The organism is Pseudoalteromonas sp. SMS1 (assembly GCF_021530565.1).
GTDB lineage: Bacteria > Pseudomonadota > Gammaproteobacteria > Enterobacterales > Alteromonadaceae > Pseudoalteromonas.
Window position 1 is genome coordinate 172,624 of the sequence record NZ_JAKGBI010000003.1, and the last position, 57,671, is coordinate 230,294.

The following is a 57,671-nucleotide window of genomic DNA, read 5'->3' on the forward strand; positions in this document are numbered from 1 at the left end:
GTAAAATGCTGAAAACTCAGGATCTACGACCATAAGCTCCGTTTCATAGCCTTTATACAAGATATAGCGTCCCAATGTTGCAGAAGTACCGCCTGTGCCAGCCCCCATAACGACAAGGTCTGGGACTGGGTGTGGTTCGTATTTCATTTGATTAAAAATACTTTCGGCAATGTTATTATTGCCACGCCAGTCGGTGGCACGTTCGGCATACATAAACTGGTCCATAAAGTAGCCGCCTAATTTGTCGGCGAGCTCTACCGCAGTATCATGCATGTCTGTTGCGCACGCCACAAAGTGACACTGCCCGCCATAAAACTGAATTTGATCGATCTTGCTTTGCGCTGTCGACGCGGGCATCACCGCGACAAAAGGAACCCCAATCATTTGGGCAAAGTAGGCTTCTGACACCGCCGTGCTGCCAGAAGAGGCTTCTATGACGGGGGTGCCTTCTTTAATTTTGCCGTTGCACAAAGCGTATAAAAATAATGAGCGAGCGAGTCTATGTTTAAGGCTGCCAGTTGGGTGTGTACTTTCATCTTTTAGATAGAGATAAATATCATCGAACTGGGGGATTTGAAATTTAAATAAATGTGTATCAGCAGAGCGATTTTGATCTGCTTCTATTTTGGCAATACTTTGTTTAACCCAGCTTTTCATCTCATCTCACTCCTGTCGTACTGACAAATTACACTTAAGTGTTGTATCTATCATCTAATATTCTTTTTTGTTATATCTTATTCTACACGCGTTTTGGTGGTATTTTAAGCTTTATTTCAAGGTCTGTTTAATGTCCCTGTTTGCCTATCTTTTGTGCGGATGTTAAGGGCCTGGTAGAGGTATTTTCTTATGAGCGAACTACTCGGTTGTGTTTTTAATCGTACAGCTGTGGCAGACTGACGGGATAACACTGTGTTTTTTTCGTCAATACACAAAGCGCGATTCAATTTAAGGAGTTACTATTGAGTGCCAAAGATGCCCAGCCCGAGCGGGCCATTACCAGTTTGCTACCGATTATTTCATTTATAAAACCTTACAAGTGGGTTGCGGCTTTAGCACTGTTTGTGTTGCTGGTAACTGCAGGACTTAACCTATCCATTGGTCAGGGCGTTAAATTTGTTATCGACAGTGGCTTTATTGCCGGCTCAAAAGCGCAGTTAACCCAAGCTATAAGTGGGTTAGTGATACTCATTTCTTTAGTGGCGGTCGGTACATTTTGTCGATTTTACTTGATGAGCTGGTTAGGAGAGCGGGTCAGTGCAGATATTAGAAAGGCTGTTTTTAATCAAATCGTGCATCTACATCCGAGTTATTTTGAAGAGAATCGTAGCGGTGAGTTAATGTCTCGATTGACCACGGACACTACCTTATTGCAATCGATTGTCGGTTCGTCTTTTTCTATGGCGCTGAGAAGCTCACTGGTTCTAGTTGGTGGCTTAATTATGCTGTTGGTCACGAATTTTAAATTGACTTTGTTAGTGATCGCTTGCGTCCCTCTGACGTTAGTACCAATCATGATATTCGGTAAGCGAGTACGCAGACTCTCTGAAAATAATCAAAGTGCAATTGCGGATATTAGTACATATGCGGGTGAAATTATTCAGCATATTAAAGTCGTACAAAGTTATACCCATGAAGAAAAAGAAAAGCAGGCATTTGGTGGCGAAGTCGAAAAAGCATTTGGGGTTGCCAAACAAAGTATCAAACAACGCTCTTTTTTAATTGCTGCGGTGATATTTCTGACTTTTGGGGCGATCAGCGTGATGTTGTGGGTGGGTGGTATGGACGTACTGGAAGGCCGAATGACAGGAGGGGAGCTCGGCGCATTTATCTTTTATGCCATTATGGTGGCAATGTCGGTTGCAACCATTGCAGAGGTGTATGGGGAGTTGCAACGCGCAGCAGGTGCAGCTAGCCGGCTATTAGAACTATTAAAAATCAAAAGCTTGATTCAGAACGTCGCCAAGCCTAGTGCGCTTAAGCCCAATTCAGAGCCTGCTATTGTGTTTAAAAATGTCGATTTCTATTACCCGTCAAGGCCAGACTCTGCGGCACTCAAAGCAATAAACTTGAATATTGAACAAGGTAAAATTATTGCTCTTGTCGGGCCTTCTGGTGCCGGTAAAACCACATTATTTGAGTTACTACAGCGATTTTATGATCCGCAATCAGGGCAAATTGAATGCCGGGGTGAAAATATAAAAGCGCTGTCTCTGAGTGATTTACGTCATAGCATGGGGATGGTACCGCAGCAGCCAGTGCTCTTTAGCTCAGATGTTTGGCACAACATTCGCTATGGCAATCCAAATGCATCAGATGATCAAGTTATTGCAGCTGCAAAGCGCGCACATGCACACGACTTTATTGAGCAACTACCGGAGGGCTACCACAGCTTTTTAGGCGAACAAGGCGTGCGATTGTCTGGTGGTCAAAAGCAGCGTATTGCCATCGCGCGGGCAATTTTAAAAGACCCAGACATACTACTGTTAGATGAAGCCACCAGTGCATTGGATGCACAAAGTGAATTTCATGTTCAAGCGGCACTGAATGATTTAATGCATTCGCGTACGACACTGATCATCGCACACCGACTGGCTACGGTGACGCATGCAGATATGATAGTAGTGATGGACAAAGGTCAGATAGTGGCCACAGGTACGCACCAAGCCCTTATTGAAGAGTCAAGGTTGTATCAGCGGTTATGTGAATTGCAGTTTGATAAAGCTAATCCGACGCTGGTGTAAATCCCATGTAATGTAGTTGTCACTTTCTTGTGTGATAAGTGGCTACGACATTGTCTGAGCGTGAGGGAGTAGACCTACATGCGACTTAGCAGGTCTTTCACAAATGGTGACTTAGCTTTACCGTATTCGTCTTGGTTGTGCTTGCCCGATGCTAACACCGCTTTTTTTTGTTGCTCGTATGCCACTCGATCTGCTGGGTTAGCGAGCATATGTGCTTTGTAGGCCTGCTGCTTTAAATGCTCTTGACTATTGAGGGCGATCACATGTGCATGCACATTGAACTTTTCGTTATTAAAAATAACGGCAATGTCTTTACGTGGTCGGGTATCAGGAAATGGTTTATCACTATGCTGAGCAACAAAACCAAAGTGCTCTAAGTGACGCACAGCTTGCTCCCGGCAATCTGGTTGATACAGAATCGAAATATCGATGATACCTTTGCCACCGACTTGGAAAGAGGAAGAGCCAAAATGAATAAACTCAAAACGAGGATCGCTCAGATGTGAAATCACGGCTTTTGCAACGTCGAGGTAAACCGGGCGCCAAGCGTTAAAACTCGCTGGAACTAATTCATAAGGGCAAAACTTAATCATTATTATGCTCTAAGTATTAAACAGAGCACTTATTTTGCCTTGCTACCCGTGAAATCACAAACGCCTTTTGGCAGGTAAACACGGTGAACGCTATTGCGGTAGATGAATATCATGTAAAGTTGAGATGATGATTTTATGGTGTAATCCCATTCACCTTAGGATAAAAAGTAATGTCACGAGAGGGACTGATATGAAAAAGCAAACACTATGTGGACTCGCGCTCTTAATGCTCGCAGGTTGCTCAGATAGCGAGGTTGGTGATGTGTCATTGGGCTTGTTTACGCTGAAAGACATTAAGTTAGATTCGATGATAGATCCCGTTGTTACTGGAGTAACCTGTCATGTTGCCAGTGTTGAGGCTGATCTTAGTTTATCAGATCCGAGTGACAGTTCGATTTCTTGTCGACAAACGGGTGAAATTACTGCGCAAATGATCGCCCAAATAGATAAATCGAAATCAGGGGAAGTGGTCTTTAAAAAATCGAAAAGTATCTTTTTGAAGTCAATGAAGGTACGTCGAATATATGATCCCACGAGTCAAACATTGATGTATTTATCGTACAGCACGAAGGAGACGTCAGGCAGTTTTAAACATAGCTTGTCGACGGTGCCTTTGTGGGGAACTGAGGCGTATATCCAGTCTTCACAAAAGGCACAATAGCGCGTTGAGGGGCGATGTAAGAGACTCGCACGGCCCTCGCAAAACAGCGCAATTTATTTTTCACCTTGCACTTCAAATTCGTCGAAAATTAAGCGTGCTTGGCCATCTTCTTCCACAATCCAATGTTCTTTGTGGACGACACCATAGGCTTTATTCATGGTCCATTTGGCGGTTAATATGTAGCCCCCTTGTGGAGATGGTTGCCATTCAACATCTGTATAGTCAACGTCACCAAAACCCTGTGAAATAATATCTTGCCAAAATTGCTCGATCTGTTCACGACCTGTGAATGTACCAAAAGGGCGAGCATGCATAACCGCATCGTGGCAGTATTGTGCAGCACAGCCTTTGGCGTCTTGATTGTTGAATGCGTGTTGCCATGCAGCGATACCCGCCTTGCAACGAGTGAGTACGTGTGATTCAGTCATTGTATTGATCCGTTGAATTAAGTTTGTCACAGTGTAGAAAATTTATTACCGTATAAAAACAGAATAAATAGAACGTACTGTTTAATTTAAAGAGACAATCAATGAACAAGTTGCGTCACATGTCGTTGTTTGCGCATATCGTAGAAAGTGGCTCTATCACCGCGGCTGCACAATCGTTGGCGTTATCAAAGTCCGTACTTAGCCAGCATCTCAAAGCCTTGGAGCAAGATTTGGGCGTGACATTGTTAAAACGTACAACTCGGAGACAGCGTTTAACGTCGGCAGGAAAAACGTTTTATGAGCAATGCAAGATACTGAACCAAACTGCATTGCATGCCTGGCACGAAGCACAGCAGTATAGCTTGGTTGCAAAAGGTAAGGTGCGGATCACTGCGCCCAATGCTTTGATGTCCACATTGATAGCACCGGCACTGGCAGAGGTGTGCATTACACACCCACAACTCGAACCAGAGTTGATTGCGGATGATAGACAATTGGACTTATTGGAAGATAATATCGATCTGGCCATTCGCGTGGGTCACTCAAAAGATTGCGACGCGAAGCAGCGTTGGATTGGCGAGTTTAAAGATGTGCTGTGCGGCACGGCGGAAGTCGTGAAAAACTACCAACCTGATCAACATAGGTATATTGCTAACCTTTGGCAGGGCTCTGATATACACCATACGTTGAAAAATGAACACGGAGAGTGCAAACAATTCACTGCCATTGCAAGTTGCGTAGTAAACTCGTTTGATACCAACTTTGCATTGATTAACAATGGTGCGGGTATTGGATTAGTGCCTGAATTTAAACTAACAGAGCCAGATTGCAATTTGCATCCTGTCTTTCCTGGCTTTGTGCTCGCAAGTAACCCTGTATATGCACTTTACACGTTCAGCAAGCAGGTGCCCCTCAGTATCAGCGTGTGCTTACAAGGTATTGAAGCACAGTTGGCAAACACAATGGCTTAAAAGGGCTGTTGGCCCCAATAAACCATTGTGCATAGCGACCTAGTTTGCAGAGTAAGGCACGTAATCACGTTGTAAAACGTATACGGCATAGCCTCTCTGTGGGGCGCTGAAATAACCTCGACCATCCTCGTAAATTTTAACCGTATCGCTCGGCTCAAAGGCATTCACGAGGGTTTTTCCTGCAAAGTTTGAAAAGCCATTCGCATGGGTCGAAACCCAGAGTCCCTTGCGCTGTGAATCATGGTTATTTAGCACGATTATGGCACCCTGAGTTGACGCTTTGCCGTTGCGCCTCGCCACATAAACGTGTTGCACATCGCCAAATGGGCTACCCGATTGTGATAGCACATTTAGTTCACCATCTAGATAAGTATTACGCGCAAATATGAGCTGATTGATGTCTTGTTGTAACGTGATTGGCGCCGTAATTTCTTTTGACGGATCATGGTAGTCATGCTGCTTAACGCCGTAGTAGTGTGAATAAAATACGGTCGGCTTTCCTTCATGGGTGAGGATGTAGGCATATGCCATGTTGAAGTCCTTGTGCACCCACTTATCATGTTCTTTACCTGTGTCATGATTTTCTACAAAGGTGACGACATCTGTCTCTGGTAGGTGATTGCCAGCTTGGTTGCGCACAAGCCCGGCGTGATTGAGTGTACGCATGTCAAAGTGCTGATTTTGATTGGTCATCTGTGTCAGTACTGACTTTAAAGGAAAATCGAAGACCGCAACGTCTGCACCATGGGCATTGACCGTATCAACCCAAGCCTTGATACTGTTATCTCCCCCCCAGTATTCCGCGACAACAAACGGTTGCTTATCCTGTTCTCTGGGTAGGTTATTAATCCACTTTGCGGCAAACTCTGGTTGGAACCCACGTACAAAATCAAGTCGAAATCCATTGAACTTATGCTCATTTTTGAGCCACTTTCCCCAATCCATCAATTTCTGTTGTACACGGGGTGAAAAGGTATTGTTGTCATTGCCAAACATTTTGGTGTTGGTGATGATATTGTCACTGCCAAGATCCCCCAGCCAGTCATACTCATCAACGGGGTGAAAATCACGGTACTGCCAACCATCATCCGTTGTGGGCGTGTTCGCGCCGTGGTTGCGCTGCGGAGGGGTTATGTTTGTATTGGTATAGGCAACTAAATGGGTGTCAGTAATTTCAATGGTGGGCGCAGAGGCACTTGCTTGTTGCCATACCTCTATGGGAAAGTAACCATTACTCTGCGCTGCATCTGTCCATGCTTGAGTGCTGTTTATTGGGCCTTGCTTGGCGCTGAGGGTAATAAATAAGTCGCTTTTTGTGGCAATATCTAAATAGTATTCGTCAATATCCTGCTTATCGCTAATCTGACCACGGAGTGCATAATTAAGATCTGGAAAAGCATTGCTACCGGCTCTAATTGTCGAAAAGTTGCCATCGTTTGGCTCTTGTTCAGTGTGCATATTATCGGTGATTTGCCCGCCATTGACGTCGGTAATGGTTAGTTGATAGCCGCGTTGATTGATGCTTTGCGTCCATGGCATTGTTGAACCATAGCCTTGGATTTTGATAAACACCCTGCCTTGTACATCCTTTAATTGCCAGCTTATTTCATTGCTTGGGTAGGCGGCATGTTGATGGTTATGCGCTTTTTGCTGAGCGTACGCTTTGACTGCTGGGTTAGGTTCACTGTCTTGCCCATTGGTGTAGATGTGGTTAAGTACGACATCAGCATAAACGTGAATGTTATTCTGTTGTAATTTTGAAATCATTTCGTGCAACTCTTGCTGGCTACCAAAGCGTGTTTCTATCGTGCCTTTTTGGTCGTAACTACCCAAGTCGTAATGATCATAAATTCCGTACCCCATATCGATTATTCCCCAATTGCCTTTTGATGGGGGTGGGATCCAAATACTGGAAAATCCAGCGTGAGAAAGTGCCGGTGCTTTATTCGCTAAATTGTCCCACCAAATACCATTTTTATTTTGCTCATCGACGGGGACATCCCAGTAAAACCCTTGTAACATGACATCCTCTGTTGCCGTGCTAGAAGTAGAGAGGACCAAAGAGAGGCACGCTACAAGTGTATAGTGGTTGCTAAAATGAATGGCTTTTAAGAGGCGGTTTTGTGTAAACATAGCGATTCCTTGCAATGAAATGTTGTGTGAGTTTTATACATCACTCCTTCCAAGGTAGCATTTTTGTAAAGATTTTGTTTTGAATACGTATGCAGTTTACACTCAAAAATCAGTACTTATCGCATTAACCGATGGGTAAGCTGATAAACACGTCTGTGCCAGACTCGTCGTCGCTGCGATATTCAATAAAGCCATTTTGCTTCTCGGTCAGTTTTTTGGCTGTGTATGTACCAAGACCCGAGCGTTCTCCTTTACCATGGGTGATAAACTTTTCAAAAAACTGATTGCGAATGGGGTGAGGGATGGGATCCGAGTTGTGAATGCTCAAAGTGTGAACTTGGCTTTCACTACGGGCACTGATGCTTAGCACTCTCTCTTTACATGACGCCTCTAACGCATTTTGAATCAGCTGCGTCAGAACTGTGAATAGCAGTTGTTGATCGCCTTTAACTTTTAACCCTGGGGCTAGGTTATTCGTTATTTGGATTTGCTCTTTAGAAATAATATGACTCAGCCCAAGTAGTACTTTTTCAATCATGTCGCTAAGAGAAAGGCTTACAATAGAAAGTGCATACTCATCTCGCTCAATTTTTTGCAGTGCTTGCATATTGTCTATGTGTAATTGTAGCTGTTGGCAATGTTGTTGGATCTGGTCCAAATACGGTTGTGCTTTTTCGGGCTCGGTTAAATGCGCCGAAAGCTTATTGCTAGCATGTTGAATGTCTTTAACCGGTGCAATAATTTGATGCTGACTCATATTATCAAACTGGTCTTGGAGCTTGGCATTTTCCATCATGGTGTCAATTTGATTGCGCATTAACCGATTCGATTCAATCGCACGACAGTGAGCTTTTACTCTGGAGCGCACAATCGAGGGGTTAGCGGGTTTGGTAATATAATCTACGGCCCCCAACTCAAGGCCTTTTACGATGTGTTCAGTTTGTTCTAAGGCTGACAGAAAGATAACCGTAATATGCTGTGTTTGCGGATCTGATTTTAATCGTTTACAGACTTCAATCCCATCCATGTCTGGCATCATAATATCCAGTAGCACCAAGTCAGGTTGAGGCTCCATTGCACAAATTTGTAGCGCTTTTTTACCATTGAGTGCCGCTTTCACTTTGTAGTCTTTACGTAAAATATCACTGATCACTTTGATGTTGTCGGCGACATCATCCACCACCAAAACCTGTGTAATATGTTCCTGTTGGGGTTGCTCTGTGGCACTTTGTTTGATGACTCTGACCGGTTTGCTAAGTGCCCTTTGTAATCTTGAAAGCAAAATTTGGCTCGAGAAGGGTTTGACTATGTATTCCGATACGCCACTTTGAATTGCCTGCATGACGTTGCTTTGGTCTATGGTGGCAGAAGTCATCACAAATGGAATGTGCGCGGTGCGCGGGTTGCTGCGCACCCAATGCAGCAAAGAGATGCCGTCGAGTTTGGGTAATTGCCACTCTGAAATAATCAGTTGTATGTCATGGTAGGTGAGCTTTTCTCTGGCATCCACGCCATTTGAGCTTTGTACTACGGTGACGTCTCCGAGCTTTTTCGCTGTGCTGGCCATCATCGATCGAATCGTTTCATGGGGCTCTACAATGAGTACTGTGAGGGTTTGGCTACTGTCACTGCTGGTCATTGGATCCTCCGCGTCGATTCCGTTTAAAAAAAGTTTAAACGCTAATTAGCTGCCTTTGTGCACGCGACTTCATAACTGAGTGATAGTTAGACAAAAATTAACTGTTCTTATTTTGCACATGTTCTCCAAAAGTGTCTAATAATTATGCATACAGATTTCAAATTTAGATACTAATTTATCCCAGGTGGCAGCGTTAAGCTGTGAGGAGATTTAAACGGTGAGAATTAAAACTCAATCAAGGAGTCAGGTATGAAGCCATTGCGGCTGTTACTCGTAGCGATAGGTATGCTTGTATTGGTCGTCAGCAAACTAGGCTGGGCGCAAATAAAAGTTGAGAGTATTTCAGCCTATAATGGCTTATCAAACCCTCAAATTTATGCAGTTTCAAAGGATCCAGAGGGGTTTATGTGGTTTGGCAGTGCGGATGGCGTTAAGCGTTACGATGGTTACGAGTTCACTAGCTTTAATCACGACCCTGACGAGCCGAATTCGTTGTCAGCCAACAGTGTTGGTGCACTCTTATTCGATCAACAAGGGCGTCTCTGGGCGGGAACTTGGGGGGGAGGACTAAACCTGTTCATCCGAGAACAACAGCACTTTGTGCATTTCAAACATGATCCAGCTGAGCCCACATCGCTTGGTGCCAACAAAGTACAGTCTTTGTTTGAAAGCCGCGATGGTACTCTGTGGGTAGGAACCAGTGGCGGGGGGCTAAATCGTCTGCGTGAAGATGGCAAAAGTTTCGAACGTTTCATACATATTGATAATGATCCCGGCAGTATCGGTAACAATCGAGTATGGAGTATCAGCGAAGATTTAAGTGGTGGTATCTGGGTAGGTACATCCAATGGACTATATCGACTAAATCGCAATAGCGGAAAGTTTCAGGGCTTTGGGGTTGCTGAAAGTTCGCTCGATCATGCTGAGGTTAGACAGGTATCTGTTGATGACCAAGGCCAAATTTGGGTTGCCACCAGAACCAGCTTTGGGCAATTTAATCCGAATACGAATGAGTACAAAACATACAACTTACCCACAGGGACATTGCCAAGTGTCACGAGGTTAATGCACTTTAATGGCGATATTTTACTCGCTACGTTTGCCGGGATATACCGCTTCTCTCCAAGGCAAGCACAGTTTTTATCTCCCCTGCCAAACAGTGGTTTAACCCTATTACAAAATAGAGATGTACGCCAAATATTGATTGATGATAGTGGGTTATTGTGGGCGGCGACACGCTATTCCGGTGTACAAAAAGTGTTTCCAAACCCACCAGCTTTTATGTCATGGCAAGATTATTTGCAAGATGAGTTGTTATCTGGGCTGTTTAATCAAGTACTCACGGCCGAACAGGCACGCCCAGGGGGCGTTTGGTTGGGCACTGGGCGTGGTTTAGTGCACTTTGATGGCAAGAATACATTTGCCCCATTTGCCGATGCTGAGACGTTGCAAGGTAATTACCGTTTGCGTATACACAGTATGGCACGTGATGACAAAGGGCAATTATTTGCGGGCACGAGTTTTGGTTTATATGAAGTGGATGAATACAACAAAAAGCTTGAGTTGGTAACACTTTCTTGGCTACCAGATTCTCGCCGTTCAGTCGAGCATGTGAGCTTTGATAGTGCGGGGGATATGTGGCTTGTATTGTCTGGCCGCGATGGCATGGTGCGTTGGGATCGGCGCTCTGGCGAAAAACAAAATTATGTGCCACAACAAGATTTAGAATTTGTCTTTCACGATAGTGAAGGGCAAGTTTGGGCAGGTACAGATGGCGAGGGGGTCTTTAGAGTTGACCCAAGTACAGGTCAATCTCAGCAGTTTACAGCATATGGAGACAAAGTCGGTCCTAATGGGAATTATGTTACGCACGCAATGCAGCAGGGCCAGTTAGTTTGGTTGGCAACGAATCGTGGGGTAACCAGCTTTGATTTGACGACGAAAGAATTTAAGCAGTATGTTAACACCGCATCTCAAGTTAATTTTGCAGTCAAATCCATTGTGTCAGATGAAGAGGGCTTTCTTTGGTTTGCAAGCGCCAGTGGGGTGTTTAAGTTTGATCCGACATACGGTATTTTTCATCAATTCACCACCAATGATGGGTTGATTAATCATCACTTTCTAGCCCGCTCTTTTGTAAAGTTTGATGGCAGAATTATGTTTGGCAGTATTGATGGGATCACAGGGTTTAATCCCAAGTCTGTTCGTGTCAATACCAGCGCCCCACCGATCGCGTTTACGCAGGCGTTTGTTGATGGTAAAGCAATAGACATTCAAAACGGTAGCGTTGTTCTTAATCACAATGATAAAAATCTATCGATTCACTTTGCCGCTTTAGATTATCAGGCCACTGACGACAACCGCTATCGAACGTGGCTAGTTGGTTATCACGATGGTTGGAGTGCCACGACCCCAGAACATACGGTGAATTATCGTGAATTGCCTCCTGGTGAATATCAACTTAAGGTACAAGGCAGCAACAACCATGGTGTGTGGAATCAAACGGGGATTGAGCTGGCAATTATAAGTGTGCCTGCATGGTATCAAACGATGTGGTTTAGAATTTCCTTACCGGTAGGGACGGTGATATTGCTGCTGTTTTTGTTTTGGCTGCGGGTACGTCAACTCAGAGCAAACAGTTTGGAGCTAGAGCAGAAAATCGCGCGAAGGACACGAGACATTGTGGTGTTGGGCGAAGTTGGAAAAGAGGTCGCTGCCACTTATGACATGCATGTCATCAGCGAGACGATTTACAATCACTTAAGCACTATTTTGCACTGTGAGTTTTTTGCGGTTGGGGTGTTTTATGAAGAGCAGCAGTACATCGATTACATCTACGCCATGCAGCAAGGAGAGCTGTATGACGCCCTAGAAAGTCATACAAAGGTGATCAGCAGCGCAGATGTATATTGTGTCGAAAATGGCAGGGAGTTTTATGCAGCCAGTGATGAAAGTTGGCAAAAAATGGATCTCAAAGCCTGCAATAATTTGTATGGTGAGCAGACCAAATCGGTTTTTTGTGCGCCCTTAATCGTGGAAGGTAAAGTGCTTGGGGTCTTCACTGTGCAGTCTAATAAGTCGCGTGCATATAAAGAAGTACACCTAAACGTACTGCGAACAGTGGCCAACCATATTGCCGTCGCTTTGGCCAATTCACTTTCATATAGCGAACTGAAAGAAGCTGAGCAGCGTTTGGAGCTTGCGATGCAAGGTGCCAATGCGGGGACATGGGAGTGGGATTGTCAAAGTGATAAGCTGATGACGAGTGCCATTTGGTCAACCATGCTGGGGTATGATGATGGGGAACTTGAACTGCAATATGGGGAGACGATCCGCCGCTGGCGAAGCCTTGTACACCCAGATGATATAGCGCGCGTCGAAGGCGCTTTACAATCGCATTTAAGTAAAGAATCTGAGACTTATCGCGCTGAGTTTAGAATGAAGACTGCCGACGGTGGCTGGAAGTGGATATTAAGTATGGGCCGCAGCGTCAATATTAATCAAGACAGCCGTCGCAAAGAAATGTTTGGCATTCATATGGATATCTCTGATGCCAAAGAATTGGAAACCGCCTTGAAGCAAGCAAAAGAGCGGGCCGAGAGTGCAACGCAGGCTAAGTCTGACTTCCTTTCAAACATGTCTCATGAAATCAGGACGCCGATGAATGCGATCATTGGTATGAGTTACTTGGCACTAGAGACTCAGTTAAATCATAAGCAACGTAACTATGTAGAGAAAATCCATCGCAGTGCGGAGTCATTGCTTGGCATTATTAATGATATTTTAGACTTCTCTAAGATTGAGGCGGGGAAGCTGGATATCGAGCATGTAGAGTTTTGTTTAGAGGACACGCTCGGAAGCTGTTTAGATGTGATCTCAGTCAAAGCGAAAGAGAAAGGGCTTGAGCTCAGTGCCCATATCGATGAAACCATTCCAACGTATTTAATTGGCGACCCACTACGCATTTCGCAAATTCTACTCAACTTAGGCAGCAATGCTGTGAAATTTACAGAGTTGGGTGGCGAGGTATTACTGGATGTTCGTTTAGAGAGTCAGTTTGATGGTGATATTACACTGAAATTTGCTGTCATCGACTCGGGTATTGGGATGACGCCGGAGCAACAAGCCAAACTGTTTAACTCTTTCTCTCAGGCTGATACGTCGACGACGCGTAAGTATGGTGGCACAGGTCTTGGGCTTGCAATTAGCAAAAAGCTGGTGGAGCTCATGAATGGTGAAATCCATTGCCAAAGTGCCCTTGGGGTAGGCAGTACGTTTAGTTTCACGCTGATGGTGAATGATGCACTCAAAGATCCTGAACCATTGACACAGGTGGGGGTTAAAAATGCCCTAATCATAGATGCAAACTCAAGCTCTAGCCGCAATTTACAATCGTGTTTACATCGCTTTGGCGTCAACGCTGAATGCGCAGTCTCATTTGAAGGTACAGAGCTGGCTAAACAGGCAAGAGAGAAAGAAGTCGTTTTTATCGATGCGCGCATTGAAAATGAACTGGGACTGTTGAAACAGCTCAGAGCGCATGGTGATAACATGCCTTGCATCGTAATGCCGCTGTATGAATTTCAGTCTATTGAGTCGTACTTGCAGTCATTTGAAAACGCGACCTACTTGCAAAAGCCGTTTTTACCTACCGCTGTGTACAGCTGTTTGTTACGGGCTGTGGGTTTACAAGATACGACAAGCACTGGGGAAGCAAATCAAAAGACGACCACGACTTCGCTGGCGGGTGCGCATTTGTTGCTTGTCGAGGACAACGACCTCAATCAGGAATTGGCGATCGCGCTGTTAACAAGTCATGGTATCACCGTCGATGTGGCGGAGCATGGTGCGCAAGCGCTTGAAAAGTTAGCATCCAATCGGTTTGATGGTGTACTGATGGATTGCCAAATGCCCGTTATGGATGGTTACACAGCGACCAGAAAAATTAGGGAGCAATCACAGTTTGCGTCTTTACCCATTATCGCGATGACTGCGAGCGTAATGATGGATAACCAAGAGGCTGCATTAGCGTGTGGTATGAACGATATTATTGGCAAACCGCTCAATGTAGAAAAAATGTTTGCAACCTTACATAAGTGGATTGTCGTTGCACAGCCGCCAGAGAGGGTTGATGGGCAATCTATTGCTGTTGCGAATACGGACAGCGGGTACCCTGTGATTGAAGGCATAGATAATCAAGTTGCTAAATCCATTTCACAGGGTGATGTGGCATTATTCACGCGATTGTTAAAACGTTTCTCTGACAAGCATCAATATTTTACTGAGCATTTCGAAACCGCGTTAGAAGGAGTCAGTACCGATCCTGACGCGCCGATGCGCTGCGCGCACACATTGAAAGGCACCGCTGGTAACATTGGCGCTACGGCTGTGCAGAAGGTCGCCGGCGAGCTTGAAAATGCGTGTGCACAGGGGCTGCCCGTAGACCGTATTGTTGCGCAAGTACAGGACCAACTCATACCATTAATAGCGCGCATTAATCAGGCATTAGAGGCGGTATCTTCAGCTGAGTCAGAAGAACAAGCTGAGGTACAACCTCAGCTTTGCGATGAAGAAATTGCACAGAAATTGGCCGCTTTAACAGCACTGCTAGCCGACTATGATACAGATGCGATTGACTTGGTTGGTGAATTACTGCCCGTCTATCAGGGGACTGTGTTTTTTGATTCTTTTAATCAGCTTAATGTGTTAATTGACGACTATGATTTTGATGCTGCGAATGCACTATTGGCTGACTTAAAGCCTAAGCTCTTGGTTCAAGAGCAGGCTTAGGTGGTGAAAAATCTTCAGGCTGGTATTAGACGTGAATATTGACTCGTATTAGTATGGGGTGTCCAACAGAGCAGAGTAAAAGAGAGTCAAGTTTGCAAAAGCAGTTTATCAGCTTAGGGTATCGAGTTGATGGTCACACATTTAGTGTTGAAAATGCGGCAGGTGAGCGGTTAAAAATAAGACCCAAAACCTGCCAGCTACTTCTGGTATTAATGGCGCATCACCAACAGATACTGAGTAAACGGAAACTGCTGGAGCAAGTGTGGCCCAATGTGGTGGTTGATGAACAGGTGGTGTTTCAATCAATCAAAGAAATCCGTCAGATATTTCAGCCTCATGAGGTGATTAAAACGTTACCGACTCAAGGTTACCAATGGATTGCGCCAGTAAAAGCCCATACCCGAAAGAAATGGTCACTCAATACGCTGTTGATGGTTGTCTTTGCGGGAGGGTTGCTATTAAGTGGTCTCGTTTATCTGAGCTCTGGCAGCGTTAAAATGGATTTGCCTATGATGGCAGCTCAGCTACCTCAAAAAGCGCAGCTTTCTCACGCTACGGCATCGCCTAAGCTGCAAGGTTCCATTGTTATTTTACCTACACAAAACCTCATTGCTGGCAATGATTATGATTGGGTCAGGCTTGGCTTTATGGATCAATTGATAAAACGATTGCCCAGTAATCCCGATTTTGGTGTCTTACAAACTGATTACGTACTCGAAGTTATGAGCCGTGCCGGTATGCCTATATCCGCACCTGAAAAGGTACCAGCTGATCGCTATCGTGACAGTGAAATACAACAGGTTTTTACTGTGTCAGGTGCACAGTTGGTCGTGGTGTCTAAGTTAATGGGCACTCCCCATGACTATCAATTAAGTTATAAGCTTTACTGGCCACAAAAAACCATGCAAGGCGTCATTTTCGGTGGTGATACTCGAACATTACTTGATGAGTTAGCGATACGTTTAAAGCGTTTGACGGGCACCAAACTGGCCCTCGAAACACCGTCTTATCACAGTGACTTTTATAACGAAATGATGGGTCGCGCATTGGAGCTAAAGCTATTTGGAGACACAGAAGGCGCCATCAGTTTGTTACAAGCGCTCATCACTCAAACACCTCAAAATATTACCGCGCGACGTATCCTAATCGAATTACAACTCTCTCAAGGACATCTTGCTCAAGCTGAACACCTACTAGAGACGAGCATGCCAATGGCTGAAGCACGACAAAATCACCACGAGTTAATTCGAATCGGATATCTACATGCGTTGCTCGGCGCCATGAAACAGGATTTGCCGTTGGCCTCGGCGCGGGTTGAGCATGTTGTTGCGTTGGCAAAGCAGCATCGAGATTGGTTGTACTTAGCATATAGCATTGACCTTCAGGGTCACATTGCCATGCGAAATAATCAATTTGAATCTGCAAAAGCGCTGTATCGTGAAGCTAAATCATACCATCAGATACTGCGTTGTCCTGTCGGGGAAGCCACATCTTGGCTTAATTTAGCAAAGCTCGCACAGCAAATGAAGATGCAAGACAAGTACGATGACGCGATTCAAAAAGCCACACAAATCGCGCGCTCAAGGTCATTGGGTTCGATCCTAAATGAAATCAATGAACTTAAAAAATAAGTATTTAATTCAATGGCTTTAAATAATTTCAGGAAGTTTTATTAGTGATTTTTTGGAATCGATGAGACAACGCCAACTCAAATTATAGGAGTTGTATATGTCGAGATTTCAGTCCCGCCCATTTATTGGGGTGATTTTGTTTTGTGCACTACTGATTATGCTAGTGACGTCTGTGATTATGTTTTCTAAACAACATAATGCGCTGATCGCACTCATGCATACGTTGGTGGGTCTACTCATGTTACTGGTTTTGGTGTGGCACTTGGTTAAAAATATCCGACCACTAAAACACTATCTAAATCCATTTCAAAAGCAAGTCGGGCGGTTTTCTATTGCATGGCCACTGGCAATTTGTGTGGTCGCCTATGTAGGGCTCGCACCTGTATTTCAGCTACCGCCAGCAATCGAAGTCTATCGTTTTGGTCAAACGCTAAAGGCAGCAGATAAATCGCAAAATGATCCGGAACTGAAATATGTGCAAAGAGACGTTGAGGCGCCACAAAGTGCAGGGCAATGGATCACAGTAGAGCTCAAAAAAGGGCCTTATTTTATGTGGCCTCAGTATGCTTTATGGATAGAAAATACCTCAGGTGAATTTATTCAGCCATTGTATGTAACTGAAAAGTTAGCGACCAACCGGTTTACCAACAAAGTGGTGAAAAAAGATCCAAACCAAGTATTTAACTCCCATCTGTTAAAAGGTGAAGGACCCAATGCATGGGATGTTTTGGAGGGAGAAGAAGATCCCGCTTCCAAAGATAGCCGTATGCGCCCAGAATCTTTGCCCGTATTTTTACATCAATTAAATATGCGCGCTGAAAATGGCATGATGGTGCCAGATAATGACACACTGACAATCGATGGCTTCAGTGGTGCAACGATGACCGATAACTTTATCTATACAACGCGCTTGAAATCCCCGTTAAAAGGTTTGCACCGGGTGCGCTTGGAAGTCAATCATTCCTTTGATTACAATGCCTACTATTCTAGCGATAGGTTTTTAGACGACCCCATATACTCAGGTGATGGCTATAGCGCTCAGCCGTCGGTTATTTATGAAGCAGTGATTGATTTTGATAATCAATCAAATGAGGCACTGTCAGTGATGTCGTTAGTCGGCCATGGTCATCATTCAGGTAAAGATGGCAAGATCTATGAGGATGTAAGTAAACTGACAACAGCTTTAGAATTGGTTGAGAGAGTGATTGTAAGTATTCGCTAATTGATCACTATGTACTGGGATATAAAAAGCTGGGCGCACCAAAAGGTCAGGTTTGTTGGCAAGGATGACTAACGTACGCCCAGCGAAACTTTTACATCTTATTTGTCCATTGCGTGGTAAGCAGATTGAGTGATGTAGTGATGATTATTCAACTCATGTCTAATGACTTGATTGTTGAGATACGAAAGGGTTTTGGGTCGTCCCGCCGCATCGAGGGAGCCGTCATTTTCAATACTGTTTTCAATGAGCTTATGTGCTGACGAGGTGTTAACTGCATACAGCTTTATGGCGTAGCTTTGAGGATGTACTATCAGGTTACTTTTATAAGAATGTGGCGCGCCACCAGAAAAGTTAACGTCCTGCTGAGCACGATTGCGTGCGAAAATACCGTTTTCTCCCGGGTAGATAATATGGTTGTTGAGCACAGAAATATCATCGCCATCTATCATCATGCCGTTGCCGCCACTGCGATAAATTAGGTTATCTTTTACTTCGACATTGTTACCGCCAATTTGAATGCCTGTATTTTGCCACTGTGGGTCAAATGGGCTGACCCCGGTACGATAAATCGTATTGCGGGCAATGTGGGCGTTTTGTTTGATGGCATTGACTTGAATTCCATCCGCGGCAATATGCTCTAAGCGATTGTCATAAATATGAATGTCTTCGATCTTATGCGGGTAAACCGTGGTGAGTTCGTTGTCACACATAAGGGCGCGAGACAAGCCAGTATACCCAATATACATGCCTTCACCGAGTTCAGTGTCATGTATGTAATTATTGTGAATACGCAAACCCGTCATGGTAAAGTTTTCAGCCCAGGTTTGTGGGTCACAGGTTGGATCTGTCTTAATTAACATACCTGCAAAACGGGCACGATACACTTCTATATGGTCAATTTCAATTTGTTCACTTAACGCGCCAATGCCGAGTGTGCCTCCCAATCTCAATCCGTATACAGATTCATTTTCAACGGCGTTTGAGGTAACTCTGAGCCAACGGCTGTTTTCAATGGCAATGCTGTATTCGTAGGGTGAAAAGGTAACGACACCGTTTTGATTGCGCAAAATGACAGGCGCATGTGCACTTCCTTGCACATTTCTTAGTCGTAATGGACCTCTTTGACCAGCTTCTAGGCACACGGTGTCGCCTGCTTGAATGGCCATCGTATTGCCATCAACCAGGTGTTGGGATGTGCTAATAAGATGATCGCATTGTGAATTTATTGGATCTTTAAAGTTTTTATTTTGGGGGCTTTCTGTTGCAAAGGCGGTGGTTGTTGTGAGTAAATTAATGATAACCACCGCTGATTTTTGTATTGTTGAGAAATTCGCCATTGGACACTCCATTATCAAATGTTTGAATGTATTGTTGTTTCAAAGTGAATAAGAAATTGATTGTATGGTGTTCACGTAACGTAAAAAACACTAGAAAAACAGGGTAAATAAAGAGTAAAATCATTTTTACCGGAAATGGGGAATTGTTACTCATTGATATGTATGGATAAATTTTTTATGGAAGAAAAGAGTTTGAGTTTAGAGAATTGTAAAGGCCTTTGGGTTGGCAGTGTTTATGCAGATTTAAACACTAAAAGTTTAATCAAGAATGGTGAACAGCAACCACTCTCTGAACTGTCATTTACACTACTTTTAGCTTTGGTTGAACATCAAAATACACCGCTGACTGCTGAACAATTACAAAATATTGTTTGGCAAGGGGTAATCACAGGGAATGAGAACGTAAAGCAGCGTATCAGCATTTTGCGCAAAGCATTTCAAGCGCTGGATGACCAAGAGCAGATCAAGAATATCCGTGGAAAAGGTTATCTGTTAGCCCAGCCCGTTAAATTTGATTATGTGACCGATGGTAAGCACTGGTATTTACTTGTTGTGGGCGCATTATTGGTCGTGGCAGGTATATTAATATGGAGTGTTTGGCCAAATGCAAAAACGAGGGTCTTAAAAAGCGAGCAGTCACAGCTTTCAATTTCTCAAGGGGAGGTGATTAGTCTTGCGAATAAAAAAGACAATGTCGCGTTTTGCTTAGATGGTTTTGATGATTATGTCGAAGTACATGATGATAATTTAGATGTGCACAAAGGTGACTTTTCAGTTTCTACTTGGGTAAAAACAGCCTCACTTGGGCAGCACATTATTATTGATAAACGCTATGAAGACCAAGTATCCGATGTACAAGGTTACGTATTTTATATTGATGATGGCTTTTTGGCGTTGCAGTTGGCTGATGGTAACGGCAGTTGGTATTGTCAGGAACCTGATTCATCGTGCACATTTTTTGATTCAAAAGCGTTTGTGGCTGATGACCAGTGGCACCATGTTGCAGTGAGCATCGATAGAGATCGCCGCAAGGGGATCCGCTTTTATTTAAATGGCGAATTTAACAGTGCATTTGATCCCACAGGCCGTCAAGGTTCATTGAGCAATGAGGTAGCGCTGCGTATAGGGAGCCGTTCTTCTTTTAAAACAGGGCTATTCAAAGGCGCAATTGGTGAGGTGTTGTTTTATCACAAAGTGCTAACCCCATCCGAGATAAAGCGTGCATTCCAAAAAGGGAACACAAGAAGTTGTAGCGGTTCGGGTAATAAAGGGGGAATTTAAAGGTGATAAAAACACTGTGGCAGCATAGCAAGGCATGCTGCCAAAAGCCGCGTTTAGCGGTTCTTTTTACGACGCTCTTCTAAGATCATATCAATCATTTTTGTGCGCAGTTGGGCCGCTTGAGATTGTTTTTCTCTGAGTTGTTGTTCGAGCATTTCAACCTGCTCCTCCACTTCCGTATTTTTGTAATATTGACTGCCTAAATGAGCATTTGGTTCTTTAAGGTTGGGATCAGGCTCTTCGGGTGAAGGTGTGGTATGTAAGGTCAATGTGCGTTGGATAGGCGCTTTCCTCAATTCATTTATCTCTTTTTGTAAATTACGAATTTGTTCTTGAAGCAACGCAACGACCTTTTCTAATTCTTCATATTGGCTCTTAAAGCTTGGGTTACGCGCTTTGTAGCCATTCGCTTCTTCATCCAATTCTTTGGTGATAATGGGGGACTTTTCGTCTTCTTGTTGTTGATTTTTTGCTTGTTTCGCGTGAACTGAGTCATTGGAACGAGCATCTTGTGAAGCGGCAGCTTGCGGCTTATTGGGCATGGTTATAGATGTGTGAGAAAGAATTTTCGATAGCATGCTGACTCCTTGTCAGGGGGAATGTTCATACACAGTATATCGGCTGAGGTTGGATTTAATTTAGTCCCTAAAATATAAAGAGCATAAGTGTATAAGAGGGCATTTGCCCTCTTATACATGAAGCCTACTTGTCTTGTGGCTTGCGGTACATGTCAAACCAGGCCAAGGTATGTTCAATTTTGGAAATCATACGTGATGGTCTGCCTGCGATGCCATGTGGTGCCCCTGGAACGCGAATCAGTACGGTGTCGACTTTACGCAATTTAAGTGCTTGGTAAAATTGCTCCGACTCAGACATTGGTGTGCGTCTATCTAGCTCGCCTGTCATGATAAGAGCGGGGGTTGTGACGTTGCCCACTAAAGAAAGCGGTGAACGCTGCCAGTAATGCGCAAGGTTATCCCAAGGTAAACCAGGGAATTGGTTACGGATTTGTCCTAAATAGCTGTCGGCGGTCAGTACTTTACTGATCCAGTTTATGACGGGTTTGGTAATTGCTGCAGCATTGAATCTATCGCTGAGGCCAATGGCGTATGCCGTTGCAATGCCACCCGCTGATCCCCCAGCAATAAACAGGTTGTTTTCATCGATAAATCCTTTCGCGATTAATGCATCTACTGCTGAGTTGTGGTCGGCAAAATCTTCTTTTGAACTATATTTACCATCTAGTAAAAGGGCAAAGCGCTCGCCATAACTGGTTGAACCACGGTAGTTCACGTAAACCACGACATAACCTTCTGCGGCATAGCGCTGTAACTCAGCACTAAAGTGCGGCCCATAAGCGAGGTGAGGGCCACCATGGATCTCGACCAACAATGGGTATTTTTTGGATTTATCAAAATTGGGTGGCGTGATGTACCAACCTTGAATCTGTTCACCATCGAATTCTGATTGATAGGTCAGTTCATGCACCTCTCCCAGTGTCTTAGTCGCAAGTAAATCTTGGTTTAATTGGGTCAGTGTCGACTTTTTACCTTTGTAATAGTACCCAACATCGGCAGGGGCATGACTGTTGCCTTGTGTGAACGCAATCGCCCCACTGTTTGCCATGGTAAAATTACCACTCACATATGGGCGCCCCAACGTGGTGCCAGAGACATCGTTAAGAAGGTGCTTTATTTTGCCTCGCGAGGAAACTTTTGCCAGTACGCGTTTACCGTGGTCATCGTATTGAATCACAAAGTCTCCTTTACCTGACCACTGATAATCTGCCACAGACCGATCAAGCTCTTCAGTTAACGTCTTAATTTTACTGTCTTTGGTATTCAGTAGCGCCAATTGTGCATTGATGTAAGGGACCGGTTCATTGCTACGACGAATAAATGCGAGTTTGTCACCTTTATCTGAAAATGTTGGATTGTACTCTCGACCTGGTAAGTCGGTCAGTTGTGTCAAGGTTGTGTCGTTCACATCCACTTTATACAGATCGGCTTCTGTGGTCCTGTATTCCCATTCAGGGTGGTGATCTGAAGAGAAAACCACGTATTGGTTGTCTGGGCTCCAAGTTAGCGGACCATAATGTTGGAAGTCCCCTTGGGTGATTTGTCTTGGCGTTCCGCCGTTCGCTGGCAAAACAAATACATGGCGAAATGCAGGTTCTATAAAACCGCTGCCGTCAGCTTGGTATCTTGCTTTATCAATGACTTTAACAGGTTCAGACCACTTCGCGCCCTTTGGTTTGCTGGGTAATTTGACCGACTTAGCAAAGTTGGACTTACCTTGTGGCACGTTCATGGTAAAGGCAATTTGCTCTCCATCAGGTGACCAAGTGATGTTGTTAACCGCTTTTGGCAGTTGAGTTAGTACAGCTAGTTTATCTTGCTTGACCCAGTAAACATGTAGCTGTCGAGATCCACTGCGATTACTTGTAAATGCGATTTTACTGCCATCAGGTGACCACCGAGGCTGACTGTAGTTGAATTGGTCCGAAAAGAGTGGGTAGTGCGCTTTTGTCTGTACGTTGTAAATCCACAAAGCGCGTTTTGGCGTGTCGTTCATGATGTCATAACTATTTCGCTCATAAACGATTTTTTTACCATTTGGACTGATTTGCGTGCTTGCGGCGTACTCCAATTGGAAAATGTCTTCGGATTTAAGTGTTGTGCTTGCGTAGCTGCTGACAGATGCAAGCCCAAACAAAGTGCTCAATGCTGCGAGGGTAAATGTCGTTTTCATAATTTTTATCAGTTAACTAGGATATCACTTACATTAAAAGTGAAGTGCAAGGGAGACAAGCGTTATGAGATAGGTAGACTTTGCACAGGTTGAATGGGTTAATCACGGTTTGATCTATGTCAAAAGTGCTTTAGTTTCAATTGTTGAGATCGCTAACAGGAAAAGATTTAAAGTGACTAAGCTGAGTTACCGAATTTCTGGACGATGGCTGGCTTCGGCATTGCATTTTATTATTTTGATTTGTGCATTTTATTGTTCTAATAATATGCAAAATAATGATTTAAAAGTATTTTTAAATAATTTATGGCTTGATATTTGATTTTTTTGGGGTATTTTATTTTTCGCCATAGTGATGGCAGTTGATTAATTTAAATAAGGAAATGATCATGAAACTTACCCTAAAAGCAAAAAAACTGGCTAACCTTTCAAGCAAACAAGTCACTGTTACGGCAACAGCTAAAGTGGCCGGTGGCGCCGCGGTTACAGGTTGCTACTTCCCATGTAAGCCAGTTCCACATACTGGCAAGTAATTGACCGGTATATCATGGCAGCGTTGGTCTTGTCAGGACCAGCGAAAATAAGTCTGCCCATTAGCTGGTTGGCGTGCCAGCCAGCTAAGATAGGTCGCAAGTAAAGTGATAAAATTGACCGCCTATGCTTGTTTAGAAGGTATGCATGCTTCGTATGTTTGCCCCTTTGTCATATCGTTCCATCAAGTATTCTGGTTGAGCAGGGCACTCAAAGCCAAACTGTCGATATAAGTCGTGCGCGTCATGGGTTGCGAGTGTAAACCGTCTCAGCCCTTGAAGCTTGGGGTGAGTGACCACTGCATCTATGAGCTTTTTACCCAGCCCTTTACCTCGAAAAGGCTCCAATACAAAAACATCTAACAAATTGGCAAACGTGGCATAATCGCTTACCACTCTGGCAAAGGCAATCAATTGCCCACCATCGACCAAGGCAAAGCAGAGCGAATTATCTAGTGCGGTTCTCAGTTTATCTTGGTGAATGCCCTTACTCCAATAGCTTCGTTGTGAGAGAAATAAATAAACTTCATGAAACTGCTGTTTGTTCAATTGACTGATTAACTTCATATGTCGTCTCGCAATCTCTAATTGATGTGGATTAATGGTAAGCAAGCGAGCAATAGGCAAGCCATAACATAATTAAAGTACTGCTGATGTTTGGGGTTTTGCAGTCGTTGGCTTATGACCTTGCCAAAGTATATCCAACTGAAGCCACTGAATAAGGCAATGAGGTTAAACATCAAGACACCAAGTACCGCTGAAGGCCAATATAATTCGCCCGGTAGCGTGAGTGCGGTACTTAACGAAAGTAATGTGGCAATACACTTGGGGTTAATCAGTTGAAATATGGCCGCTTGTGAAAATGACATCGGCTTGTCTTTCTCACTTTTAAGCTGATTGGGCGCGCTGCTTTGAGAGATTTTATATGCTAAGAATAGGATGTAGCCACTGGCTAGCAATTTAAAGAGCATATGTAAATTAGGGTTACTGACAAGTAGCTGACCGAGCCCAATGAGCATGATCAGGTGGATTAATGTCATACCTGCGCGAATCCCTGCAATGTGAGGAACTGTTTTTCTAACCCCAAAATTTGCGCCAGAGTAAGTGAGTAAAATATTGTTTGGCCCAGGGGTGATCGAAGCGGCAAAACTAAATATGACTAGGGCTGGCATGAGCGCGACAAGATCCGCGGTTTGCATTGTGTTCCTCCTATTATTGTATTGATACAATTGTTGCTATTTGCTCTGTATTCTATTAGTGTCATAAATACAATTAGTCATCAATTTATTTATTGTTATGAATACAATTTGGCACCCAGAGATTGAAACGTTTCATGCGCTTGCTCTAGAACAGCCTAAATACATGGCTTTAGCACAATTAATTGAACATGCTATTGATGAGAAGCGATTGGCGTTTGAGCAGCGATTGCCAGCTCAAAGGACATTGGCTGATCAACTGAATATTACGCATGGCACCGTGACACGTGCTTATGTGCTCTTAGAGCAACGGGGATATGTCAGTGCAAAGTTGGGGGCCGGCACCTATGTGGCGAAACGCAGTAATGTGCGTTCAGTACCGGGGCTCAGTGATTTAGCATCCAGCGTGCAACCAAATATGGGGCAAGATGCCGTGATGGCTGCGGCCATGCAGTCGTTGTCTAGCAATGTTGCGGCGCTCAGTGACGTGATGACATATAAGCTCAATGGATTAGAGCGTCATCAGCGATTTTACCGAGAGTGGCTTAAGCTTAAAGGGTTTGAGTGTGCGCAACATGATATTATTTTCACGCAGGGAGCACAGCAGGGGATTTTCGCCTGTTTATCAGCCCTGTGTGAACCACAAGACTTGGTATTGCATGAAGCGCTAACTTACCCTGGTTTTTTCAAGGCGTGCGACAGCCTTCACTTGCAACATCATGGTATTCCCATGCTTGATGATGGCATCGACCTTCAAGCTTTAGAAAGTGTATGCCAGTCTCACACCGTCAAGGCGATTTATATCACACCAAATTGTCAAAATCCGACCAATATACAGTATAGCGAAGAGACGCTAAGCGGATTACTTGCGCTAAGTCGTAAATATCACTTTTTCATATTAGAGGATGACGTTAACTATTGTTTGCCAGAGATGTGGCGATTGCCTTTGTGGCAAAAAGCACCAGATCGAGTGTTCTATATCGCGAGTTTTTCTAAGTATTTTAGCGGTGGTTTGAGAGCTGGCTATGTGCTCGCCCCTTTGCTTTGGCAGCAGTCGGTCATCGGCGCCATTCATGCGCAGTGTTGGTCGGTTTCGATGATGAACTTTGAGTTACTGATGCGCGCTTTGCAGGGCAAGGAATATGAGTACGTACAGCATAAACTTGCGGATGAATTGCGGTATCGCAAACAAGCGCTACAGAATGTGCTAGTGCGGTTCGATTTACATGCACGATTTGCTGGGTTGAATGTTTGCTTGATACTGCCCGATGCGCTCAATATGCATTACATATCAGCCCACTTAAAAGGACACCGTGTGTTGGTCCGAACTTTGGATGTATTTAGTGCCAAGCAAGCGCCCACCACTTTAAATGGCATTCGCTTCACTTTAGGTGGACCGGCCAGTAGGGCCGAATTTGATGTTGCGATGACACGGTTAAATGAAGGGTTGGTGCAATTAACTGAGCGTGCCGATGTCGTAATCTAAATGATTGGACTTTAGGGGGGCAAGTATTTCAGCTTGCCTCCACAGGTGTATTAGCCTTTTTTCACGGCGGCAACAACCGAGACTTCTACGAGTAATTCGGGTCTCGCCATAGCCGCTTCAACGCATGCACGAGCTGGCGCGTGACCTTCAGGTACCCAAGCGTCCCAAACCTCATTCATTTGCGCAAAATACTGCATATCACTAATGTAAACGGTTGCGCTTAAAAGGTGGGATTTATCGCTGTTGGCTTCTTCTAACAGCGCATCTACTTTATCTAACATGGTTTGTGTTTGTTCTTTGATGCCTTGCGTCGCGTCTTTACACACTTGGCCACACAAATAAATGGTATCGTTGTGCACAACAATGCGACTCATACGCTGATTGGTATGTTGACGAGTGATGGTCATGAAGTTTCCTTAGTTTGGCGCCATTTGGGATGGCAGATATGACAAGTTCAAAATAATTACTGGCTACCTTATCATATCAAGCCGTCACCTTCAGACTTTGTCGATGCGATTCATTGCCCAGTTAAGAATGTACACATCGCCAATTAAACCGAAATCATTAATAATCCAATTGCACAAACGATGGTAAGTCCAATAAAAATATTAGCGAGATTACCAGTATCAGCAATGGGCTCCGCAATGGCCTCGGGTTCGGGGAGTTGCTGCTGTGTCATACGGTAGAAAAAGTTGTCGCCGTAGCGCGCTCTTAAATCATCCCGAGATGTCCACTCTAATTGTTCAGTGAGATAAATGAGGATCTCACTCGAGATCAACTGTTTGTCATCTTCGCACGTCCTCTGATGGTGAAGAATGAAATCAAATATCAGGGCACTGAGATCGTCCCTTAATACGTGTTCTTGTCCTGCAGGGTGATCGATTAATAGTTGCCATGCGGTCAGTTGATTTCGACGTAAAGCATTTGATAATAATGAGGTTAACTCTTCGTCAAATTCCTTAAAAAGTGGGTTCGACAAACTTGACTCAGCAGGCTTAAAAGGTTGCCTCAGTGTTTGCAGGGCTGCTTGATACGCTTGCTTGAGAATCACGGTTTGTTGCTCTCGTTCCGACTCTGCCTCAGCGTCAAGCTGTGCGAGTTTTTGCTGATAAGCTGCGTCGATCTGTTGTTGATCTGATGTTGGTTCAAGTTCTAATACTTTCCAAGGATCTATTGACACTGTTACATTCACCTTATTCAATCTTGGACAAAAAGCTGCGCAGAAAAAAGCGCACTAATAACCAAGAGTTTAGCAGATCCCACATAATAATCTAAACTGCCACCATTGGGTTTGTACTTATTTTAGAAAAATAAAATGGGTTTGTAAGCTGTTTCTAGCATGTACGCTTCAAGGATGAATATAGATGGTTTTCTTGTCACACAGGGTGTTTATGCAAGCTGAAACGACCGTTTTCCCTTGATAATTGCGTAATGAAAGCTGTGATTGTGAGATCGGTCGGTGATTAATAAACCATTGTGTCTCCTTGGGTCGAGAAGAGGCGAGGGGCAATACATCTAGCTGGGAGCGATAGTAGTGCTGGCCATTTCGCAACGATGTAATGGTAATCGACGGTTTGACTTCGTCAGGTGTTTCTATGGGATGCAGACCTTTTCGTGTAATCAGCCATTGCGTTAACTTGGCAGGCCATTGTGAGGTTATATTGAAATCGCCATATAAATCCATACTGGGCGGTGTCATGCCGTTAATTGTAAGCGCCTGATGTTGTTCTACACATTGATCTTGCGGCACTTGACTGATTGCCCTGCCGCTGGGCCAGCAAATTAAGGTTTGCTCAACCCCTTCGGGTTTTGACAGTGTACGCTGATCTTTGGGTAACAAATCAAAAATATCAAACATGATGGGGGCGGCTTGCGTGGCGCCCAGGTAGCCTAGCATTGGACTGGAATCGGGTCGCCCTACCCAAACTGCCACAGTATAGTCAGGGCTAACGCCCACAGACCAAAAGTCTCGGTAGCCATAGCTCGTGCCCGTTTTCCAGGCAATTTCTCTGCGAGTAGAGGGGACAACTCGATCTGGGGCACTTTGCGAGCTAAGCATTTTGAAGACTATCCAGCTACTTTGTGGGCTCAATATCCTGACTGTGTCAGGTGATAATTGTGGGGTGGGTAGGTGATGCGGTTGACGCAGTTGTAACGCCTTAACCTCACCATGACTTGCCAGTGCGCCATACAGCTTAGCCAGGTTGAGTAAGTTGGTACCGGTCCCCCCTAAGCCAACTGATAAATTGGCTTTTTCATGAACAAGTTGAATATTCGCAGCCCTTAAATTGGCGTCAAAACGTGCTGGGGTAATGCGATTGAGAAGTTGCACGGCCGGTACATTGAGAGACTTTTGTAGTGCTTGCTCTGCACTGATGGCACCACTGAAGTGGCCATTGAGGTTTTGCGGTTTATAGCCCTTGAAATCGCTGGGAATATCACTGAGTAAGCTTTTACTGTGAATGAGCCCCATATCGATAGCTTGGCCATAAATGAAGGGTTTTAAGGTTGAGCCAGGGGAGCGGATTGCTCGAACCATATCGACATGGGCGAAACGACTTAAATCATTAAAGTCAACGGAGCCTTGATATGCAATGACCTGTGCACTGTGATTGTCAACAACCAGTGCCGCAGCAGAAGCCCTGTGTGGCAAGCGTGTGCTGACCCTGTGTAACAGTCTGCTAAGCCGGACCTGTAATTCGTAGTCCACAGTCGTCTTTATTGTATGGCTAAGTGGAGACTGGTTTCTTAAGTACCTGCTAAGAAGTGGCGCTAATGGATATTCTGCTCGATCGTATAACTTAATGGGTTCAGCTGCGAATAATTGGTACTGTTCGGCATCAATTAAATGACCTTGCTGTAGTCGATTGAGCACTTTGTTACGCATATTTTTTGCCAAGTCGATGTCCCGATCTGGGCGAAAACGCGAGGGCTTTTGGGGAATGACCACCAGCAATGCTGCTTCGTTTTTATTGAGGTGTTTCGGGTGCTTGCCAAAGTACTTGAGCGATGCGGCACCGATACCCTCAATGTTGCCCCCAAAGGGCGCAAGGTTGAGGTAGAAGCTGAGAATATCTTGTTTGCTGTAGTACCACTCTAGCTGTATCGCGCGGCCTATCTGATGAAGCTTTCCCATGATTGTACGGTCATGGGGATCAATTAATCTTGCGACTTGCATAGTGAGCGTCGAGCCACCCGAGATGATCTGACCATGTACAATCCACTGCACCGCAGCACGTGCAAGTGCCAGCGGGTTTACGCCATAGTGATAATAAAACCAACGGTCTTCATAATGTAGCAAGGCATTGAGATAAAACTCGTCCACTTCTGAAACTTGGACATGGTAGCGGTGAACACCGAGTTTGTCGCCAAATGCACGTAAAGTCATTTGATCGCTTGCGGTGATACGCGTTGCCGGTCCATGTGGGTAAATCGGGGGGAGTGGGTTTTGATAATGCCAAACCATCGCTGCCATCAACAACATGAGAAGCGTGAATAATGCGGTGATAAAGGCTTTTTTAATGATCATGTTAGTAAGGCTAAGTGAGCGGCAGATAAGTGCGTTGCAATTATCTGCCTAAGGAACGATTAACCTGCTAGCGCACGATAGTGAGCGTAGAGGGATATTGCCTATAAAGCACATGCTTTTGCGGGCGGTACATTGATTCTAGAAAGGTGGGTGGGTTGCCATATACTCCAGGTACCTCTGCGCGAAGCAAATAGGCAAACTGTTGCTTCTCTTTAGTGAGCTCGGCCGCTGCCACATACCTATCATTGCGGTACTCCTGATGTTCGATATCTGCGAGGTTGACATTAGGTGGTAACAATTCACTTATATTAAGATCTTGCAATAAGGCAGGATTTTCAAGTACAAAACCAGCCGGTATACGATCTACGATAAGCGTATCTGGAATACGTTCTTTACTTTGAACATCCAGTACGACGAGAAGGCGGTCGCCCACTTTGAGCGTAATATTATCATCCAAAGGTTGGCCATCGAGTGTATACCAGCGCCTGACAAAGTGCTTCATTTTAATCGTGTTAAATGGATTGGTGTGATTCGCAAGTTGCTCATCGAGCTCAACATACCCTTTTGCTAATTGCTGAACATACAGGTTGCTATCTCCTGTATTTTTAATTAACAGGCCTGGCGTCAAGGGATGTGATACTAATCCTTGCTGCGTATTCGCTTGGTTGTCTATTGTTACGGCCACATGCTGCTGGTTCAGTTTGGCGCTGGCAACGGCACTGCGTAACAAGGCGGCACGTTCTTGTGTACTCAACCAATCAATGTCTGCCACTTGGTCTGGGAGTTGCTCTAACAAAGTTGTGCGTAGTTTTTGCGCTTCTTGATGAAGATCTTTTACTTGGGCAATGCTATCAAGGGCCAATGTTGCCAGTGCAGCATCACGAATGTCACTGCCATAATCATAAAAGTAGTGTTTCGTTCTTTGCTGCTGTTGATACTGTTTCAATAGCTGTGCGCTAGGTAAGCTCGCCCCCGTGTTGGCGTAAGCCGCCGCAAGGTGTAATAGGCTCAATTTAGAGGGATGCGTTTTCAGGTGCAGCGCTTCGAGATCACTGAAGCTTAACTTTCCTAATCGACTTGCCAGATAAGCCGCATAACTTTTTGCGGCAGTGGACTCGGCATGAGAGTTTGCTAAGCCATCGACAAAATCTCCACGTGCATATCTTAAAACACGATACTGCGCATCTTCTAACATGGCGCTTGGCACTAATTCTGGGTAATTGCGATTAATGTGCGTCAGTAAATCGGTTACATAGACCGTCAACCAAGGTTTTTCAGCGCCATAGCTTCCCCATAAGGCAAACCCTCCAGAAGTCTTTTGCATGGTTTTTAAACGTTTAATTGCGGCACTTAAATATGCTTGGCTAGTTGATAGTTGCACATTTTTCTGTAATGCGTTGTGCTGAAACTTTGTTAGTTGGGCATGGTTTAGTGCAAAGGGCCAGGCTTTACTGGTTGTTTGTTCTGCACAGCCATAAGGGTAGGCATGTAAACCGGTTGCAAATTCAGTAATATTGAATATAGGTCCATGACTGACCAGTAAATTGCCCGCTTTGCTTGGTTGCATATTGAGCCCGTGCCATGCAGATGCTGAGACAGTCATCGCTTGACCAGGAGGAAGTATTTGGTTGGTCACTCGAGTTGCCCATGGTTCTATGTATTTGACGGGTACGCGCCAGCTTCTCTTGAGATCAATATCCTCTCCTTGAACGGACAATGTAAAAGTAACGACGGTATCTGGTGCGGTTTCTGACACCCTGATTGGTTGAGTGTGACGCCAGTTTTCTCCATCATCCAATGAAATACGTTGTGCCATATTTTTAGGAAGTTCAATGTCCGAATCGGTCTGTAAATTGACTGTTAAGTGCTTTTTGTTCCCACTGACATTGTGTAAATCAATGGCGATGCTAGCGTGGTCACCTGGCACTAAAAAGCGCGGTACACTAAGCTCTGCGACGAGTGGCATACGGATAACTTGGTCTTGTATTAATTGGCCAACTTGTTGGTCATTAAAAGCGGTCACAATGATTTGGGCTTCGCCATTGTAGTCTGGCAGTGTCAGCTCAACAACTGCCTCGCCGTCAACTAGTTGTGTGGGCTTAGACATTAACTGAATGGTTTTGCTTTCAACGAGGTCATCATTTCGATTTGTGTTATTGGCATTGTTGTCGCTACCAAATCTTGATTGTGCAAACGGGTTGGGCCTCGGGTCATATTGGCGCGAATATAAATCGATGATATCACCACTGTATCGACGCTGAGAAAACAAGAAAGTGTGCGGGTTTTGCGGCTTAAAGCGACTTAAATTGATGATCCCTTTGTCAACCATTGAGACCGTGACCCAACTGGTTTGATCGGTTTTTACGCCGGAGGCTTTGATGGGGATGGTAATGGTTTGCAGGGGCTCTATGCTATCAGGGAGCGTCGCTGAGAGAGCGATTTGACGCTCTGTTCTATCCAATCTAAGAGGTGTGATACCTAAATAGCGCTTGGGGGCTTGCTGTTGTTGACCAAATAGGCTTGCGGTGACATATAAATCATGACGATTCAGGTCTTTGCTCAGAGGCAGAGTGATGTTTCTTTGCCCTTGCTCGATGGCTACTTTTCGACTCCACAGTACTTTGTCAGACTCCAGTGTGATCAGGAGCTCTCCATCAATGGGGGCATCAAATGTGACCTTTGCTTGCTCACCAGCTGTGTAGGCTGTTTTATTCAGTGACAATTGCAAATGCTCTGGTTTTGCTGGAGATTGGTGGTAACCGCGCTCCCAACCTGCGTAAAAATAATGCAAAGTTTGAGCGCCGGTGCTCAGGTCCGTGGCTTCCAGTTTATAGTCTCCCCAACTTACCGGGAGTGCTATACGTGCGGTATCCGCATTCAAGTCAACAACGATCTGTTGATCCTTACGCCATTGATCTTGTTTCTTGCGTGTCCAGCCAATGCCTTCTTCATACATCCAATAAGCGCGGCCTTGGTCATAATACAAAGTTAACTTGACGCGACCGGTTTCGAGTTTTTGGCCATTTGGGCTAAGTAATGCAACATCAAAGGTTGCATCAGATTTATACGCAAATGTTTTGCTGAGCGGTTTAAGAGCGGGTAGGTTTTGATCTTTCCAGCTTGTAAACGTAGTACTGCGCTGTACCGCAGCGCCCCCTGACTCTTGCAGTGCAAAAAACACAGTCGTTTTAATTGGGCTTTTTATCCTGCTGGCACTGGGGGTAGGGATATCGACCGAAGCGATGCCTTCGTTGGACATACGTTTTTTGGCCAGAGACTTAAAGCGACTCGGCAGATAAAAATCTTGTCCGACAACAAACTCTTTGTAAGGCCCTGAAAAGTGACGTATCGGCTGATAAGAAATATCTGTAGTAAATTGGTTGCCAGCAGCTGGGCTGCCAAAGAGGTATTTACCCGTCAACGCAATTTGGTTGCTCCTACCTGTATAGACAAACTGCGCAGTGGGTGATACGTTCAAGTCCATGCGCTCAGGAACAAATTCTTCTAATTGAAATTGAAATTCATTGAGTGACCGAGTTGAGCTTGGGTCTATTTTTACGCCTACGGTATAGCGTCCGGTTGGCCAATCTTTGGCGGTAGTCAGTACCTTTTCAAATAAACCCGAATCGCTAATAGGCAGGGTTTCTTTAACAATCTCGTCTTGATGTGGATTTTTAACCGTGAGGGTAAGTGTGTCTCTGTCTATGGAGTAACCATCTTGGTTACGCAATAAAATATTGATAGGCAATGCATCACCCGGTCTGACTAAATCTCGGTTACTGTAAATATAGGCTTCCGAGTCTTGGTACATTCGCCCACCAAGATCATAACCAGAGAGGTCGAGTGGAGTTTCTTTCAAAGGTAATAAGGCGACTTCGGGTGTGTGACCGTTGCCTTCATGTTCAACAAAGACAATGTCATTTTCTTCAACCATGACTGAGAAGTGGACATTGCCAGCGGTGTCGGTCGTTCCCTGTCTGATTAATTCATGCTTACGGTAAAGACTGACCTTTGCATTGGCAACACTACTGCCATCTTTTAGCCGATTGACACTAAAGTACGCCTCGTTTTTTTGGATCCTAGCCTGTACCCCTAACTCTGTCAGTAACATGTGTTTGGCTTGAATATCATCAAACATCCCCGCGGCTTTAAGGGTGACAATATACCAACCGGATGCTAACTGGGCAGGAATTGGGAGTTTGGCACTATGAATTTCTTCTGAACTCCCTGTTGGTAGCGTATACCTGTCGGCAAAGACACTGTTAAAGCTGTAACTCAGGCGATCTAAGGTACTTGGATAAACATTGTCATTGAGGTAATAACGATTCAAGAAATCATGTGGACTGGTGAGATGTAGGATTTCAACATCAACCTCTGTGGTATTTTTATAACTAATAGGGATCGCTTGCCCATTGCCTTGGGGTACCAAGGGCCCTGAACCGACGATGGCCACGTGAGGTTTTTGGCGTGTGTCGCTTTGCGCTTGCGTTGCACCATGCCATCCTAATACTATGAGCAAACACCACCACAGTATGCCGTATGTTTGCACATTCCTTATGTTCATGATTTTCCCCTGTCTTTTCACTACATATTGAACAAGTTTAAGTGATTCAAATGAATCTAGAGTGATTATCCAATGATTCCTAATAGAGAGTAAATGCCTAGTCTCAAAGTATTAAACAATAAATGGCGCTGACCCTCAAATCAGGCCATTTGTTGTTGTGGAATTAGAGAAGGCATGCTGTTAAGCAGCTGAAGCTGACTTTGGGTGAGTTTGTATGGACTTGTCACCAAACCAAGGCTGCGATAGAAGAGCTGCCATAAAAGGCATGCTTAACACCGCGCTGAAGGCCATACCACCTACAATGACAGCGGCAAGCCCCCTATATATTTCCGCCCCTTCTCTGGGTACCAGCATCAGTGGCAACATGCCAAATATACTGGTGCCTGTACTCATTAAAATGGGCCGTTTACGAACAGAAATTGCCTGTATGATGGCGACTTTCTGAGTTACGCCATGCTGTATAGCAAACTCATAGTGATTTATCAGTAAAATCGCATTGTTGATGACCAGCCCCATTAAAATAATAAATCCAATCATTGTGATGATATCAAGTGGTTGGTGAGTTGTGAGTCCGAGTAGGCGCAAACACAGCATGCCGCCGAGCATGGCCAGCGGCATACTCAGCAATACAGCCCATGTTTGGCGCCAATTGCTTAGACTTAGGCGCAGTAAAAAGCACAGCATAAGCAATGACATTAAAAACATGGTGCCAAACTCTGCGATGAATTCATCAAGCTTATCTGCACTTCCTCGCCATGTGGTGTTTATGTTGGCAAATTGATTGTGAGTTAAAAAGTCAGCGGTCTCCTGCTTAATTGTATTGATGAATTCACTCTGGCTCATATGTGTTGGCGGCGTGAGGCTTAAGGTGACCACGCTGCGCTGATTAATGCGATTGCGCTGAGCGGGAGCAACAGAAAACTGCGCATTGGTAAGCTCAGAAATGGGTCTGAGTCCCACTCCTGCAATGTCTATTTCCCTATTCATGAGCGCTTGCAAATCTTCTGCGGGTTGTATCTTTAAATAAAAGGGTAAGTTTTGCCCTTGGCGATTAAAGCGGCCTAGATACACGCCTTGAGTAAGTGCTGATAAGTGCATGTTTAAATCGCGTAAATTGATGTTATAGCGCAAGAGCGTTTCATGATTTGGCGTAAAGTTGATCCTAGCAATACGATTAGTCAGTTCACTGACTGCTCGAATTTGTGCACCGTCAATAGTGGTTTGTAAGTGGTGCAATAATTGTTGACCAGCAAATTGTAATGTTGAGAATTCAGCGCCTTGCAAATCTAAATAGGTGACACCTGCATTTGGCATCACGAGTCGTAGCAGCGCTTCTTGTACGACAGTGACATGTGTACCTGGCAAGTCATGGACAATTTCACTTTTCAGCCATTGACTAAATGTGTCGTAATGCCATTGCTGCGGCGGGTAAAAGTACAGTAGACAAAACCCTTGCCAGCAAAGTAGCCCGGACAAATCGTAACTGGGTGCACTGCCTTGGCGTTGTTGTTGCGCTAATCTGCTCAGGATTGGCTCCGCAATATGGGTTTGAGTGGCCTGCGGAGAAAGTGGGTCTTTAAAGCTAATGTAGGCATGTACCGCACGATTTTTGGCGGCAGGTAGTAAGTTGGTTTGAGGAGTAAGCTGCCAAATCACTAGGCATGCCAGTGGAATTAATACCACCAGTAAACTCAATGAGGCAGGTTTGGAGTTAGTTAATTTGTAGAACACCCCACGCACGTGCATGGCGCTGTGTTGTTGGTTTGGGGCCTTTCTCAGGAGCGTTTTGGCGATGACAGGAAGTACATACAATGCGTATAGCAAAGAAGCTAGCAAGGCGGCTGATATCGTAAAAGCAAGATCTTTAAATAGCTGTGCTTCGGGGCTTTGCATCAAGAGTATGGGGACAAAAATCACAATACTTGAGAGTGTTGATGAGATCACCGCGCCCCTGACAGCGTGAATGCCAGATATAATCGCTTGATTGAGATGTTCACCTTGGCGGCGTTTTTGTTCAATACTATCAACTGCGACGATACTGGCATCGAGTAGTAATCCAATGGACAGTGCCATACCAGCTAAGCTGATAACATTGAGACTAAAATTAAATATGTGCATGAGCAGCACAACCACAGCAACACAAACGGGGATTGAGACAAAAATCAAAACGACAAAGCGACTCTGCTTGATAAAGTAGTAAAGCACCAAACTGGATAAAATAATGCCTAAAAGGAGTGAAAAATAAACTTGTGAAATGGCGTTCTTAATGGCTTTTGAATCGTCTCGACTGAGCACCAGCTCCATATCGAGGTCGGCCAAAGGTCCTTGATTTAACTGCGCAATGACCTTTTTAGTTTGATCAAGCGCAGCAAGTACGTTGACATCGGGAGAGGATTGAAAGTAGATATAAAATGCACGCTTCCCATGTACAGATGAGAACATCCATTCACGCTCAGTGCGTTGTTGAATAGTTGCAATGTCAGACAACTTCACAACCGCCGGTGCATGATAGGCGATGGGGTGTGACATCAGCTCAGATAGGTTTTTTTGTCCAGAAAAGTGTAAAGCGTATCGCCTGTCGCCCAAATACATATGGTCACCAGAGCCATCACTCAGTGTATTTAGCTGCGTTTGTATATGTGCGATGTTCAGGCCAAAACGTTTTAGCTTTTCATGTTGTAAAACAATATCAACGCGTTGCTGAGTTGGGTTATTGCTCGTGATTACACGTTGAACCCCCTTTATTTGACTGAGCGCGGGCTTTAAATACTGCTCAAAAGCGCGAATAAAGTCTTGCTGTGTTGCCGATGTTTTGCTGATTAACATCATTGAGGCAAGAGAAGCACTGCTGCCAGAAGCATAGTTGGTGACGGTGGGGGCAGGGACTTCACTTGGCCAACTTGAGACTTGATTAATCCGATTTAAGGTTTCGAGGTAGGCCGCTTCCATGTCCGCGTTTGCTTGGAACCTCACAGTTATATTGGCACTGCCTGCACTTACCGTAGTCGATATAAGGGTACTACTTGGTATGCCATTGAGGACGTCTTCCAGCGGAGAGCTCAATGTTTGTTGAATTTCCTCGACACTTTTACCCGGCCAAATAATATTAACGGCTATTTCGGGTCGTTTGATAGGTGGAAGTAAGGCACTTTCTAATTGATTGGCGATAATCACAGCAAAGATACATATTAACGCTGCGACGGAGGCAATGACTTTATCTTTGAGCGTCATGAGTGTATGGGGTCTCGTCATGGTTACTCTCCTTGTGCGAGCAAGGTGTCGGTTGGTAGTACGTTAACCTGGGTACCTTCAGAAACGTTTGCTTGGCCCAACACAATGACGTGCTCCCCGGCGCGTAAAGCGCTCTGAACGATAAAGTGATGAGCCTGATTTTGTAACACTTTCACGGCCACTTTCTCGGCCTTTTGGTCCATACTAACGCGCCAGACATACGCATTATTGTGTTCAAAAGTCACCGCTTCAACAGGCAGTTTGGCGAGTTTGTCGGTATGAGATTGCCATTGTACAGTGACGAGTTTGCCGATGGGCAGATTGGCAAACTCGTTAGGGATCAGAAACCACAATGATTGTGTTTGATGGCGCTGATTTAGACTTCTGGTAAATCGGTTTAATTGCAACGGTGTCGAGGAGAAGAGGGAGAATGTGATGTTGTCAGTTTGATGTGTCAGCTGACCTTGCGCGTGGGGTCGCTCGCAGTGAAGCTCTCTCTCATTGGTTGCAATAAAGCTTAGTATGGCATCCCCTTTCGCAACAAAACTGCCGAGGTGGCTATGTAGTGCACTGACTTCACCATCGTGAGGCGCGTAATGCTTGAGCGCTGCAATCTGTTTTTCGAGTGTTGAAATCGTATTTTTTGCGGCTGCAACTGATTGTTGGGCGAGCGTTAAGGACAAAGCATGTTGATTAATCGAGGACTCAGAAATATGCGTTTTGTCTAGTTTTATTAAGCGTTTATATTCTTGGTCATGATAATCAAGATTGGTCGTATGTTTTTTGAGTTCATAGTGTTGAGCTTTCAGTGATTGATGTAGGTAAAAACCATCTTGCTCTGCTAACAAGTCTCCTTTTTTTACATAACTGCCATTACTGAGCATATAAATAAGCTTAGCCTGACTTTCGCTGGCGATGGTGTATTGGTGAGGGACGGACACCTGACAAGAGAGCTGACCCTGAATGCCTTGGTGCCAAGGTAAAACCGATGTGGTTTTGACTAATGGTGAAGTGGGCGCGGCGCGTGAAACGGATGCGCATAACAAACTTGTGGCCAACAAAATGGCATGAAGTTTTGGTTGAGAGGTAGGTGTAAATAACTGAACCATTGTATTGATAATATCCAAAATAGATGACATATCATGCAGCTTGCCAAGACCAAGATGTGACTTACATGGAATTGTTATGAACTTATGTGTAGACTGAGATAGTCACAATTAGTCATTCAAATCGAGAAAAATAAATTGAAAAATCAAAGGATTGAATATATGTCTAACGAACTGATACTGGGTGAGAATCGAGTTTGCGCTAACACAGGTCGGGTGGCGAATAGTCACAGTGAGCAACGTTTAGAGCCTTTGCCTTTGGCTTTTCTTAATTATTTGATTTCCCGTGCGGGTGAAGTAGTGAGTCGCCAAGAGTTACTCGAACATGTTTGGTGTAATCGTCAAGTCAGCGATGATGCGATTCGCAGAGTAGTGAAAAAAGTTCGTCTCGCGTTAGGTGATGATGCAAAAGAGCCGCGGTTTATCAAAACTATTCCCTTGCAGGGTTACCAGTTTGTCGGGGTTGTGGAAAAGGCCTCGGACCTGTCAATCACGCAACGAAGACCACTGCACGGATGGTGGTTATTCATTGCCTGTCTAATTGGTATTGTGCTGGTTTGGCTGGGGGGGGCTCACTTCGATGCAAAGGGGGGGGCACATTACGAGGCTAAGATTACCCCATTAACGCGAATCTCAGGATCTGAGATGGGCGGTGAATACAATGCCAAAACTAATACGTTGGTATTTATGTATCGAGGCAGTAATAGAGAGCCATTTTCTTTATATGCCAAAGATTTAACCAGAAACCTGTTATACCGATTAAGTTATGATGATGGCGCATATCACAGTATATCGATGTCGCCGGATGGCCAGCAAGTGTTGTTTAAAAGAGATACCGGTGAGGGGTATCATGTTTTCGTTGCACAATACCACCAAGGTGCATTACTTCATCAACGTCGTTTGGAAATCCCTCATAAAAATTTATCACTGCTAGGTTGGTCTGCGAATGGGCAGTCTATTTTATACAATGCCAATGTTGCGGGTGACAACACGTACTATAAAGCTAGTAGCAAGGCGATATTCAGTTATCATTTAACGCAGCAGGTGAGCACCCAAGTCACTTTCCCTTTATCTAAAGGGCGTGGCGATATATTGGCAAGAGAGTCTTTTGATGGTAAGTATTTAGCGGTCGTGAGAAACCAGCAATTGCGACAATATCGGTTGTTAGTATTCGCGTTAGCGGATGGCAAACTAATTCATGAAATGCCGCTCGGATTCGAAGCCTCCAATATGGTATGGAGTCACACACAACCTAACTCTTTACTGCTCAGTAGTTTTAAAGGCCAGTTAGCAAGGTTCTATGTTGACAGTGGTGTACTCAATGTCTCAGCTCTAGTGACGCCTGGTTTGAATGATGTTTTTGGTGAGTGCGCGCAAGATTGCTTGTTAATGCGTCGCCATGGCATGAACTACAGAGATATTGTCTCGATGCCTAACCCGTTTGTCGCCAAGGACATGACTTCTGCCATGCTCAAAATTGCCAGCGACCAAGTTGAGTGGTCACCCATTTATAACCATGATGGCACTGCTATTTTCTACCTAAGTCGAGATTCAAGATACAGCTACCTGTATCAATTGCGCACTGAAGGTGTTAATGCAGGTAAGAAAACCCGGTTATATCGCTTTGACACACTGGATGCGATTAATGGGTTGCAAGTAAGCCGCAATGGTAAACAGCTCTTGGGTCGACGAGAAGAGCGCTTGTTCATGTATGATATTCCAAGTCAAAAGTTTATTTGGCTTACGGGGGATGATGAGCAGATAATGTATGCCAATTGGAGCGCTGATGGTCGGCATATCTATTTTTCACGCGTTGAACAGCATCGCTACAAATTGCTGCGTTATAGCCTTGAGGCCCAAAAAGTGGCGCGAGTGAGCGATGATATTTTGGCCCGTATTGAAGATGAATCTGGCCGGGTTTTTATGTTGCGCGATGATTTTTGGTTGGTACAAATGCGGTCTTCGGGCGATGAAAGGCCGTTAGTACAGTTGCCAAGGCTTGCTGAATTAACCATTATTGCGCGTGACAATGCCATATATTGGGCGGACAGACAAAGTCTGATAGTCCATTTAAATAAGTTGAATTTAAATACGTTGCAGCAACAGGCATTTCCTTTAAGTCGTAACGAGGGGACATTCAATTTTGATTTGCACCCGAAACTACGGTCGGTGATCTACTCAAAAGAGTTGCTTGCTGCCAGTGACCTTGTTCAAGTCACCGACAGGGAATAGACGAACTTAGGGTTTTACTAAGAAAGTGATTCTGGTGAGCAGCTCTTGGGGCGCGGTATCTTTAAGGTCATTCAAATACTCTTCGAATGGTGGGAAGTCGGCGAGTTCAAATTGGCTCTGCGGCAGCCACTCACCATATAACCAATTATATGGCTTCTCAAGCTCGGCATAGTCACCTTTAAATAAAATACTGACCGTGTTGCCTTGGGGTATTGTGATCTGCTCAAATTGGTGATCTTCTGGCAGCAACGCGGCGTCCACTGAAATGCAAGCCATAGACCTAAGCTTATCTTGCGCCACGGTGTCTGGATCATCAAAATAGATCCCGAAGTAGCGTGTTTGTTGGTCGATCAGCTGTGCCTTACCAGCCATCAAAGATAATTTCTCAAATGCTTGTCCGATTTTCATATAATCGCCCTGATGTGAAATGCCAATTAATGAAAGTGAGTTGATAGGCTGTTGTTTAACTGAATACATTGTTTGGTACTCCTTTTTAGACTTAGGATACAACACGGTGACATTTGGTTGAGCGTCAACACGGGATTGCCGATACTGCTGAGGGGTCTCACCATAATGTTTTCGAAAAGCACGGTTAAATGCCTCAACGCTGCCGTAACAAACCTGCTTTGCGATCTGTTGTTGGCTCAAGTCACTGCGTATTAGGTATGTCGCCGCTTTCAACATACGCATCCTTCTCACGGTGAGATTGATGGTTTCACCGGCATATTCACGATAAATACGATGAAAGTGATAAGTAGACATGCACGCGACCGCTGCGAGTGTGTTGACATCGAGTTCTTTATCAGCATGCTCATAAATGTAATCAATGACCTTGAGCAAACGGTGTTCATACTGATTTTGTGTACTTACCTTATGTTTCATACGATTGGTTACCTTAGGGTGAAAATACCTTTATAGGTTTTTATGTTGTTGGCGACAAGTCTAAAGTAGCGCAGGTGGGATTGATAATGTTTGCGAACTTTTGAGGTTAAGTAGTGCGAAATGAAGCATCGGTGAGTGAGGTGCCACAAGTGATATGGCACCACAGCAACAGCGCGTTATAAGTGCTTTGCAAAGAAAGGGAACATTTGATGTTCAAGGCGTGTTAGGGCGTTATCACTGTGACCACCTGGGAAGATCGAAAAAGACACCGGTAGCTTGTGTTGTTGCGCTTTTTCTTTCAGTGCGAGGACCCCCTCGGTTATCCAAATATAGTCATCTTTGTCACCTACGTCGATGTGAATTGAGCGGAGCTTGTGGACGACTTCTGGGGTGCTATACAATGAAATAAGCTCACCAAACCCGCGATACCACAGCGGTTTTTGCTCAATATCTTGACTAAAATGTGTGCCAAAAGGGTGTGCTGACGTGCCTGCAAAGGCGCCAGCATAAGCCAATAAGTAGGCACTGTAGCTATTGTCTTGACCATTTTCCCAAATCGCTCGACCCTGAAAAGACGCAAATTCCTCAGCCATCACTTTTTGGGGTGTTTTACTGGTTGCAAGCTTCTGCTTGAATGCTTGGTAGCGTTTAATGGCTGCCTCTGAAGTCAAATAGGATTTAGCCATACCCTGCTCATCAAACATACCCGGACTTAGCGCGTAAACGTGGCTAAAGACATCTGGGTGATGAGCGGCAAATCTCAGCGCGCCAGTGCCGCCCATAGAAAACCCTGCAATACCACGATGTTTGGCGTGTGCTTTAGTTCGATAAGTGTTGTCTACCCATGGCACAATTTCTTCTAGAACATAGTCACTGAAATTACCATGAACTTGGGAGTTAACGTAAAAGCTGCCCCTAAGTGGCGTATTGCCTTCAAGCATCACTACAATCATTTCCATCGCATTGCCTGCTTTTTTATGATTATTGAGCATTTTCTCGATATGACTACTGTATTTTATTGGCCAGCTATAAGCGCCCAAAAAGTACAGAACGGGATAGCGCTTTTGACTGGTGTGATAATCATCTGGTAGATAGATATGAACTTCTCGCGTGGTTTGCGTGCCGATCAGACTATGTTCTAGTGCTTTGGAAGTAAAAGGTACTTTTACTAACTCTGCACGTAGTTGGCTACTCAAAAATAGCAAAAATATGAGGCTCAGGTATTTCATTCTTGTTCTCCTGCTGATTTGGCTTGCACTAAACTTACATCGGGCCTAAATTAAGAACAAATATTAAAAAATGTTTATTTATATGTAATGAATATAAATTGGTTAGATATTAAAAAGCTCAACTATGTCGTGGTTGTGGCTGAAGAACTGAGTTTTAGTCGCGCAGCACATAGGCTGCACATGTCTCAGCCTCCATTGAGTCAACAGATCCGGTTAATTGAAAAAAACTTAGGGATGCGTTTGTTTGAGCGTTCAACGCGCTCCGTGTCATTGACTGCATTTGGCCTGTTATTTGTCGAAAAAGCGAAGCGAGTTCTGGCGGCCCATACAGAGTTAGGAGAGTGTGTGAGTGCTTCTCAAAAAGGGGGAGATCAGCCTTTAAAAGTAGGTTGTATTAGCCTTGCCTTTGAAGCGCTGATGTCGGATGGTATTGCTGCATTTCAGGTGCAGCAACCATACTTAGCCTTAGTCTTAGAGGAAGGTAGCAGTGCTGAACTTATCAACCGGTGTGATACTCAGCAATTGCATGGCGCGATCATTCGTGCGCACGCCCCTGATATGCCCAATCAAGCATTACGCCACTTAAAAAGCGAAAAGTATGTATTGGCTTGTCCGAAAAAATGGCAACTTACGATGTCTTCGACATCAATTTGTATCCTAAGTGGCCGCCCATTCATTCATTACCCACAACACGTTCAACCTAAGTTACATGCTGCGATTACGCAAGTATTTGATGAAGCGCAAGCCGAGATGAATGTGGTGCAAGAAGTCAAAACAAAATCAACGACTTTATCGCTGGTCGCTGCGGGGTTGGGGGCGGCCATTGTGCCACAGTCAATGTGTCGAAAATATCAGCATCAGGTAGATTTTATTGATATTGAAGAACATTTACCGAGTGTAGACTATTATTTATATAGTACGGACTGGGAAGCCCATAAAGGACTGGAAGCATTATATGGCGTGCTAAGTCATCTAGGTTAGCGAGTACTTAGCACCGTTAATCACATTATTTGAAGAAGTCGTCTTCGTTTTTAGCCAACATGGCTTCTATATCCTCAATGAGGGCTTGGGGATCTGGCTGTCCTAGATCAGCGCTTTGAACTTGCGTGGATATTTTATTGTTCTCTTCTGACCACTCGCCTAAATCTATCAACTGGCAGCGTTTAGAACAAAAGGGGCGATGTGGGCTTTGAGTTGACCAGATCACCTCTTTTTGGCATGTGGGGCACTTTACAGCAGCAGGCATAATGGAATACTCATCTATCAATCAGCGTATAGTTTACTGGTTTACAGTAAACTATACCAGCCGTGGAAACTTGGCTTAGAAATTAGTGACACGGTTGATTTCGGCAAGTGATGTCACACCAGATGCCGCTTTCTTGAGGCCAGATAGCCGCAAGTTATCGAAGCCGAGTTTGCCTGCAAGCTCTGCAATTTCTAATGAATTGGCACCAGCCATAATTTGTTGCGAGATCTCAGGTGTGATTTTTACAACTTCATAAACACCAACTCGCCCTTTGTATCCATCGGTACAATGATCACAGCCTTTGGGAGCAAATAGGGTGAGATCTTTGATTTGCTCTTCGCTAAACCCTTGACGTAATAACTCTTCTGGTGGCAAGTTTTCTGGCTCTTTGCACTTGGGGCACAACCGCCGTGCTAGACGCTGGGCGATGATCAAGCTCACTGAACTGGCTACATTGTATGCGGGTACCCCCATGTTTAACAAACGTGTGAGGGTTTCAGGTGCTGAGTTGGTGTGAAGTGTACTGAGTACTAAGTGACCAGTCTGTGCAGCCTTGATTGAAATTTCAGCCGTTTCAAGGTCTCGTATCTCACCTACCATAACCACATCAGGATCTTGTCGCAAGAATGCTTTTAGCGCGTTGGCAAAAGTCATATCCGCTTTCGTGTTGATCTGTACCTGATTGATACCTTCTAGGTTTATTTCCACAGGGTCTTCGGCCGTACTAATATTCCGCTCGGGTTTGTTCAAGATATTCAAACCAGTATACAAAGAGACGGTTTTACCAGAGCCCGTTGGACCCGTGACTAATACCATACCCTGAGGCTGAGCCAGCGCATTTAGATACAACTCTTTTTGTTCTGGTTCATAGCCGAGCACGTCGATCCCTAGCTTTGCTGCAGAGGAATCAAGAATACGCATTACAATTTTTTCGCCCCAGATCGTCGGCAGGGTACTGACACGAAAATCGATACTCTTGCGCTCGGATATTTTCAGCTTGATACGGCCGTCCTGTGGTTTCCTTTTTTCCGCAATATCAAGGTGTGACATTACCTTGATGCGTGCAGATAAACGGCTGGCGAGTGTGTTAGGTGGGCTGGCCATTTCATGTAAAATACCGTCGATACGAAAGCGCACACGATATTTTTTCTCGTAAGGTTCAAAGTGTAAGTCTGATGCCCCTTTTTTAATTGCATCCATCAAAATTTTATTGATGTATACAATGATGGGAGCATCATCTTTTTCTTCATCTTGTTGCTGTGATTGTGGTTCATCCTCAACGTCGAGACTCGCAAACTCTTTGAATTCATCTTCACTCAGTGATAGGCCCGAGTTGTCATCAAAGAGTTGATCAATTTTTTGTTCAAGTAACTTATGGTCTACAACGACGATTTCGCACTGTAACCCAGTACTAAATTCAAAGTTTTCGAACGCGCCATAGTCTGTTGGATCTGACGTCGCGATGAATAACTTACGATCTTTTTTAACTAACGGTAACAGGTAGTGTTGCCTGATCAGCTTTTCTTTTATCAGGTCTTTGGGGACATGTTGGACGTCAAAACCATTAAGATCAAAATAAGGAACACGAAACAGGTCAAGGCATTGCTCAGCAAGTTCTTGGCCAGTCATGCCACTGCACAAGCAAATCAACTCGGCGGTCGTTGTCGCTTCGGTATGCTTTGCTTTTATCTGATCAGGAGTAATTCTACCTAAGGTAATGAATTTTCTCAGTAACGGAGAGTGATGTTCCATAACGTCCTTTAATACTTCAACAACTTACACAAATGTAGCAAACAATTAGTCAAACTGCTTAATTTTGCTTAACTGAACACATTATTTATTGTTCTAATGAATAATACCTAATTTTTCGGAAAATAGGATTAATAATTTTTTGCGGCTTGTAAAAATATCTTGTGTAAAGACAATAACTCAGCTCGTACCTTGTCAAGCGTTCTATCATTGTCAATGATATAGTCTGCAAGCTGTTGCTTTTCCTCGCGACTCATTTGCGCTGCAATTATATTTTTTACCTGTGCTTGAGAGACTTTATCTCGGGCAATCGTTCTTTTGATTTGTACTGACTCGGGGACATCAATTAGCAGTGTTTTTTGACAGTATGACTGCAGACCGTTCTCAAATAGTAACGGTGCACACAGAATACAATAATGACTGTGCGCCGCTTCAAGTTGTGTAATAATTTGCGTGCGAATCAAGGGGTGAAGCAAGTCATTGAGCCAGCGCTTTTTCGTCTCATCACTAAAAATAATTTCTCGAAGTTTAGCCCGGTTGAGCTCGCCATGGTCTGTGAGCACATGATGACCAAAATGTGATTTGATGGCGTTGAGACCTGGTGTATTTGGCATAACCACTTCTCTGGCGACGATATCTGCGTCTATGACTTCAATACCAAGCGATTGAAAATAATCGGTCGCGGCGGTTTTTCCCGCGCCGATACCACCGGTTAGGCCAAGTATCCACTGAGACAACACTACACTCCTAAAAAGTTTAAATACCAATCTATCAGGGCTGTACCGTAAAATAACGTCAGCCAACCAGCAATTGCCAAATAGGGCCCAAATGGAATCTGGGTTGATTTATCTTTACCTTGAATGGCTAATTGAATACTACCGATGATGGCACCAACAAAACTTGAAAGTAAGACAATCGTCAGAATGGATTGCCAACCGAGTAAGGCGCCAAAAAGGGCGAGCAGTTTAAAGTCGCCATAGCCCATGCCCTCTTTACCGGTCAAAAGCTTAAAGACCCAATACACACTCCACAAACTCAGGTATCCTACTGCCGCCCCGACAATGGCATCGACGGGAGCAATGGTAATGTCGGCAGCGGCTGCCAATAGTGCCAACCAAAGCATCGGTAAGGTGATCTGGTCAGGTAACAGCATTTTGTCAATATCGATAAAAATCAGCGTGATCAGTGCCCAAGTGAGTACAATATAAAGTAATGCTTGCAGTGTTGCGCCAAAGTGCCAAGCCACCCACAAAGAAGTAACGGTTGTTAGCATTTCAATCAGTGGATAGCGCACAGATATAGCTGCATCACAATAGGCACAACGACCCTTCAGTAGCAGCCAGCTTAATACGGGAATATTGTGGTGTACTTTGATTTGTGTGCTGCAAGTGGGGCAGGTAGAGCGCGGTGTCACTAGGGTGAAAGGTGCATCCGAAACGGATTGATTTTCGCTATCTTCACCTAAAATGATACGGCTCTCTTCTTGCCATTTTTTTTCCATCATTTTGGGCAGTCGATATATCACAACATTGAGAAAGCTGCCGATGCACAGACTGACCAGTCCAACGGTTAAGAGGTAAAACCAGGATTGTTGTTGCATGAAATGCCAAACATCTTGCATATGTGCGCTCTTATTATTATTTCGATTGGGGTTTAAATGACAGAACCGAGTTGGAAAATCGGTAAGTACATCGCAATGATAAGGCCGCCAACAAGGACACCCAATACCGCCATGATAATCGGCTCAAGTAGAGTGGATAAGCCATCTACGGCATCATCAACCTCTTGCTCATAAATACTGGCAACTTTGCTGAGCATACTGTCCAATGCTCCTGACTCTTCACCAATGGCAACCATTTGAACTACCATATCGGGGAATATTTTAGAGTTACGCATTGCCCAGTTCATTTGGTTACCAGAGCTGACTTCGCCTTTAATATCTAAAATGGCATTCTTATAGATGATATTGCCAGATGCGCCTGCCGCTGAATCTAGGGCATCTACCAAGGGCACACCCGCGGCAAAAGTGGTTGAAAGCGTTCTTGCATATCTTGCAACCGCAGCCTTTCGCAAGATTTCACCAATGACCGGAAATTGCAGGAGCAATCTATCATTGGTGTGGCGTACCGATTCATTCCGAATGAGCATTTCTTTGTAGGTATATATCGCAGCGCCAATCGCAATGAGCATAATCCACCAGTATTCTTGCATGAATTCAGAGATGCCGATCACAAAACGAGTGAAAGCAGGTAGTTCGGCGCCGAACCCTGTGAAGATATCTTCAAATTGTGGTACCACAAAAATAAGCAGTATCGAAGTCACGATCAGTGCAACGGTGATAACCGCAATGGGGTAGAACATGGCTTTTTTGATTTTTGACTTCAACGCCTCCGCTTTTTCTTTATACAGCGCGACGCGATCAAAAATTCGGTCTAATGCACCTGATTGTTCCCCAGACTCGACAAGATCGCAATACAGCTCATCGAAATAACGGGGATGCGCGCGCAAGCTTTTTGCCAGCGGTTGGCCAGCCTTGACTTCATCGGCGATAGTGCCAATAAGCTTGCTGACGCTTTTATTTTTTGCGCCAGAAGCAATCATGTCCAGTGACTGTACTAAAGATACCCCAGCAGTCAGCATGGTTGCGATTTGTCTGGTGACAATTGAAATATCTTTAGGGGTAATTTTTTGCACGCTTTTAAAGCCAAAGAGTGGCTTAGGTTTGCGCTTAACCTTGGAAGGCGTGATACCTTGTTTTCTGAGCTGTGCTTTGACCAAAGCCACACTAGTGCCAGTCATTTCACCCTCGAGTCTTTTTCCTCGAGCGCTTACACCAACCCAAACAAATGTATCTATTTTGTTTGTATTGTCTTTAGAAGGGAGAGCCATAGAGTATATTCACGTAAAAAGAAACTGGGCATAACCCAGTTTCTTTTATTATGTGTTATCAGTATCTTATGGTGTACCAGAAACTGTCGCTGTACAAGTGCTTGGAAGCCAGTTAACTTGGTTCTGGTTAACTGTTGCCGCACAAGTCCATGAATGAACAGCGAACGAATCAGTAAAGTTAGTTGCTGTTGCAGCAGTATTTGCTGCGCTGTTTGGTGTAAGCGTCATAACGATACCAGCAAGGTCGTTTTGACCCGTGATAGTCATCAGGCCTTTCGTATCAATTGTAAGTGACGTTACAAGGTCAGTTGCGCTGAAACCTTGTGCACAGTTTGTTGGCGCGCTACCTAGTTGTGCTCTTTCTTCAACACATGCTTTTGGCATACTTGAAGCAGCTAGCATTTCAGAAGTTTTAGCACGGTTGATGTAGTCTGTATAAGCTGGAAGCGCTACTGCTGCCAAAATACCGATGATTGCAATCACAATCATTAATTCGATAAGGGTAAAACCACCCTGTTGTCTTTGCGTCATGATGTGTCTCCTAAGGGATATTAAGCCCGATGTTAGTTAACACTTACATCAGGGATTTATTAAACCAGTTAACTTTAGAGCGATACGTGTGACCTTTGCAGTCTTAACCTTTGTTCACCGTATCCGCCATGATTAAGTCAAAAGAATTATTATAAATCATTAATTTAATTCTTTTTTATTAAATCTCGTTTGTAAACAATTGTCAATGTATTAAATGTACATTTAGTTACAATTTAATTACAACCAAAAATATACTATTCAAAGCGCATCGACAAATCTATGCTCTGTACATGTTTGGTTAGGGCTCCACTAGAAATATAGTCGACGCCAGCTTGTGCGTATTGCTCCAAAATCTCTAAAGTCATATTACCTGACACTTCGAGCTTTGCTCTACCTGAGGTTAGTTTAACGGCGTTTTGAATGTCCTCAACGGTAAAATTATCCAACATTATAATATCGCTGCCTGCATTTAGCGCTTGTTCCAGCTCATTTAGGTTTTCTACTTCAACCTCAACAGGTTTTTCTGGGTGGTTGCTTTTAGCCTGACTGACCGCACTTTCAATGCCACCACATGCCGCGATGTGGTTTTCTTTTATCAAAAAGGCGTCAAACAATCCAATACGATGATTTTTACCGCCACCACAAGCCACAGCATATTTTTGTAAAGCCCTTAAACCCGGAATGGTTTTTCGGGTATCTAGTAATTGTGTACTGCTGTTTTCTAACGCTTTCACATAATGTGCCGTTGTTGTTGCGGTGCCGGATAATGTTTGTACAAAGTTAAGCGCTGTTCTTTCAGCGGTTAATATTGCGCGGGCAGACCCTTTGGCAGTAAAAATACGTGAATTCGCGCTCAATCTATCCCCATCATTCGCCAAAACATTTACCTCAACACTCGGGTCCACTTGACGAAACACCTCGAGAATTAGATCTTTGCCGCAAAAAATACAGTCCTCTCGAGTGATGACATACGCATTTGCAGTTTGTGCTTGAGGGATCAAGGCTGCGGTAATATCACCTGCGGCAGCTGACTGGTAGTTTAAGTCTTCATCGAGGGCTTGTTTTACAAGTTGAGAGATAAGTTGTGGTTGCATAGCTAGAATCAATCTTTATTTGTTATATCTTAAATTCTACTTCGATTAGTGCAATGAAACAATTTTCTTTGCAATTCACCTCAATCTCAGCGACATAAAATTGCCATAGTGCTCTACGAGAAATCTTGATAAGGTAAGAAAGGTGTAGTGACTATTTTATTTTTTTATGCAAAATCAATATCAATGGCTCCCATTTGCCGTTCAAAGGCAGTCACCTCATTGTGATGAGCGCCCTAATGAACAAGATGTCAGTTTGCTGGTGATCCACAATATTTCTTTACCGGCAGGTGAGTTTGGTACGCCGTATGTGGACGATTTGTTTTTAGGGGCTATCAACTGTGAAGCGCACCCGAGTTTTCAATCTCTCAAGGGCGTGAGGGTGTCTGCACATTGCTTTATTCGTAGAGATGGCCAGGTTGTTCAATATGTGCCTTTTACAAAACGAGCATGGCATGCAGGTGTGTCCTATTTTTCAGGGCGTGAACGGTGCAATGACTTTAGTATTGGCATAGAAATGGAAGGTACAGACAATATACCTTATACCGATGCACAATATGACGCACTGATCCAAGTCAGTCAGGCGATATTAACGCACTACCCAAATATTACCTCTGAGCGTATTGTGGGCCACTGCGATATTGCACCCGGTAGAAAAACAGACCCTGGTGATGCATTCGATTGGCAGCGCTATTTAGACACGTTATCCCAAGAATCAACGACTGAGAAAGAACAATGATACTAATCTCAATATTAATGGCACTTATCATTGAGCGATTGGGTGCCCGCTCTGACTACTGGCAAATTGACTATTATTTGGCTCACTACCAAAAATGGTCATATCAGAAACTATCAGGGGATTGGATCGCCAAATCTAATATTGGTGTAATGGTTTGGATGGTGGTGCCAGCAATCTTGGTGGCACTGCTTTATAATTTCTCTGACTTCTTCATTTGGGAGTTGGCGCTTAATGTGTGTGTGCTGTTGATGTGCTTTGGGTGTGCAAGCTATAGAAGGTCATACAAAGCGTACTTAAATGCGTTAGCTCGTGGAGACAATGAAGCCGCAACATTGTATGCATTTCAAATGGGTCAAACCAAAACTGAGGACGAACCTCACGGTGAGACATTTGGACAAACACTGGCGTGGATTAACTTTACGCACTACTGTGCAGTGATGTTTTGGTTTGTTGCTTTAGGGGCGCCTGGTGCTGTTTTATATGCCACAACTCGGACTATGGTGGAACTGTTGAAAGACAAAACAAATGCGGAGCCACCTGAAAATCAGCGGCTCTGTGTAGACATGTTATCTCAGCACAGCGCGCGTTTAGGTGTTCTCTTCCATGCATTGAATTGGTTCCCTGCGAGGCTTGCTGGTTTTGGTTATTTGATTATCGGTAATTTCTCAAAGGGTACAGGCAGTTGGCTGAAATATCTATTGGACTTTAAAACCTGCAATCGAAAAGTGATCAGCGAAACAGCGTTGGCAGCAGAGCAGATAGAACAACAGTACTTCGGATGCACTTACGAAGCCGCATGTATGATGCGCCTCGTAAAGCGGAATGTTTTGTTCTACCTTTTCATCGTGGCTGCATTGACCCTTTTTGCGGGATTAAACTAAATCCAGTTTAAGAGACGAAGTTAATAGTCTGAATGGCGCTTTAATGGACTTGGCCAAGCCATTCAGATTTTCTATTTTGCATACGTTCAATTAAATGTGCATCCAATCCAAACACCGGCAATAAAACATCTGTGACATCGACGACATCACACACGCCTGCGACGGACCATAAAGCTTCTTCCAGCCCTTTTGCCTTGTGTAAAGCATAATGGCTGACATATCGTAATTCGTTAGACAAATGGTCCATGTCTGGTCTGCCAGTTTTAGAAACATAGAGATGGCAAATAAATAAAATGCCATTTTTCAATGCTTTTTTTGCAAATAAAAACAAAGGTTCGATTGGTTCACCAAAAGGAATGCACTGAGATTTTATGCCGCCATTGGCTTCGCCCGAGTTTTTCTTGTCAAAGTGGATAAATAACGTGAATCGTAACGGTTTATCCTGGCGCGACTTCGATCTTAGGTTTTCAGTCAATATGTCCGAGATATAATTGTTAGGGAACAAACTATCAGGGAATACCAACTCTTGATGATTCTGTTGTACCAGCTTGGGTATCAATAAAGCATGCAGGGGAGATGGATATAAGCCATGTCCTACCGCACCCACCTCAAGATGTGATGATTTTTTGTGGAGATACAAAGGCAGTTGGCAAATGCTTTTGGTCACCATGTTTCTCAGCGCAGTAGACAAACCAGGGATCTTCGGGGCTTCTTCACTTGGCTGAAGTTTGTCTTTATTGTTGTCAATCAGGGCTGTAAAAAACTCGATTGCAGTGTGAGGGACGTTGGTAAACTGTTTTACCTTGAGGTTGATAATGGTTTTAGATTTGCTGACCGCCATGACTTCATACTTGAGATCTGACAATTGATGCTGTTTGGTTATCTTTTGCAAATCTGGTAAATCAACCGTGACTAAATCTCCTTTGGTGACGTCGCTGGGTTGTTCTACCTCGATTTGCATACCCATAATGGAAAAGTCACGAGTATTACCGGTGACAACGCGTTGCTCAGAGATATTAAGTTTGACGCCGGTTCGGTACAAGAAGCGCTTGTGGGCGCGCAGATTGACATATTCCAAAGCGACTTTCTCAAGTGGCGGTGGTGTTTTTGCCTTACCATGACCAAACTCTTTTAAGCGGTTTATGCTTTCTTGAGGGTATGCTAATTCATTGCAATGTTTGCGTAGCTCTTGCGTGGTAATTTCCGTCAACATCATGAGATGATGTACTGGCTCTATCAATCCCTGTGCTCTAGGAGGAGGACGCTTATTTAACTTTTCTACATTTTTACCAGCGCTTTTGGGTAAAGAAAGCGGAATGAATGCATCTTCATGATGACTGGGCATAAGTTGCACTTTAAATACTCGCCAGCTCTCTTTTTCACTGCCAAAACCCAAGAACAAGCTCTTCAGCTCAGGTTTTTGTTCTAATTCATAATCAAACGCAGAATAAAAATAAATTTTGCCACCATTTGAGTGTGTAAATGTATAGCAGTAAGCATCTTTGACTGGTTTTGTTTGCGTGAGCAGCGCTTGTAGTCGTTTGTTATTGAAGACACTATACAAGCATGAGGTTTTCCGCTCGTCTTCAAAGTAGTAATTGATAAACGCGTTGTTTTCGTTAGTGAGTACCATGCTTGGTAAAAGCATGTTGTTGACACGGCTTATAAATACAAACAATGAACTTACTCTTGGCAAGTAATATTGTTCATAGCCTTTGCAAACAACGGCATCCATGGTGTTATCTAGGTTAATTTTGTAGCGGCGTTTATTACCATGGATAAAGCTTTCAAGAAATTCGTCAAACCCCGAGTTATTTTCGACAAAAGTACGTTTCAACCTGACATAATTGTAATCACTGTTAGTTTCTTCAACAGCGACAACTTCGTACTGGATCCCCTCTTTCAGTCCTAGCTCAAAGTCTTGCTCTAGGCCAACCAGTCTCAATGTCAGGAGGTTACGTGGATAGACGGTGTAGTTTTTTGAGAGCTTAATTTTCGAACCGCTAAGTGAGATGTCTGACGTGCTAGCTGGAACAGTGGTGCCACTTTTTAGTTCAACGGTGATTTTTATCGAATAGTTCATTCGTTCTTCTATTCGACTTTCGTAAGAGGCAAAACGTATTAATTGCGCTGCATGGTCATAGGTAGCTTCAGGCGCTATATCTACCTGCTCCTGTGCTTGTTTTTGCATGACCTTAAAGTTGTTTTCTGTATGCATAACCGCTTCATACACGGCCATTGTATACGCACCATGCTGTGCCACTTCGCGTTCAAACACGCTAATTGCAACATCATCCATAAAATGTTGCTTGCCGTCGTGTTCATAAGGTTTGACTTCGCCAGAGACTTGGCCGCGTAAATCAATAAACCTTGCTACGGGCTGAGATAGGCGTGTCATCTCCATTTTTAAAAGAAATTGATCAGGTTTACTTAATTGGGCAGTCTTTTGCTTGAAGATAAACTCAAAATTGGGATCGCCTAAGTCTTCCTTAAGGGTATTGATAAGATCTTGATGTAGTTCTAGTTTATCTTCACTCATAGCATTTCGCGTTACGTCTGCAGACAGTCTCTCGTTGTTATTATTTCAGCCTTCGCCAATTTTATGTCAGTATAGCCACATATTTAACTTGTAGCTTAATGGGGTTTCCCTTTTAAGCAATAACTATGCCTTGATTTTTATGGGAAAAAAGAAAACCGCATTTGTATGTAGTGATTGTGGAGCGGAATTTGCTCGTTGGCAAGGGCAATGTTCTGAATGTAAAGCCTGGAACACGGTAACAGAGTTTCGTGTACCTTCTGTTAAAGCTGCGCCACGCAGTGCGAGCATGACTGGTTATGCTGGGGTTGTTGAAGCAAAAATACAGACTTTAGATGAAGTTAATCTTGAATCTTTACCTCGGTTCTCCACCGGCTTTAAAGAATTTGACCGCGTTTTAGGTGGTGGTGCAGTACCAGGGAGTGCGATATTAATTGGTGGTGAGCCTGGCGCAGGTAAAAGTACTTTGCTGCTACAAACCATGTGTTTACTCGCTCAATCGATGCCAACGCTATATGTAACGGGTGAAGAGTCCCTACAACAGGTCGCAATGCGCGCGAAGCGTTTAGGGCTACCGACTGACAAATTGAAAACACTGGCTGAGACCAATGTTGAAACTATTTGCCAGCTGGCGCTTCGAGAGAAGCCTTCAATTATGGTCATTGACTCGATTCAAGTTATGCATATGACGGACGTTCAGTCCGCGCCAGGTAGTGTCTCTCAAGTACGAGAGAGTGCAGCTTATTTAACGCGATTTGCAAAACAAAACCAAGTCGCGATTGTCATGGTCGGTCATGTAACGAAAGATGGTACGTTGGCAGGGCCTAAAGTACTAGAGCATTGCATTGACTGTTCAATTTTATTAGAAGGCAGCAGCGACAGCCGGTTTAGAACACTGCGAGGAAATAAAAACCGCTTCGGTGCTGTCAATGAGTTAGGCGTATTTGCCATGACAGGGCAAGGCTTGAAAGAAGTTAGCAATCCATCAGCCATATTTTTAAACCGTGGTGAAGAACAAACGCCAGGGTCGTTGGTGATGGTCATTTGGGAAGGAACGCGCCCATTATTGGTTGAAGTACAAGCCCTCGTAGACTATTCGCAACTTGCAAATCCTAGACGCGTAACCGTCGGCTTGGAACAAAACCGACTGGCAATGTTATTGGCGGTATTACACCGTCATGGTGGGCTTCAGGTTGCCGATCAGGATGTGTTTGTCAATGTTGTGGGTGGTGTCAAAGTCAATGAAACCAGCGCCGATTTAGCGCTGATCACCGCGTTAGTTTCAAGTTTTAAAAATTATGCACTGGACAAGCAACTTGTCGTATTTGGTGAAGTTGGTTTAGGGGGCGAAATTCGCCCTGTTCCAAGCGGTCAAGAACGATTAAGAGAAGCGGCAAAGCATGGCTTTAAGCGTGCGATTGTGCCAGTTGCAAACAAACCAAAAGAAGTCATCGAGGGGATGGAAGTCATTGGGGTTTCTAGCTTAAACGATGCATTACAAGCTCTATTTTAAGGAAGCAATATGAATAAAATGGCCATCGCTGGCGTTGCCATAGCGGTAAGTGGTGCAGTGGGTGCACAGTGGTATGCAAACAAACGAGCCGACGATGTTATCGCGGAGCAGGTTCAGCAGTTCTCAGAACAGACTGGTTTTGATGTAAGCTATGAAAATGTCGATTATAGTTTGCTGAGCAATACCGTTGTTATCGAACGTGTTTCATTTAAATCTCAGGAGACTGCGCAGCAGTTGATTGATATTGAGAGCATGTCAATAGAGGGGTATGAAGCGGACAAGGTCAGTCCATTTACAGAGCTTGTTGTGAAAGGTTTATCATTATCAAGTGAACTGGCCAGTGCACCTGAAGCCGCAGCGTTGCCAATGCGTATCGTCAACGCTAAGTATGACCTTGTGTCGTCGGTAAGCTTCGACGAAAGCAATGGGAATAGTGAAGTCAAGCTATCTGCGTCGGCACAAAACTTGTTAGATATTGCATTTAATTTCGATATGGCTAACAGCCAAGAGGCAATGAACCTACAGATCGAAATTGACAAGATGCACAAACAGGGCGAAATGGATTTGGAGGCAGAGTTGCAAATGCAAAGTAAAATGCTGAGTGCAATTCAGGCGCTTCAACCAAGAACGCTGTCGTTTTCGTTAGGCAATGGTGGTGAGCTTAAATCATTGGTGGATGAGCTTTTGCAAAAAAATGGGCTAGATCATGCCCAGTTACAGGCTATGCTGGCGTCTCAGTTAAATGCAGTGCCTGCCAGTGATGTGAATAAAGAAGCAATCAAGGCATTTGTAGCGGGTTTAAACTCATTTGAAGTCAGCATGGAATTCCCTGAGCAGACAAGTTTGATGCAACTAGGCATGCAACTTCAGCCTCTGGCAGCAGATCCGCAAGCACTTGAGCAGTTCTTAAATCTGAAAATGGTCGGTAAATAAATAAAAAAGGCGAGGAAATCCTCGCCTTTTTTATGCCTGAACTGTTAGTTATTCATTGCAAGCATCAGTTCTCGTTTGCGCTCTAGACGTGCCAACATATTGTCGGCGAGCGGTTTAAACTTAGCTAACTCCGTTTTAGGCAATGGTAATGATTTTGGTAACTTTACCGTTCTTGGATTGCGATGTTTGCCATTTACCAAAAATTCATAATGTAAGTGAGGGCCGGTTACTCGACCAGTTGCACCAACGGTGCCTATTTTCTGGCCTTGTTTGACTCTTTGCCCCGTTTTAACATGCTTTTTGTTAAGGTGCAGGTATTTGGTGGTGTATTGGCTGCCATGTTCAATAAACACATAGTTACCGTTAAGTCTGTTATACCCTGCTTTCGTCACCTTTCCATTAC

42 protein-coding genes (2 of these 42 only partly in view) are annotated in these 57,671 nt (G+C 44.2%); 15 read left to right on the forward strand and 27 right to left on the reverse strand.

Translation table 11 applies throughout. From position 1 onward, the window contains the following. Positions 1–657, reverse strand: partial view of a PLP-dependent cysteine synthase family protein gene (locus L1286_RS04515; protein WP_235405719.1) — the 5' portion only. Its footprint begins 390 nt before the window's first position; 657 of the gene's 1,047 nt are visible here — the first part of the coding sequence; its start codon is at positions 655–657; its stop codon lies beyond the left edge, outside the window. 302 nt (positions 658–959) lie between these two features. Here L1286_RS04515 and L1286_RS04520 point away from each other — a divergent pair, with 302 nt between their 5' ends. After that, entirely contained in the window at positions 960–2,741 is a 1,782-nt protein-coding gene (locus tag L1286_RS04520; RefSeq protein ID WP_235405720.1) for an ABC transporter transmembrane domain-containing protein, read from the forward strand. Between the two features lie 74 nt (positions 2,742–2,815). Here L1286_RS04520 and L1286_RS04525 read toward each other — a convergent pair whose 3' ends face one another. Continuing rightward, positions 2,816–3,334: a GrpB family protein gene (locus L1286_RS04525; RefSeq protein WP_235405721.1), complete on the reverse strand. Its 519-nt coding sequence runs from the start codon at positions 3,332–3,334 to the stop codon at positions 2,816–2,818. A gap of 190 nt (positions 3,335–3,524) precedes the next feature. Here L1286_RS04525 and L1286_RS04530 point away from each other — a divergent pair, with 190 nt between their 5' ends. After that, positions 3,525–3,995: a CreA family protein gene (locus L1286_RS04530; RefSeq protein WP_235405722.1), complete on the forward strand. Its 471-nt coding sequence runs from the start codon at positions 3,525–3,527 to the stop codon at positions 3,993–3,995. 53 nt (positions 3,996–4,048) lie between these two features. Here L1286_RS04530 and L1286_RS04535 read toward each other — a convergent pair whose 3' ends face one another. Beyond that, positions 4,049–4,423, reverse strand: coding sequence for a YybH family protein (locus tag L1286_RS04535; RefSeq protein WP_235405723.1), 375 nt, complete (start codon positions 4,421–4,423; stop codon positions 4,049–4,051). 101 nt (positions 4,424–4,524) lie between these two features. On the opposite strand from L1286_RS04535, the gene L1286_RS04540 reads away from it, so the two are divergent. Further along, positions 4,525–5,394, forward strand: a complete 870-nt coding sequence (locus L1286_RS04540; RefSeq protein WP_235405724.1) for a LysR family transcriptional regulator — start codon at positions 4,525–4,527, stop codon at positions 5,392–5,394. Between the two features lie 39 nt (positions 5,395–5,433). Here the strand turns inward: L1286_RS04540 and L1286_RS04545 are convergent, their stop codons facing one another. Both L1286_RS04545 and L1286_RS04550 read right to left on the reverse strand, forming a co-directional pair. Continuing rightward, positions 5,434–7,527, reverse strand: a complete 2,094-nt coding sequence (locus L1286_RS04545) for an alpha-amylase family glycosyl hydrolase (protein ID WP_235405725.1) — start codon at positions 7,525–7,527, stop codon at positions 5,434–5,436. 124 nt (positions 7,528–7,651) lie between these two features. Next, positions 7,652–9,166, reverse strand: a complete 1,515-nt coding sequence (locus tag L1286_RS04550; RefSeq protein WP_235405726.1) for a response regulator — start codon at positions 9,164–9,166, stop codon at positions 7,652–7,654. A gap of 249 nt (positions 9,167–9,415) precedes the next feature. Here L1286_RS04550 and L1286_RS04555 point away from each other — a divergent pair, with 249 nt between their 5' ends. The 3 genes from L1286_RS04555 to L1286_RS04565 all read left to right on the forward strand — a co-directional run bounded on the left by L1286_RS04555 (position 9,416) and on the right by L1286_RS04565 (position 17,809). Then, positions 9,416–14,956: a two-component regulator propeller domain-containing protein gene (locus L1286_RS04555; RefSeq protein ID WP_235405727.1), complete on the forward strand. Its 5,541-nt coding sequence runs from the start codon at positions 9,416–9,418 to the stop codon at positions 14,954–14,956. A gap of 92 nt (positions 14,957–15,048) precedes the next feature. Next, entirely contained in the window at positions 15,049–16,587 is a 1,539-nt protein-coding gene (locus L1286_RS04560; RefSeq protein ID WP_235405728.1) for a winged helix-turn-helix domain-containing protein, read from the forward strand. A gap of 97 nt (positions 16,588–16,684) precedes the next feature. Continuing rightward, a complete protein-coding gene (locus tag L1286_RS04565; RefSeq protein ID WP_235405729.1) occupies positions 16,685–17,809 on the forward strand; it encodes a hypothetical protein in 1,125 nt (374 codons plus the stop codon). 98 nt (positions 17,810–17,907) lie between these two features. On the opposite strand, the gene L1286_RS04570 is transcribed toward L1286_RS04565, so the two are convergent. After that, positions 17,908–19,146, reverse strand: a complete 1,239-nt coding sequence (locus tag L1286_RS04570) for a right-handed parallel beta-helix repeat-containing protein (protein WP_235405730.1) — start codon at positions 19,144–19,146, stop codon at positions 17,908–17,910. Between the two features lie 177 nt (positions 19,147–19,323). Between L1286_RS04570 and L1286_RS04575 the strand changes: the two genes are divergently transcribed. Further along, positions 19,324–20,427 (forward strand): LamG-like jellyroll fold domain-containing protein, encoded by a 1,104-nt coding sequence (locus tag L1286_RS04575; protein ID WP_235405731.1) that lies wholly within the window; start codon positions 19,324–19,326, stop codon positions 20,425–20,427. 53 nt (positions 20,428–20,480) lie between these two features. Here L1286_RS04575 and L1286_RS04580 read toward each other — a convergent pair whose 3' ends face one another. Both L1286_RS04580 and L1286_RS04585 read right to left on the reverse strand, forming a co-directional pair. Continuing rightward, positions 20,481–21,005 carry a hypothetical protein gene (locus tag L1286_RS04580; RefSeq protein WP_235405732.1) on the reverse strand — a complete coding sequence of 175 codons (525 nt, stop codon included), beginning with the start codon at positions 21,003–21,005 and terminating at the stop codon, positions 20,481–20,483. 124 nt (positions 21,006–21,129) lie between these two features. Next, positions 21,130–23,178 (reverse strand): S9 family peptidase, encoded by a 2,049-nt coding sequence (locus L1286_RS04585; protein WP_235405733.1) that lies wholly within the window; start codon positions 23,176–23,178, stop codon positions 21,130–21,132. A gap of 386 nt (positions 23,179–23,564) precedes the next feature. Here L1286_RS04585 and L1286_RS04590 point away from each other — a divergent pair, with 386 nt between their 5' ends. Next, on the forward strand, positions 23,565–23,708 hold the full coding sequence (locus tag L1286_RS04590; RefSeq protein WP_235405734.1) for a hypothetical protein: 144 nt from the start codon (positions 23,565–23,567) through the stop codon (positions 23,706–23,708). A 132-nt stretch (positions 23,709–23,840) separates the two neighbouring features. On the opposite strand, the gene L1286_RS04595 is transcribed toward L1286_RS04590, so the two are convergent. Then, on the reverse strand, positions 23,841–24,272 hold the full coding sequence (locus L1286_RS04595; RefSeq protein WP_235405735.1) for a GNAT family N-acetyltransferase: 432 nt from the start codon (positions 24,270–24,272) through the stop codon (positions 23,841–23,843). Positions 24,273–24,289: 17 nt separating this feature from the next. Beyond that, positions 24,290–24,904: a LysE family translocator gene (locus tag L1286_RS04600; RefSeq protein ID WP_235405736.1), complete on the reverse strand. Its 615-nt coding sequence runs from the start codon at positions 24,902–24,904 to the stop codon at positions 24,290–24,292. A gap of 97 nt (positions 24,905–25,001) precedes the next feature. Between L1286_RS04600 and L1286_RS04605 the strand changes: the two genes are divergently transcribed. Further along, a complete protein-coding gene (locus L1286_RS04605) occupies positions 25,002–26,387 on the forward strand; it encodes an aminotransferase-like domain-containing protein (protein WP_235405737.1) in 1,386 nt (461 codons plus the stop codon). Positions 26,388–26,437: 50 nt separating this feature from the next. On the opposite strand, the gene L1286_RS04610 is transcribed toward L1286_RS04605, so the two are convergent. The 6 genes from L1286_RS04610 to L1286_RS04635 form a co-directional block, all read right to left on the reverse strand. Beyond that, positions 26,438–26,794: a RidA family protein gene (locus L1286_RS04610; RefSeq protein ID WP_235405738.1), complete on the reverse strand. Its 357-nt coding sequence runs from the start codon at positions 26,792–26,794 to the stop codon at positions 26,438–26,440. Between the two features lie 143 nt (positions 26,795–26,937). Further along, positions 26,938–27,567 (reverse strand): hypothetical protein, encoded by a 630-nt coding sequence (locus L1286_RS04615; protein ID WP_235405739.1) that lies wholly within the window; start codon positions 27,565–27,567, stop codon positions 26,938–26,940. A 168-nt stretch (positions 27,568–27,735) separates the two neighbouring features. Next, positions 27,736–29,916 carry a penicillin-binding protein 1C gene (pbpC, locus tag L1286_RS04620; RefSeq protein ID WP_235405740.1) on the reverse strand — a complete coding sequence of 727 codons (2,181 nt, stop codon included), beginning with the start codon at positions 29,914–29,916 and terminating at the stop codon, positions 27,736–27,738. A 67-nt stretch (positions 29,917–29,983) separates the two neighbouring features. Beyond that, positions 29,984–34,480 (reverse strand): alpha-2-macroglobulin family protein, encoded by a 4,497-nt coding sequence (locus L1286_RS04625; RefSeq protein WP_235405741.1) that lies wholly within the window; start codon positions 34,478–34,480, stop codon positions 29,984–29,986. Positions 34,481–34,660: 180 nt separating this feature from the next. Then, on the reverse strand, positions 34,661–37,732 hold the full coding sequence (locus L1286_RS04630) for an efflux RND transporter permease subunit (RefSeq protein ID WP_235405742.1): 3,072 nt from the start codon (positions 37,730–37,732) through the stop codon (positions 34,661–34,663). A gap of 2 nt (positions 37,733–37,734) precedes the next feature. Then, positions 37,735–38,850, reverse strand: coding sequence for an efflux RND transporter periplasmic adaptor subunit (locus tag L1286_RS04635; protein WP_235405743.1), 1,116 nt, complete (start codon positions 38,848–38,850; stop codon positions 37,735–37,737). A 129-nt stretch (positions 38,851–38,979) separates the two neighbouring features. On the opposite strand from L1286_RS04635, the gene L1286_RS04640 reads away from it, so the two are divergent. Further along, positions 38,980–41,049 (forward strand): winged helix-turn-helix domain-containing protein, encoded by a 2,070-nt coding sequence (locus L1286_RS04640; protein WP_235405744.1) that lies wholly within the window; start codon positions 38,980–38,982, stop codon positions 41,047–41,049. A 6-nt stretch (positions 41,050–41,055) separates the two neighbouring features. Here L1286_RS04640 and L1286_RS04645 read toward each other — a convergent pair whose 3' ends face one another. Together L1286_RS04645 and L1286_RS04650 are read right to left on the reverse strand one after the other, a co-directional pair. Then, complete coding sequence (locus L1286_RS04645) at positions 41,056–41,931, reverse strand: AraC family transcriptional regulator (RefSeq protein ID WP_235405745.1); 876 nt, start codon at positions 41,929–41,931, stop codon at positions 41,056–41,058. Positions 41,932–42,107: 176 nt separating this feature from the next. Further along, on the reverse strand, positions 42,108–43,160 hold the full coding sequence (locus tag L1286_RS04650; RefSeq protein ID WP_235405746.1) for an alpha/beta hydrolase: 1,053 nt from the start codon (positions 43,158–43,160) through the stop codon (positions 42,108–42,110). 87 nt (positions 43,161–43,247) lie between these two features. On the opposite strand from L1286_RS04650, the gene L1286_RS04655 reads away from it, so the two are divergent. Further along, the gene (locus L1286_RS04655) at positions 43,248–44,141 is read left to right on the forward strand and encodes a LysR family transcriptional regulator (protein ID WP_235405747.1); all 894 of its coding nucleotides are present in this window, start codon (positions 43,248–43,250) and stop codon (positions 44,139–44,141) included. 25 nt (positions 44,142–44,166) lie between these two features. On the opposite strand, the gene yacG is transcribed toward L1286_RS04655, so the two are convergent. From yacG to nadC, 7 genes are all read right to left on the reverse strand, one after another. After that, positions 44,167–44,406, reverse strand: a complete 240-nt coding sequence (gene yacG / locus L1286_RS04660; protein WP_235405748.1) for a DNA gyrase inhibitor YacG — start codon at positions 44,404–44,406, stop codon at positions 44,167–44,169. A gap of 75 nt (positions 44,407–44,481) precedes the next feature. Continuing rightward, positions 44,482–46,158: a type IV-A pilus assembly ATPase PilB gene (gene pilB / locus L1286_RS04665; RefSeq protein WP_235405749.1), complete on the reverse strand. Its 1,677-nt coding sequence runs from the start codon at positions 46,156–46,158 to the stop codon at positions 44,482–44,484. A 128-nt stretch (positions 46,159–46,286) separates the two neighbouring features. After that, positions 46,287–46,892 carry a dephospho-CoA kinase gene (gene coaE, locus L1286_RS04670; RefSeq protein ID WP_235405750.1) on the reverse strand — a complete coding sequence of 202 codons (606 nt, stop codon included), beginning with the start codon at positions 46,890–46,892 and terminating at the stop codon, positions 46,287–46,289. A 2-nt stretch (positions 46,893–46,894) separates the two neighbouring features. Then, positions 46,895–47,776, reverse strand: coding sequence for a prepilin peptidase (locus tag L1286_RS04675; RefSeq protein ID WP_235405751.1), 882 nt, complete (start codon positions 47,774–47,776; stop codon positions 46,895–46,897). 32 nt (positions 47,777–47,808) lie between these two features. Continuing rightward, the gene (locus L1286_RS04680; RefSeq protein WP_235405752.1) at positions 47,809–49,044 is read right to left on the reverse strand and encodes a type II secretion system F family protein; all 1,236 of its coding nucleotides are present in this window, start codon (positions 49,042–49,044) and stop codon (positions 47,809–47,811) included. A gap of 66 nt (positions 49,045–49,110) precedes the next feature. Further along, the gene (locus tag L1286_RS04685) at positions 49,111–49,575 is read right to left on the reverse strand and encodes a pilin (protein WP_328284191.1); all 465 of its coding nucleotides are present in this window, start codon (positions 49,573–49,575) and stop codon (positions 49,111–49,113) included. A 254-nt stretch (positions 49,576–49,829) separates the two neighbouring features. After that, complete coding sequence (gene nadC / locus L1286_RS04695) at positions 49,830–50,669, reverse strand: carboxylating nicotinate-nucleotide diphosphorylase (protein WP_235405753.1); 840 nt, start codon at positions 50,667–50,669, stop codon at positions 49,830–49,832. A 166-nt stretch (positions 50,670–50,835) separates the two neighbouring features. Between nadC and ampD the strand changes: the two genes are divergently transcribed. Continuing rightward, the gene (ampD, locus tag L1286_RS04700) at positions 50,836–51,405 is read left to right on the forward strand and encodes a 1,6-anhydro-N-acetylmuramyl-L-alanine amidase AmpD (protein ID WP_235405754.1); all 570 of its coding nucleotides are present in this window, start codon (positions 50,836–50,838) and stop codon (positions 51,403–51,405) included. Beyond that, positions 51,402–52,286: a beta-lactamase regulator AmpE gene (gene ampE / locus L1286_RS04705; protein WP_235405755.1), complete on the forward strand. Its 885-nt coding sequence runs from the start codon at positions 51,402–51,404 to the stop codon at positions 52,284–52,286. The genes ampD and ampE overlap by 4 nt, the downstream gene beginning before the upstream one ends. A 40-nt stretch (positions 52,287–52,326) precedes the next feature. On the opposite strand, the gene L1286_RS04710 is transcribed toward ampE, so the two are convergent. Then, positions 52,327–54,825 carry a PilZ domain-containing protein gene (locus L1286_RS04710; RefSeq protein WP_235405756.1) on the reverse strand — a complete coding sequence of 833 codons (2,499 nt, stop codon included), beginning with the start codon at positions 54,823–54,825 and terminating at the stop codon, positions 52,327–52,329. 139 nt (positions 54,826–54,964) lie between these two features. On the opposite strand from L1286_RS04710, the gene radA reads away from it, so the two are divergent. Both radA and L1286_RS04720 read left to right on the forward strand, forming a co-directional pair. Then, entirely contained in the window at positions 54,965–56,335 is a 1,371-nt protein-coding gene (gene radA, locus L1286_RS04715; RefSeq protein ID WP_235405757.1) for a DNA repair protein RadA, read from the forward strand. A gap of 9 nt (positions 56,336–56,344) precedes the next feature. Then, the gene (locus L1286_RS04720; RefSeq protein WP_235405758.1) at positions 56,345–57,268 is read left to right on the forward strand and encodes a hypothetical protein; all 924 of its coding nucleotides are present in this window, start codon (positions 56,345–56,347) and stop codon (positions 57,266–57,268) included. A 44-nt stretch (positions 57,269–57,312) separates the two neighbouring features. Here the strand turns inward: L1286_RS04720 and L1286_RS04725 are convergent, their stop codons facing one another. Further along, on the reverse strand, positions 57,313–57,671 hold the final stretch of the coding sequence (locus L1286_RS04725) for a peptidoglycan DD-metalloendopeptidase family protein (RefSeq protein ID WP_235405759.1). The gene runs 973 nt beyond the window's last position; only the last 359 of its 1,332 coding nucleotides appear in the window; its start codon lies beyond the right edge, outside the window; its stop codon occupies positions 57,313–57,315.

Bases quoted from the DNA above. Each gene is read 5' to 3' on its own strand.
- L1286_RS04570 (WP_235405730.1), bottom strand. From the start codon at position 19,146: ATGGCGAATTTCTCAACAATACAAAAATCAGCGGTGGTTATCATTAAT.
- L1286_RS04595 (WP_235405735.1), bottom strand. From the start codon at position 24,272: ATGAAGTTAATCAGTCAATTGAACAAACAGCAGTTTCATGAAGTTTAT.
- L1286_RS04645 (WP_235405745.1), bottom strand. From the start codon at position 41,931: ATGAAACATAAGGTAAGTACACAAAATCAGTATGAACACCGTTTGCTC.
- L1286_RS04545 (WP_235405725.1), bottom strand. From the start codon at position 7,527: ATGTTTACACAAAACCGCCTCTTAAAAGCCATTCATTTTAGCAACCAC.
- nadC (WP_235405753.1), bottom strand. From the start codon at position 50,669: ATGCAACCACAACTTATCTCTCAACTTGTAAAACAAGCCCTCGATGAA.
- L1286_RS04525 (WP_235405721.1), bottom strand. From the start codon at position 3,334: ATGATTAAGTTTTGCCCTTATGAATTAGTTCCAGCGAGTTTTAACGCT.
- L1286_RS04635 (WP_235405743.1), bottom strand. From the start codon at position 38,850: ATGTCATCTATTTTGGATATTATCAATACAATGGTTCAGTTATTTACA.
- L1286_RS04600 (WP_235405736.1), bottom strand. From the start codon at position 24,904: ATGCAAACCGCGGATCTTGTCGCGCTCATGCCAGCCCTAGTCATATTT.
- L1286_RS04630 (WP_235405742.1), bottom strand. From the start codon at position 37,732: ATGACGAGACCCCATACACTCATGACGCTCAAAGATAAAGTCATTGCC.
- L1286_RS04590 (WP_235405734.1), top strand. From the start codon at position 23,565: ATGAAACTTACCCTAAAAGCAAAAAAACTGGCTAACCTTTCAAGCAAA.
- L1286_RS04585 (WP_235405733.1), bottom strand. From the start codon at position 23,178: ATGAAAACGACATTTACCCTCGCAGCATTGAGCACTTTGTTTGGGCTT.
- L1286_RS04605 (WP_235405737.1), top strand. From the start codon at position 25,002: ATGAATACAATTTGGCACCCAGAGATTGAAACGTTTCATGCGCTTGCT.
- L1286_RS04575 (WP_235405731.1), top strand. From the start codon at position 19,324: ATGGAAGAAAAGAGTTTGAGTTTAGAGAATTGTAAAGGCCTTTGGGTT.
- L1286_RS04535 (WP_235405723.1), bottom strand. From the start codon at position 4,423: ATGACTGAATCACACGTACTCACTCGTTGCAAGGCGGGTATCGCTGCA.
- L1286_RS04650 (WP_235405746.1), bottom strand. From the start codon at position 43,160: ATGAAATACCTGAGCCTCATATTTTTGCTATTTTTGAGTAGCCAACTA.
- ampD (WP_235405754.1), top strand. From the start codon at position 50,836: ATGCAAAATCAATATCAATGGCTCCCATTTGCCGTTCAAAGGCAGTCA.
- L1286_RS04555 (WP_235405727.1), top strand. From the start codon at position 9,416: ATGAAGCCATTGCGGCTGTTACTCGTAGCGATAGGTATGCTTGTATTG.
- L1286_RS04685 (WP_328284191.1), bottom strand. From the start codon at position 49,575: ATGACGCAAAGACAACAGGGTGGTTTTACCCTTATCGAATTAATGATT.
- L1286_RS04710 (WP_235405756.1), bottom strand. From the start codon at position 54,825: ATGAGTGAAGATAAACTAGAACTACATCAAGATCTTATCAATACCCTT.
- L1286_RS04540 (WP_235405724.1), top strand. From the start codon at position 4,525: ATGAACAAGTTGCGTCACATGTCGTTGTTTGCGCATATCGTAGAAAGT.
- pilB (WP_235405749.1), bottom strand. From the start codon at position 46,158: ATGGAACATCACTCTCCGTTACTGAGAAAATTCATTACCTTAGGTAGA.
- L1286_RS04680 (WP_235405752.1), bottom strand. From the start codon at position 49,044: ATGGCTCTCCCTTCTAAAGACAATACAAACAAAATAGATACATTTGTT.
- L1286_RS04655 (WP_235405747.1), top strand. From the start codon at position 43,248: ATGAATATAAATTGGTTAGATATTAAAAAGCTCAACTATGTCGTGGTT.
- L1286_RS04675 (WP_235405751.1), bottom strand. From the start codon at position 47,776: ATGCAAGATGTTTGGCATTTCATGCAACAACAATCCTGGTTTTACCTC.
- L1286_RS04625 (WP_235405741.1), bottom strand. From the start codon at position 34,480: ATGAACATAAGGAATGTGCAAACATACGGCATACTGTGGTGGTGTTTG.
- radA (WP_235405757.1), top strand. From the start codon at position 54,965: ATGGGAAAAAAGAAAACCGCATTTGTATGTAGTGATTGTGGAGCGGAA.
- L1286_RS04720 (WP_235405758.1), top strand. From the start codon at position 56,345: ATGAATAAAATGGCCATCGCTGGCGTTGCCATAGCGGTAAGTGGTGCA.
- L1286_RS04550 (WP_235405726.1), bottom strand. From the start codon at position 9,166: ATGACCAGCAGTGACAGTAGCCAAACCCTCACAGTACTCATTGTAGAG.
- L1286_RS04565 (WP_235405729.1), top strand. From the start codon at position 16,685: ATGTCGAGATTTCAGTCCCGCCCATTTATTGGGGTGATTTTGTTTTGT.
- L1286_RS04640 (WP_235405744.1), top strand. From the start codon at position 38,980: ATGTCTAACGAACTGATACTGGGTGAGAATCGAGTTTGCGCTAACACA.
- pbpC (WP_235405740.1), bottom strand. From the start codon at position 29,916: ATGATCATTAAAAAAGCCTTTATCACCGCATTATTCACGCTTCTCATG.
- L1286_RS04580 (WP_235405732.1), bottom strand. From the start codon at position 21,005: ATGCTATCGAAAATTCTTTCTCACACATCTATAACCATGCCCAATAAG.
- ampE (WP_235405755.1), top strand. From the start codon at position 51,402: ATGATACTAATCTCAATATTAATGGCACTTATCATTGAGCGATTGGGT.
- yacG (WP_235405748.1), bottom strand. From the start codon at position 44,406: ATGCCTGCTGCTGTAAAGTGCCCCACATGCCAAAAAGAGGTGATCTGG.
- L1286_RS04610 (WP_235405738.1), bottom strand. From the start codon at position 26,794: ATGACCATCACTCGTCAACATACCAATCAGCGTATGAGTCGCATTGTT.
- L1286_RS04530 (WP_235405722.1), top strand. From the start codon at position 3,525: ATGAAAAAGCAAACACTATGTGGACTCGCGCTCTTAATGCTCGCAGGT.